Annotated in this window: 57 protein-coding genes and 2 pseudogenes (1 of these 59 running past the window's edge); 34 read left to right on the forward strand and 25 right to left on the reverse strand. The window is 65.5% G+C overall.

Annotated elements, in window-relative coordinates; genetic code table 11:
* Positions 1-38: 38 nt before the first annotated feature.
* The 4 genes from E3T40_RS13360 to E3T40_RS13375 form a co-directional block, all read right to left on the reverse strand.
* A complete protein-coding gene (locus E3T40_RS13360; protein ID WP_241981782.1) occupies positions 39-1325 on the reverse strand; it encodes a maleylacetate reductase in 1287 nt (428 codons plus the stop codon).
* A 7-nt stretch (positions 1326-1332) separates the two neighbouring features.
* Positions 1333-2037, reverse strand: a complete 705-nt coding sequence (locus tag E3T40_RS13365) for an alpha/beta hydrolase (protein ID WP_134420854.1) — start codon at positions 2035-2037, stop codon at positions 1333-1335.
* 8 nt (positions 2038-2045) lie between these two features.
* Positions 2046-3020 carry a ring-cleaving dioxygenase gene (locus E3T40_RS13370; RefSeq protein WP_104099468.1) on the reverse strand — a complete coding sequence of 325 codons (975 nt, stop codon included), beginning with the start codon at positions 3018-3020 and terminating at the stop codon, positions 2046-2048.
* 474 nt (positions 3021-3494) lie between these two features.
* Positions 3495-4541: a sigma-70 family RNA polymerase sigma factor gene (locus E3T40_RS13375; RefSeq protein ID WP_134544115.1), complete on the reverse strand. Its 1047-nt coding sequence runs from the start codon at positions 4539-4541 to the stop codon at positions 3495-3497.
* A 185-nt stretch (positions 4542-4726) separates the two neighbouring features.
* Between E3T40_RS13375 and E3T40_RS13380 the strand changes: the two genes are divergently transcribed.
* A complete protein-coding gene (locus tag E3T40_RS13380) occupies positions 4727-5569 on the forward strand; it encodes a hypothetical protein (RefSeq protein WP_134544117.1) in 843 nt (280 codons plus the stop codon).
* Between the two features lie 62 nt (positions 5570-5631).
* Here E3T40_RS13380 and E3T40_RS13385 read toward each other — a convergent pair whose 3' ends face one another.
* Entirely contained in the window at positions 5632-5916 is a 285-nt protein-coding gene (locus tag E3T40_RS13385; protein ID WP_104193797.1) for a glutaredoxin family protein, read from the reverse strand.
* A 362-nt stretch (positions 5917-6278) separates the two neighbouring features.
* On the opposite strand from E3T40_RS13385, the gene E3T40_RS13390 reads away from it, so the two are divergent.
* Together E3T40_RS13390 and E3T40_RS16745 are read left to right on the forward strand one after the other, a co-directional pair.
* On the forward strand, positions 6279-7811 hold the full coding sequence (locus E3T40_RS13390; protein ID WP_134544120.1) for a GGDEF domain-containing protein: 1533 nt from the start codon (positions 6279-6281) through the stop codon (positions 7809-7811).
* Positions 7812-8161: 350 nt separating this feature from the next.
* A complete protein-coding gene (locus tag E3T40_RS16745) occupies positions 8162-9778 on the forward strand; it encodes an ADP-ribosylglycohydrolase family protein (RefSeq protein WP_198412001.1) in 1617 nt (538 codons plus the stop codon).
* Positions 9779-9806: 28 nt separating this feature from the next.
* Here E3T40_RS16745 and E3T40_RS13405 read toward each other — a convergent pair whose 3' ends face one another.
* Positions 9807-11516 carry a BCCT family transporter gene (locus tag E3T40_RS13405; protein WP_134544123.1) on the reverse strand — a complete coding sequence of 570 codons (1710 nt, stop codon included), beginning with the start codon at positions 11514-11516 and terminating at the stop codon, positions 9807-9809.
* Between the two features lie 137 nt (positions 11517-11653).
* On the opposite strand from E3T40_RS13405, the gene E3T40_RS13410 reads away from it, so the two are divergent.
* Positions 11654-12304, forward strand: a complete 651-nt coding sequence (locus tag E3T40_RS13410) for a cob(I)yrinic acid a,c-diamide adenosyltransferase (RefSeq protein ID WP_104171487.1) — start codon at positions 11654-11656, stop codon at positions 12302-12304.
* 182 nt (positions 12305-12486) lie between these two features.
* Here the strand turns inward: E3T40_RS13410 and E3T40_RS13415 are convergent, their stop codons facing one another.
* Together E3T40_RS13415 and E3T40_RS13420 are read right to left on the reverse strand one after the other, a co-directional pair.
* The gene (locus tag E3T40_RS13415) at positions 12487-12987 is read right to left on the reverse strand and encodes a PTS glucose transporter subunit IIA (protein WP_104171486.1); all 501 of its coding nucleotides are present in this window, start codon (positions 12985-12987) and stop codon (positions 12487-12489) included.
* Positions 12984-13256, reverse strand: a complete 273-nt coding sequence (locus E3T40_RS13420; RefSeq protein WP_255408595.1) for a glucose PTS transporter subunit EIIB — start codon at positions 13254-13256, stop codon at positions 12984-12986. The genes E3T40_RS13415 and E3T40_RS13420 overlap by 4 nt, the downstream gene beginning before the upstream one ends.
* 171 nt (positions 13257-13427) lie before the next feature.
* Here E3T40_RS13420 and E3T40_RS17405 point away from each other — a divergent pair, with 171 nt between their 5' ends.
* The 5 genes from E3T40_RS17405 (at position 13428) to E3T40_RS13445 (ending at position 17923) form a co-directional block, all read left to right on the forward strand.
* The gene (locus E3T40_RS17405; RefSeq protein WP_134374105.1) at positions 13428-14177 is read left to right on the forward strand and encodes a GntR family transcriptional regulator; all 750 of its coding nucleotides are present in this window, start codon (positions 13428-13430) and stop codon (positions 14175-14177) included.
* A gap of 57 nt (positions 14178-14234) precedes the next feature.
* A complete protein-coding gene (locus tag E3T40_RS13430) occupies positions 14235-15479 on the forward strand; it encodes a PTS transporter subunit EIIC (RefSeq protein WP_104171484.1) in 1245 nt (414 codons plus the stop codon).
* Positions 15480-15510: 31 nt separating this feature from the next.
* On the forward strand, positions 15511-16296 hold the full coding sequence (locus tag E3T40_RS13435) for a glucosamine-6-phosphate deaminase (protein WP_104171483.1): 786 nt from the start codon (positions 15511-15513) through the stop codon (positions 16294-16296).
* A 66-nt stretch (positions 16297-16362) separates the two neighbouring features.
* Positions 16363-17517 (forward strand): N-acetylglucosamine-6-phosphate deacetylase, encoded by a 1155-nt coding sequence (gene nagA, locus E3T40_RS13440; RefSeq protein WP_241981783.1) that lies wholly within the window; start codon positions 16363-16365, stop codon positions 17515-17517.
* Between the two features lie 142 nt (positions 17518-17659).
* Positions 17660-17923 carry a hypothetical protein gene (locus E3T40_RS13445; RefSeq protein WP_104193800.1) on the forward strand — a complete coding sequence of 88 codons (264 nt, stop codon included), beginning with the start codon at positions 17660-17662 and terminating at the stop codon, positions 17921-17923.
* Positions 17924-18002: 79 nt separating this feature from the next.
* Here the strand turns inward: E3T40_RS13445 and E3T40_RS13450 are convergent, their stop codons facing one another.
* Positions 18003-19010: an NYN domain-containing protein gene (locus E3T40_RS13450; protein WP_134544126.1), complete on the reverse strand. Its 1008-nt coding sequence runs from the start codon at positions 19008-19010 to the stop codon at positions 18003-18005.
* A gap of 249 nt (positions 19011-19259) precedes the next feature.
* Between E3T40_RS13450 and E3T40_RS13455 the strand changes: the two genes are divergently transcribed.
* On the forward strand, positions 19260-20561 hold the full coding sequence (locus E3T40_RS13455; protein ID WP_166786642.1) for an HNH endonuclease signature motif containing protein: 1302 nt from the start codon (positions 19260-19262) through the stop codon (positions 20559-20561).
* A 187-nt stretch (positions 20562-20748) separates the two neighbouring features.
* Here E3T40_RS13455 and E3T40_RS17160 read toward each other — a convergent pair whose 3' ends face one another.
* Positions 20749-21201: an N-formylglutamate amidohydrolase gene (locus tag E3T40_RS17160; RefSeq protein ID WP_241981784.1), complete on the reverse strand. Its 453-nt coding sequence runs from the start codon at positions 21199-21201 to the stop codon at positions 20749-20751.
* On the reverse strand, positions 21174-21533 hold the full coding sequence (locus E3T40_RS17165; RefSeq protein WP_241981785.1) for an N-formylglutamate amidohydrolase: 360 nt from the start codon (positions 21531-21533) through the stop codon (positions 21174-21176). The genes E3T40_RS17160 and E3T40_RS17165 overlap by 28 nt, the downstream gene beginning before the upstream one ends.
* Before the next feature lie 224 nt (positions 21534-21757).
* On the opposite strand from E3T40_RS17165, the gene E3T40_RS13465 reads away from it, so the two are divergent.
* The 3 genes from E3T40_RS13465 to E3T40_RS13475 all read left to right on the forward strand — a co-directional run bounded on the left by E3T40_RS13465 (position 21758) and on the right by E3T40_RS13475 (position 23941).
* Positions 21758-22411 (forward strand): hypothetical protein, encoded by a 654-nt coding sequence (locus tag E3T40_RS13465; protein ID WP_134544135.1) that lies wholly within the window; start codon positions 21758-21760, stop codon positions 22409-22411.
* A 369-nt stretch (positions 22412-22780) separates the two neighbouring features.
* On the forward strand, positions 22781-23233 hold the full coding sequence (locus tag E3T40_RS13470) for a hypothetical protein (RefSeq protein ID WP_134415699.1): 453 nt from the start codon (positions 22781-22783) through the stop codon (positions 23231-23233).
* 315 nt (positions 23234-23548) lie between these two features.
* Positions 23549-23941 (forward strand): hypothetical protein, encoded by a 393-nt coding sequence (locus tag E3T40_RS13475; protein WP_134342788.1) that lies wholly within the window; start codon positions 23549-23551, stop codon positions 23939-23941.
* 49 nt (positions 23942-23990) lie between these two features.
* Here E3T40_RS13475 and cycA read toward each other — a convergent pair whose 3' ends face one another.
* Positions 23991-25457, reverse strand: a complete 1467-nt coding sequence (cycA, locus tag E3T40_RS13480) for a D-serine/D-alanine/glycine transporter (RefSeq protein ID WP_134544138.1) — start codon at positions 25455-25457, stop codon at positions 23991-23993.
* Between the two features lie 127 nt (positions 25458-25584).
* Positions 25585-26721 carry an alanine dehydrogenase gene (gene ald, locus E3T40_RS13485; RefSeq protein WP_134544141.1) on the reverse strand — a complete coding sequence of 379 codons (1137 nt, stop codon included), beginning with the start codon at positions 26719-26721 and terminating at the stop codon, positions 25585-25587.
* 295 nt (positions 26722-27016) lie between these two features.
* Between ald and E3T40_RS13490 the strand changes: the two genes are divergently transcribed.
* Positions 27017-28225, forward strand: a complete 1209-nt coding sequence (locus E3T40_RS13490; RefSeq protein WP_134544144.1) for a CdaR family transcriptional regulator — start codon at positions 27017-27019, stop codon at positions 28223-28225.
* A 20-nt stretch (positions 28226-28245) separates the two neighbouring features.
* Here E3T40_RS13490 and alr read toward each other — a convergent pair whose 3' ends face one another.
* Entirely contained in the window at positions 28246-29412 is a 1167-nt protein-coding gene (alr, locus tag E3T40_RS13495) for an alanine racemase (RefSeq protein ID WP_241981786.1), read from the reverse strand.
* A 40-nt stretch (positions 29413-29452) separates the two neighbouring features.
* Here alr and E3T40_RS17640 point away from each other — a divergent pair, with 40 nt between their 5' ends.
* Entirely contained in the window at positions 29453-29536 is an 84-nt protein-coding gene (locus E3T40_RS17640) for a topoisomerase DNA-binding C4 zinc finger domain-containing protein (protein ID WP_104171472.1), read from the forward strand.
* Between the two features lie 127 nt (positions 29537-29663).
* A complete protein-coding gene (locus tag E3T40_RS13505) occupies positions 29664-30167 on the forward strand; it encodes a cupin domain-containing protein (RefSeq protein WP_134420880.1) in 504 nt (167 codons plus the stop codon).
* A 49-nt stretch (positions 30168-30216) separates the two neighbouring features.
* Here E3T40_RS13505 and E3T40_RS13510 read toward each other — a convergent pair whose 3' ends face one another.
* On the reverse strand, positions 30217-30912 hold the full coding sequence (locus E3T40_RS13510; RefSeq protein ID WP_370287930.1) for an NYN domain-containing protein: 696 nt from the start codon (positions 30910-30912) through the stop codon (positions 30217-30219).
* A gap of 51 nt (positions 30913-30963) precedes the next feature.
* A complete protein-coding gene (locus E3T40_RS17645) occupies positions 30964-31257 on the reverse strand; it encodes a hypothetical protein (protein WP_370287927.1) in 294 nt (97 codons plus the stop codon).
* 120 nt (positions 31258-31377) lie between these two features.
* Here E3T40_RS17645 and E3T40_RS13515 point away from each other — a divergent pair, with 120 nt between their 5' ends.
* From E3T40_RS13515 to E3T40_RS13540, 6 genes are all read left to right on the forward strand, one after another.
* A complete protein-coding gene (locus E3T40_RS13515) occupies positions 31378-32196 on the forward strand; it encodes a nuclease-related domain-containing protein (protein WP_198412002.1) in 819 nt (272 codons plus the stop codon).
* Positions 32193-33488: an exonuclease domain-containing protein gene (locus tag E3T40_RS13520; protein WP_134544154.1), complete on the forward strand. Its 1296-nt coding sequence runs from the start codon at positions 32193-32195 to the stop codon at positions 33486-33488. The genes E3T40_RS13515 and E3T40_RS13520 overlap by 4 nt, the downstream gene beginning before the upstream one ends.
* Before the next feature lie 186 nt (positions 33489-33674).
* Positions 33675-34073, forward strand: coding sequence for a (deoxy)nucleoside triphosphate pyrophosphohydrolase (locus E3T40_RS13525; protein WP_134511585.1), 399 nt, complete (start codon positions 33675-33677; stop codon positions 34071-34073).
* The gene (locus tag E3T40_RS13530; protein WP_134544157.1) at positions 34070-36970 is read left to right on the forward strand and encodes a DUF3427 domain-containing protein; all 2901 of its coding nucleotides are present in this window, start codon (positions 34070-34072) and stop codon (positions 36968-36970) included. The genes E3T40_RS13525 and E3T40_RS13530 overlap by 4 nt, the downstream gene beginning before the upstream one ends.
* Before the next feature lie 207 nt (positions 36971-37177).
* The gene (locus E3T40_RS13535) at positions 37178-38014 is read left to right on the forward strand and encodes a G5 domain-containing protein (protein ID WP_241981787.1); all 837 of its coding nucleotides are present in this window, start codon (positions 37178-37180) and stop codon (positions 38012-38014) included.
* A gap of 151 nt (positions 38015-38165) precedes the next feature.
* Complete coding sequence (locus E3T40_RS13540; protein WP_134544160.1) at positions 38166-39200, forward strand: NADPH:quinone reductase; 1035 nt, start codon at positions 38166-38168, stop codon at positions 39198-39200.
* Positions 39201-39252: 52 nt separating this feature from the next.
* Here E3T40_RS13540 and deoC (E3T40_RS13545) read toward each other — a convergent pair whose 3' ends face one another.
* Genes deoC (E3T40_RS13545) through deoD form a run of 3 tightly spaced genes read right to left on the reverse strand, consistent with a single transcriptional unit; the run spans position 39253 to position 42137 of the window.
* The gene (gene deoC, locus E3T40_RS13545; protein ID WP_104171457.1) at positions 39253-39957 is read right to left on the reverse strand and encodes a deoxyribose-phosphate aldolase; all 705 of its coding nucleotides are present in this window, start codon (positions 39955-39957) and stop codon (positions 39253-39255) included.
* A 9-nt stretch (positions 39958-39966) separates the two neighbouring features.
* Positions 39967-41373: an MFS transporter gene (locus tag E3T40_RS13550; protein WP_104171456.1), complete on the reverse strand. Its 1407-nt coding sequence runs from the start codon at positions 41371-41373 to the stop codon at positions 39967-39969.
* Positions 41373-42137, reverse strand: coding sequence for a purine-nucleoside phosphorylase (gene deoD, locus E3T40_RS13555; RefSeq protein WP_255453823.1), 765 nt, complete (start codon positions 42135-42137; stop codon positions 41373-41375). Before deoD ends, E3T40_RS13550 begins: the two co-directional genes overlap by 1 nt.
* Positions 42138-42223: 86 nt before the next feature.
* On the opposite strand from deoD, the gene E3T40_RS13560 reads away from it, so the two are divergent.
* Positions 42224-43015 (forward strand): GntR family transcriptional regulator, encoded by a 792-nt coding sequence (locus E3T40_RS13560; protein WP_134544163.1) that lies wholly within the window; start codon positions 42224-42226, stop codon positions 43013-43015.
* Between the two features lie 164 nt (positions 43016-43179).
* On the opposite strand, the gene deoC (E3T40_RS13565) is transcribed toward E3T40_RS13560, so the two are convergent.
* From deoC (E3T40_RS13565) to E3T40_RS13570, 3 genes are all read right to left on the reverse strand, one after another.
* The gene (deoC, locus tag E3T40_RS13565; protein WP_134544165.1) at positions 43180-43719 is read right to left on the reverse strand and encodes a deoxyribose-phosphate aldolase; all 540 of its coding nucleotides are present in this window, start codon (positions 43717-43719) and stop codon (positions 43180-43182) included.
* Between the two features lie 409 nt (positions 43720-44128).
* On the reverse strand, positions 44129-44284 hold the full coding sequence (locus E3T40_RS16420; protein ID WP_166786643.1) for a hypothetical protein: 156 nt from the start codon (positions 44282-44284) through the stop codon (positions 44129-44131).
* A 60-nt stretch (positions 44285-44344) separates the two neighbouring features.
* On the reverse strand, positions 44345-44725 hold the full coding sequence (locus tag E3T40_RS13570) for a hypothetical protein (protein WP_134544168.1): 381 nt from the start codon (positions 44723-44725) through the stop codon (positions 44345-44347).
* 181 nt (positions 44726-44906) lie between these two features.
* Here E3T40_RS13570 and E3T40_RS13575 point away from each other — a divergent pair.
* Positions 44907-46301, forward strand: a pseudogene (locus E3T40_RS13575) (IS1380 family transposase).
* A 144-nt stretch (positions 46302-46445) separates the two neighbouring features.
* Here E3T40_RS13575 and E3T40_RS13580 read toward each other — a convergent pair.
* Positions 46446-46877, reverse strand: coding sequence for an Lrp/AsnC family transcriptional regulator (locus tag E3T40_RS13580; protein WP_104171452.1), 432 nt, complete (start codon positions 46875-46877; stop codon positions 46446-46448).
* 138 nt (positions 46878-47015) lie between these two features.
* Here E3T40_RS13580 and E3T40_RS13585 point away from each other — a divergent pair, with 138 nt between their 5' ends.
* From E3T40_RS13585 to arcC, 6 genes are all read left to right on the forward strand, one after another.
* Positions 47016-47162, forward strand: a complete 147-nt coding sequence (locus E3T40_RS13585) for a hypothetical protein (RefSeq protein WP_134544171.1) — start codon at positions 47016-47018, stop codon at positions 47160-47162.
* 45 nt (positions 47163-47207) lie between these two features.
* Positions 47208-47345: a hypothetical protein gene (locus E3T40_RS16425; RefSeq protein ID WP_158251977.1), complete on the forward strand. Its 138-nt coding sequence runs from the start codon at positions 47208-47210 to the stop codon at positions 47343-47345.
* 252 nt (positions 47346-47597) lie between these two features.
* Positions 47598-49016 (forward strand): amino acid permease, encoded by a 1419-nt coding sequence (locus E3T40_RS13590; RefSeq protein ID WP_134544174.1) that lies wholly within the window; start codon positions 47598-47600, stop codon positions 49014-49016.
* A 33-nt stretch (positions 49017-49049) separates the two neighbouring features.
* Complete coding sequence (locus E3T40_RS13595) at positions 49050-50279, forward strand: arginine deiminase (RefSeq protein WP_104171450.1); 1230 nt, start codon at positions 49050-49052, stop codon at positions 50277-50279.
* Complete coding sequence (gene argF, locus E3T40_RS13600) at positions 50276-51277, forward strand: ornithine carbamoyltransferase (RefSeq protein ID WP_104171449.1); 1002 nt, start codon at positions 50276-50278, stop codon at positions 51275-51277. The genes E3T40_RS13595 and argF overlap by 4 nt, the downstream gene beginning before the upstream one ends.
* Positions 51277-52209, forward strand: coding sequence for a carbamate kinase (gene arcC / locus E3T40_RS13605; RefSeq protein ID WP_104171448.1), 933 nt, complete (start codon positions 51277-51279; stop codon positions 52207-52209). The genes argF and arcC overlap by 1 nt, the downstream gene beginning before the upstream one ends.
* 208 nt (positions 52210-52417) lie before the next feature.
* On the opposite strand, the gene E3T40_RS13610 is transcribed toward arcC, so the two are convergent.
* Complete coding sequence (locus tag E3T40_RS13610) at positions 52418-52645, reverse strand: antibiotic biosynthesis monooxygenase (RefSeq protein ID WP_134544177.1); 228 nt, start codon at positions 52643-52645, stop codon at positions 52418-52420.
* 122 nt (positions 52646-52767) lie between these two features.
* On the opposite strand from E3T40_RS13610, the pseudogene E3T40_RS13615 reads away from it, so the two are divergent.
* The 4 genes and pseudogenes from E3T40_RS13615 to E3T40_RS13630 form a co-directional block, all read left to right on the forward strand.
* Positions 52768-53241: pseudogene (locus E3T40_RS13615) on the forward strand (transposase); the annotation flags it as partial.
* An 862-nt stretch (positions 53242-54103) separates the two neighbouring features.
* A complete protein-coding gene (locus E3T40_RS13620; protein WP_104171445.1) occupies positions 54104-54325 on the forward strand; it encodes a DUF6290 family protein in 222 nt (73 codons plus the stop codon).
* Positions 54322-54588, forward strand: coding sequence for a type II toxin-antitoxin system RelE/ParE family toxin (locus E3T40_RS13625; protein WP_255408675.1), 267 nt, complete (start codon positions 54322-54324; stop codon positions 54586-54588). Before E3T40_RS13620 ends, E3T40_RS13625 begins: the two co-directional genes overlap by 4 nt.
* A 229-nt stretch (positions 54589-54817) precedes the next feature.
* Complete coding sequence (locus E3T40_RS13630) at positions 54818-55162, forward strand: nucleotidyltransferase domain-containing protein (protein WP_255408676.1); 345 nt, start codon at positions 54818-54820, stop codon at positions 55160-55162.
* 48 nt (positions 55163-55210) lie between these two features.
* Here the strand turns inward: E3T40_RS13630 and E3T40_RS13635 are convergent, their stop codons facing one another.
* Positions 55211-55910, reverse strand: the 3' end of a protein-coding gene (locus tag E3T40_RS13635) for a nuclease-related domain-containing DEAD/DEAH box helicase (RefSeq protein WP_241981788.1). Its footprint extends 1358 nt past the window's final position; only the last 700 of its 2058 coding nucleotides appear in the window; its start codon lies beyond the right edge, outside the window; its stop codon occupies positions 55211-55213.

Raw genomic sequence — 55910 nt, forward strand, 5'->3', positions numbered from 1 at the left:
CGCCGCCCGCCCGCCCGCCCGCACCGCCCGCCCAGCGGCTAGCGCCCGCCCGGGGCGGCGCCGGACCAGGCATTCCGCAGCAGCAGAGTCAGGTCGTCGGGGGTGACCGCGCGCGGGTTCGACGCGGGAACGGCCGGCAGGATCAGTGCCACGGCCCGGGCGATGTCCGACTCCTGAAACCCGAAGTCCCGCAGCGCAGTCGGTGCGTGCAGGCTGTCCCGCAGGGCGAGTAACCCTTCGACGGCGGTGCGCGAGCCCAGGGCGGCGGCTATCCGCGCCTCGGCCTCGGTGGCGGCGGGCGCGTTGAGGGCGACCACATGCGGCAGCACGATCGCGTGCGTCTGCGCGTGCGGCAGCCCGAAAGCCCCGCCCAGCACGTGACAGATCGTGTGATGCAGGCCCGAACCGGTGCTGGAGAACGCGCTCGCCGACAGATACGCGCCATAGAGGGCATCCTTTCGGGCGGCCAGGGCTCCGTGGATGCCGCCGCCCCCCAGAACCGGATCGCTCCCCGATGTGTCCGAGCCGGCCGCCTCCGCGGTGTGCGGGCCGGCCCCGGGAGCCACGGCGATTCGCGGCAGGGCGTGGGCCAGCATCCGGATTCCCTCAGCGGCGAGCAGCGCGCTGACCGGGTTCGCGCCCGGGGCCCAGAGGGCGTCGACGCCGTGGGCGAGGGCGTTCAGCGCGCTGGACACGCTCAGCTCGCGGGGGAGGGACAGCGTGAGGTCGGCATCGTAGATCACGGTGCCGGGCAGGACCCTCGGATCGAACCCGGTGGTCTTCACCCCGTTTTCGACCAAGCCCCAGACCGCGGTGGCCTCCGAACCGGAATAGGTGGTGGGCACCGCCACGATCGGCAGTCCGCCGGTCCGCTCGCTGCGCAACGCGAGAATCTTGGCCAGCCCGATCGCCGACCCGCCGCCGAGGGCAACGACCACGTCGACGCGAGCCGCCTGGGCCGCCCGATGGGCGCGCTCGGCCGACTCCGCCGGAACGTGCTGCACGACCTCATCGAACACCAGCACCGAACGGATGCCGGCGAGCACCGCCGCGGACCGCTCCAGTTCCCGCCGGGTCGCGATCACCATCACGCGCGGGGCGCCGGGGGTGCCGCTGGCGCCTAAGGTGCCCGCCGTAGCGATCACGCTCGCCGTGCTGGTGCCGGTGCCACCGGCCTGCACCGTGCCGCCGGCCTGCACCGTGGCCGGCTGCTCGCCGAGCACCTCGCCGAGCAGCTCGCCGGCCCGCCCGGTGCCGAAGAGCACGCGCTGTCGCTGCGTTCGATACTCGAAATCGAGTCCCGGCCCGACGGGCTGCTCCCTCACGGCACGCCTACGCGCGGGTCTGCATGGGGCGGGCCAGCCAGGCTCGGGCGGCGGCGACATCCGTGGCGGCGATGCCGTGACCGCCGTCGCGCAGCTCGCGGTCGACCTGGGCGCCGCGCCCGATGAGGGTGGCGACGGCCCGGTCGGCGCTCGCGAGCGGGGCCATCAAGTCGGAGCGTCCGTTGAGCATCAGCACCGTCGTGTCGGCGAGGTCCGTGGCGAGCGCGCGATCGTCGAGCGGGAACATGCCGGAGAACGCGACGACCCGGTCGAGAACGTCGGGGTGCAGCAGGGCCGTGGCCAGGGCGATGTTGGCCCCGTTGGAGAAGCCCACGGCGATAATGCGGCGCCCGCCGAGGTCGTAGTGCTGCCGGGCCCGGGCGATGAAACCGGCCAGTTCGCCGGCCCGCAGCACCACGTCCTCGACATCGAACACGCCCTCGGAGAGGCGGCGGAACCAGCGCAGCATGCCGCCCTCGGTGACGCGACCGCGCGGGGCGAGCACGGTCGCGCCGGGGTCGAGCGCGTCGGCAAGGGTGAGGATCTCCTGCTCATCGCCGCCGGTGCCGTGCAGCATCAACAGCACGGGGGCGGAGACATCCGTGGGGTCTGAGCCGGGCGGGCCGGAGTCGCCGGATGCCGTCGGCGAACCCGCCCGGAAAACGTGCACCCAGTCGAGATCGGTCTGTGGGGAGTCGCGTTGCTCGGTCATCGAGGGTCCTACTTCTCCGCGACGAGGGCCGGGTTGTTCTCGCTCGGCAGGGTGATCGGAACGACGGCGCGCTCGATCTGGTCCCGGCTGGGCTCGAGCCACGGCGGCAGCTTGAGCGAGCGGCCCAGTTCCAGCAGTGGCTCGTCGATGTCGAAGCCGGGGGTGTCCGTCGCGATCTCGAACAAGACGCCGCCGGGCTCGCGAAAATAGATCGACGTGAAGTACTGCCGGTCGAGGATCGCCGTCACGCCGTAGCCGCGCGCGACGAGTTCCTGGCGCCACTGCTCCTGCGTGGTCTTGTCCGGCACCCGGAACGCGATGTGGTGCACGCTGCCGCCGGCGGTCAGGCCGACCTGTCCGTTCGGGTCGGCGAGGATGTCCACGATGTTGCCGGGGGCTCCGTCGCCGGCACCCACCCGGATGCGGTCGGTTGTCTCCTCGATCACGTGCATGCCGAGGTCGCGGGTGAGCACCTCGACGGTGCCGGTCGGGTCGGCGACGGTGAGCACCGAGGAATGCTGGCCGCGCACCGCGTACTCGGCGGGCACGGATGCCGAGTCCCACGGATTGCGCGGATCAACCGTCGACGAGGCCACGAGGTCCAGCTGCAGGCCGTCGGGGTCACGCAGGGAGAGGCGTTCCTCGTCGGCGGAGCGGCGCACGAATTCGGATTCGACGCCGAGTTGCCTGAAGTGGCCGGCCCACCAGCCGAGGCTGCCGGCCGGCACCGAGAACGCGGTGGACGTGGACTGGCCCGAGCCGGGGCGCCCGCTGGAGATGCCCGTCCAGGGGAAGAAGGTGAGCAGCGAACCCGGGCGGCCCGCGTCATCCCCGTAATAGAGGTGGTAGGTGCCGGGGTCGTCGAAGTTGACCGTTTTCTTCACGAGCCGCAGGCCGAGGCCGGTCACGTAGAAGTCGATGTTGCGCTGCGGTGCACCGGCAATCGCGGTGACGTGGTGCAGTCCGGAGGTGTGCGGAGTCACGGGGTCCCTTTCTGGCGGGAAGCTGGTCGGTATGCTGTTGGCGTCGGGTCTGGCATGCGCGTTCTGAGCTGCGCAGTCCGGCGTGATGCCGACTTCTATGCAAACACATGTTTCTGTGGATTCATTCCCAGGCTCGTGCAGCTCCCGCGCGAGGGCGAATGCGCCGCTCGGGCCGCCTCGGGCCGGGCCGACGGGACTACTCTCCCGGGCCGACATCCCAGGAACGCTCCGGCAAGTCCTCGAGCCAGTTCCCGACCGAATTGTCGTTCACCAGGGAGATGCTGCTCTCTGCGGGACACGCCAGCCCCAGCGGCACCGAGCACGACGCCTCGGAGATCAAATCCCGGCCTTCGGCGTCCTTCGGCGGTTGTGCACCCGCGTTCCCAAACATCGAACCCCCTCAGTCGGCTTTTCCAGTGCGGTCGCCGGGGTCCGGGGCAACAGTTTGAAGGTACGCTCGCGGAGGATTCGCCGTCAAGCACTTCGAGATACGGATGCTGCCGCGAACTTGCCGCCGCCCCGTTCCGCAGTCTCCGCGCTGGCGCTGACCCGCGCCCCGGGAACCCGCCCGGAGGCTAACGGAGGCCGCAGCCGGGCCAGGGCCCGAAGCTCGATCTGCCGCACCCGGTCGTAGGACACACCGAAGTGCGCTCCGATCTCCCGCCGGGGCTTCGGGATGTCGCCGCCGAGGCCGTACCGCATGCTCAGGACGCTGGCTTCGCGGTCGGGCAGGAGGGAGAGGTGGCAGGCGAGGCGCTCCAGCAGGAGGGTGCGGCCGGCGGCGTCGCACGGGTCGAGCGCCGCGACATCCGAAATGGTGTCGCCGAAGGGCACGTTCTCGAGGCCGCTGCCGAGGTCGGCCCAGACCGGGGCGTCGATCGACCGCGGCTGGCCGGTGCGGTTCCGCAGCGTCAGGATCTGTTGCGTGGTGAGCCCGCTGGCCTGGCCGAGTTCCGCGATGGTGCCGTCGCGGCCGAACCGCTGCCGCAGCCGGTGCTGCACCTGGTTGAGGGCGGTGAGCGCCTCGATCTGGTAGGCCGGGAGACGGATGGTTCGGGCCTGGTCGGCCAGCGCGCGTTGAATGCTCTGGCGGATCCACCAGGTGGCATAGGTCGAGAACTTGAAACCGCGGGTGTGGTCGAAACGTGGGGCCGCCCGGATCAGGCCGAGATTGCCTTCCTGGATCAGGTCGAGGAGGTCGAGCCCGCGGCCGGTAAAGTGCCGGGCCACGGACACTACCAGCCGGAGATTCGCGCAGATCAGGTGATTCATGGCCCGCCCGCCGTCGGCCGCGAGCCAGCGGAGCTCCTCCCCGAAGTCGGCGGCCCCCTCGCCGGAAGCACCCGGCCGCAGCCGTGAGAGTCTCTCCGCTGCGAGCAGCCCGACCTCGATGCGCTGGGCGAGCTCGATCTCATCCGTCTTGGTCAGGAGCGGCACACGGCCGATCTCGTGCAGGTAGGCGCCCACGGAATCGGCGGAGAAGCGGTGACGGGAACGGGAACGGCTCTCGGCGATGGTCATGCCGGTACCGTAGGCGCGGGCCGGGGTCGGGACCTCGGGGCCGACGCAGCGTGTGCAGAATCACCGCACGGGTCCGGCTGTGCAGGAACCCCGTGCGCCGACCGACCTCGAACGGGGAGTTTCGCTCGGGGCCCGGATCGACGATGATGAGCGGGCAGAGCCGTATCGAGTGGAGGGACGCGACTATGAGTGATGCAGAGTCAAACGATTCCGGCGAGAACTTTCTGCCCGGCCGCGACGGCGACAGTGGCGGCGACAGCGGTGGCGACAGCGGCGACAGCGGCGGCGTCAGCGAGAGCGAGGTCGACGGCTACGAGGTCTACAACCCGCCGGCGGACCGCTTCCTCACCGCCCAGATGTGGTGGATAGCGAGCGAACTGGTGCGGCGGCATCCGCATCTCCGCATCTCCGGGGTGGAGGTCGACGAGGCCGACCGCCTCCTGATCGTGCATGACGAGCAGGACGGCATGAGCGTGCAGTGGGACCTCGAGGGCGGCTGCAAATTCCTGGTCAACGGGGTCGTGCAAAAAATCAGCTGGATCCAGATGCTGGCCGCGCTCAACCCGCACACGATCGTCAAGCGTATCGAGGTGGCGACCGGACTCGGCATCCCGAAGACCACACCGGCCACGTCCGCCCGGGCGCTGACCTACCGGGTGATCGCCAGCGCGCTGGCCACCGCGACCAACGACCGGTACGAGTGGTACGCGGTTCCGGCGCCCATGCTGCACGACGAAGATCCGGAGAACCCCGGATGCGAGTTCTTCCGCGACTTCCCCTCCACCGTTCGGGCGCGGGCCGAGTATGTCGCGATGACCCTCGATGAGTTCGAGGCGGGCGGTCGCAGCGTGTACTTCTTCCAGCCGTTTTGGGCGCTGCTGCGCGACCTCGAGCCGATCGCGATCTTCGACTCTGCCGGGGTGGTACACACGACCTCGGGCGCCACGGCACTGATGCCCCTGTATGAGCGGCTCGACCGCAAGCTCGCGCTCGTGACCGCGCACGTGCTCGCCGACTACTTGCCCTGAACCGGGCGCAGGCACTCGGGCAGGCGAGCCGGCCCCCGCTGCGGAGAGGGCAAGCGAGCCGGTTAGCGGATGCTGCCGAGCTGGGTCAGCTTCGCATGCAGAGTCGAATCGCTGGGCTCCACCAGATGGGTGCCGTCCGGGAACAGGATCACCGGGATCTGGGTGCGGCCGCTGATCGCGTGGGCACGGTCGGCGCCGTCTCCCACGAGCAGGAGGTCGACGTAGTCGTAGTCGACGTTCCGCGCGTCGAGCAGTTTCTTCGACCGGCGGCAGTCGCCGCACCACTCCGCCCCGAACATGGTCAGGCGCTGGGCGTCGGAAGCAGGGGGAGCGGCGAGGTCGGTCATGATCTCATCCTAGGTCGGCACCCTGAGTGCCCCGCGGGTCGGCGTGCGTGCGCCTCGTTTTGGGGCAGAGGGCCATCGTCGATGCCCTCGAGAACCGGTTTTTTGAGGCAGGCCGACTGCTAGGTTCAGTCTGAGCACGAACAGTTGGGGGACTGAACATGCATTCAGACCAGGATGCCGCACACGACTCAGGGGGACAACCGGCCATCGACCTGCCACGACCAGCAGCGCCTCACGCAGCGCCGGCGCCAGAATCAGCGCCAGAACCAGCGCCAGAATCCTCGATCGACGACCTCCTCGCCGACTGCGAGCGATCGAGCGCGAGTGGGAGCCATCTCGACGGTGTCGGGCAGGCCGAGGCGGTGCTGGCCCGGGCCGGGGCGACGCTGCTGCAGCAGGCGCGGGCCCGTGAACTGCTGGCGCTGCATCGGCTGCGACTGGGCGACTATGAGGCATCCGTTCAGCAGGGACTGTTGGCGCTGGAGTTCCTGGACGGCACCGGCGATCTGCTGCGGCAGTCCAAGGTGCACTGCACCCTGGTGCTGGCCTACAGCGACACGGGGCTCTACGAACCGGCGCTGCGCCACGTGCTCGCGGCAGTGGAGACGGCCCGCGGCAGTGGCAGCGCCCTGGCCGAATTCTGGGCGCTCAGCCGTTCGTCGATGGTGCACGAGGGCATGGGCGAGTCCGAACGGGCGCTCGAACTGGGGCGGCAGGCGCTGGGCCTCACGCGCACGATCGACGACCCCGAGGCGCGGTTCGTGGGTCTCAACAACCTCGGTGACACCTGCCTGATCCAGGCTCAGCGGCAGAGCGCACAGGGCATGAACGTGGAGATGGGCCTGAAGCAAGCCCTCCTGCTCGTGCGGGAGGCCGTGGCCGTGGCCCACGCCCAACGGCACAACTTCTACGAGAGCATCGCCCGCACCAACCTGGTCAGCATCCTGATCGAACTCGGCGAGCACGAAGAGGCCCGCGAGCAGGCCGGCCGGGCCCGCCGTCTGGCGAAGGCGCACGGGTTCCGCAGTCTCGAGGAGAACAACGACGCGCAGCTGGCCGAGGTGGCCAGGGCCGAGGGTGACCTCGATGGGGCCACCGCGATGATGAACGCCCAGCTGCTGGTCGCCGCCCTCGACGACGATCCGGCTCTGCACATCAAGCTGCAGCAGGCCTTGTTCGAAATGCACAAGGAGTCCGGCCGGTTCGAGCAGGCGCTCGGGCACTTCGAGAAGCTGCACGCCCTGATCCTGAAACGCACGACCGAGACGGCCGGCATCCAGTCCCAGATGCTGATCAACACCCTGGGGATCGAGCAGGCCCGCCACGAGGCGGAGCGGTCGCAGCTCGATGCGGCGCGGCTGCGCATCCGTGCCGACGATCTGGACCACCAGGCGAACACCGACCCGCTGACCCGACTGCCCAATCGCCGGGCGCTCGACCGCCAGCTGCCGCCCCTGATGGGCCGCTCCCGTGACACCCGGCAACCGATCTGCGTGGCCATGATCGACATGGACCACTTCAAGCGGGTCAACGACGAGCACGGGCACGCCACCGGCGACCAGGTGCTGAACGCCATGGCCACCCTGTTGCGCGCCGTCACCCGGGACAGTGATATGGCCGTGCGCGTGGGCGGCGAGGAGTTCTTGCTCGTTTTCGCGGACACCACCCTGGAGTGTGCCGAGCAGGCGTGCGAGCGCCTGCTGGCCTCCGTTCGCGGCTACCACTGGGGTGCCCTGGCGCCCGATCTGGCCTGCACCGTGAGCGTCGGCCTGGCCGAACTCTCCCCGGACGAGACCGTGGCGGACTGGCTCGCGCGCGCCGACGCGGCCCTCTACCAGGCCAAGGATTCCGGCCGGGACCAGATGGTTACCGCCGTGGTGCTGTCGGCGGCGTAGAACCCGAGGAGCCCCCCATCCGAAGACCCGCATCCGGAGCCCCGTGCCCGGCCTTGAACCAATTCGACGGAGATTTTGCCGAAAAGAGCCGGTTTGAGGCCGAAAACAGGGTTTATGGGCAAAATCTCCGTCGAATTCGTTAGGGGCGGAGGTGCTGCAGGGCCGCGGGCGGGGAAACGAACGACCCCCGATTCACGGCCGGCACTGACCCTCGAATGCGGCGGCGACGGATGCGGCGTTTCGCCCGTAGGCTCGACGCGGGGGTTTGTGCCTCGGGGGGCCCGGAAAACGGGCCTGCCGGAGCCCGACTTCATTGGCTGCACGACCGCACGATTGCACGGGGGAAACGCTTGAAACTGACGTCCGCACAACTGGACCGCGCCGCCGGCGTTCTGCTGGGCATGGCCTGTGGCGACGCCCTCGGCGCCGGCTACGAGTTCGGCCCGCCGCTCGCGAGCGACGCCGTGGTCACGATGAGGGGCGGCGGCGGGTTCGACTGGGCTCCCGGAGAGTGGACCGATGACACCTCCATGGCCGTGCCGATCGTCAACGCGATCGCGGCCGGGCGGGACCTCCGCGACGAGGCCGTGCTCGACGAGATCGTGGCTGCCTGGGTCGAGTGGGCCCGCACGGCACCGGACGTGGGCAACCAGCTGCGCGCGGTGCTCTCCCGAACCGAGCCCACGGCATCCGCGGTGCGCGTCGTCGCCCGCGCCCATCACGACCGGCACGGCCGCAGCGGCGGCAATGGTTCGCTCATGCGCACGGCGCCCGTGGCGCTCGCCTACCTCGACGACCCGGTGGCGCTCGCCGGCGTTGCCCGCACGATCAGCACGCTTACCCATTATGAAACGGATGCCGGCGACGCCTGCGTGCTCTGGTGCCTGGCCATTCGGCACGCGGTGCTCGAGGGCACCCTCGACGTTCGGGTGGGCCTCGACGCCCTGCCCGCCGACCGCCGCGCGCTCTGGGAGGCGCGCTTCATCGTGGCCGAGGCCGGCGTTCCCTCCGACTTCAGCCGGAACGGCTGGGTCGTGGAGGCGCTGCAGGCGGCCTGGTCGGCGATCATCCAGCCGCGGAGCGCGCCGGGTGGCGCTTCCGGTGCGGAAACCGTCTCCGCCACCCCTGCCGGGCACCTGCAGGACGCCCTCGAGATCGCCGTGCGCGGCGGCCGCGACACCGACACGGTCGCCGCGATCGCCGGTGGGCTGCTCGGGGCGCGCTATGGCGCATCCGCGGTGCCGGCCGCCTGGCGCCGCATCGTGCACGGCTGGCCGGAGGGACTGCGCGCCGACGAACTGGTGCGCCGCGGTGTGCTGGCCGCCCGCGCCGACGGTGGGCGGTCCCGGTGGTCGGGCGTGTCGAGGTCCCCGGGGCTGGCCGAGCGCCGCGACCGGGCCAGCCCCGACCGGAACGAGCCTGGTGCAGCCAAGCGCCGCGACGTGGCCGTGCTCGACCGTCGGTCCCGCAAAGACCGTGCCGCCACCACTTGGCCTACCGCCGATCACCTGCCCTACTCCACCTCCGGCGACATTTCCACCTTCGTGCGGCACCCGCACGACGATGGCGTCTGGCTCGGTGCGATCGGCATCCTGGGTGACCTGCCGGCGGAAATCGACGCCGTCGTGTCGCTCTGCCGGGTCGGCCGCACCCAGGTGCCCGGCCGCATCCGTGCCGAGAACAAGGTTGCGGTCTGGCTGATCGACGAGCCCGCAGAGAAGGCCAACCCCAACCTCGACTTCGTGCTCACGGACACCGTCGATGTCATCGCGGCCCTGCGCGCCGAGGGACGCACCGTGCTCGTGCACTGCGTGCAAGCGGTCAGTCGCACGCCCGCGGTCGGTGCGCTCTACGCTGCGAGACACCGGGGGATCCCGATCGAGCAGGCGCTGCGCGAGGTGACGGATGTCCTGCCGCACGCGCATCCGAACACCGCATTCCTGCAGGCGCTCAAGTCTGAGGCGTGAGCGATCGGCCTGCAAAAACAAGCCGGTCTCAGGGTCGATGGCCATCCGGGTCGAGGGGAGACGCGGCATCCGGTTGCACGCCCAGGTCGATGCTCTCCGCGGTCGCATTCGTGAACGGGACCGCGCTGAGCGCCTCCGAGGAGGTGCGCACCGGCCCGACGGTGCGCTTGCGCAACGGGTCACGACGCAGATCCACATAGAGCGACACGCACAGCCCGATGATGATCAGAACGAACGGGGTCGCCGCCAGGATGGTGAACGTCTGCAGGGCACCCAGCCCGCCCACGAACAGCAGAACCGCAGCGACGGCGCCGGTGAGGATCGCCCAGAGGATCACCAGCGGCTTCCAGGGCTCCTTACGACCGCGACTCGACAGCGTCCCGAGCACGAGAGCGCCCGCATCCGCCCCGCTGACGAAGAACACGGCGGTGAGCACCATCACTACGAGAGCCGAGCCGATGAAGAACGGATACTGCTGCAACGCCGCGAAGAAGCCGGCCGCCGCACTGCCGGTGCCGGCGATGTCGACACCGTTCAGCTGCAGGTTCAACCCCATGCCGCCAAAGACGACGAACCACAGGATGCTGACCCCCGTCGGCACCAGAAGCACGCCGAGAATGAACTCACGTATGGTGCGGCCGCGGGAGATCCGGGCGATGAAGGTGCCTACGAACGGGGTCCAGGAGATCCACCACGCCCAGTAGAAGATCGTCCAGCTCGCCAGCCACTCCTCGCCGCCGAACACCGCCGAGTGGAAGCTCATCGGTACGAGATCGGCCAGATAGACGCCGATCGACGACGGCAACAGGTTCAGGATGAAGACGGTCGGGCCGACCACAAAGACGAACACGACGAGTAGGGCCGACAGCACCATATTGGTGTTGCTCAACCACTTGATGCCTTTCGCCACCCCGCTCGCCGCGGAGAACACGACCCCCACGGTCAGCACGCAGATAATGATGATCGGCACGACCGTTCCGGGTTCCTCCTCGAATTGCCCGGAACGAAGCAGTGAGACACCGGCCGCGATCTGCAGTGCGCCCAGCCCGAGCGACGTCGCCGAACCGAACTGGGTGCAGATGATCGCCAGGATGTCGATCGGCTTGCCCCAGCCCTTGCCCTCGATCCGTTCCTTGCCGAACAGGGCCTGAAACGGAGCGCTCATCAGGTTGCCGCGGCCCATCCGGTAGGTGGAGTAGGCCAGGGCCAAGCCGACCACCGAATAGATCGCCCACGGATGCAGACCCCAGTGGAAGAAGGTGTACGCCATGGCCGCGTTGGCAGCCTCCGGGCTGTTCGCCGCCGCGTCGACGAACGGCGGCGGCGTCGCCAGGTGGGTGACCGGCTCGTACACGCCGAAGAACATCAGCCCGATCCCCATGCCTGCACTGAACATCATGGACACCCAGGAGACCGTCGAGAACTCGGTGCTCTGCCCGTCGTGGGAGAGCGGAATGCTGCCGTACCTCCCGAAGGCCAGCACCAACGAGAAGATGACGAAGCCCGACGCCCCGAGAATGAACAACCAGCCGAGGTTGCCGGTTACCCAGCTGAGAACGGATGCCGAAACGTCACCCACGGCCTCGGTGAACAGCACCCCGACCAGACAGATCACCACGATGATGCCGGCGGAAATGCCGAAAACCGTTTTGTCGATGGTGCCCAGGCCCTCTCGGTGCGGTTCACTGACCGCGTCCCCGAGTTCCGACTCGATGCCATCTGCTGATTCCTTGGACATATCGCTCCTCGGTGATCGAACACCCGTCGATCGGACAGTTCCCGTCACGTCACTGCCGCCAAAGGTGCGAGAAGAAAACTGCTTGCGGCTCGCCTAAACGCTACGCGGATGGCGCGGCGATTACTATAGTGGCCGCTATGGCTGACCTCGGAGAATTCGAACCGGCCCAACCGGCCCTCTACACCGGCAAGGGCGATTCCGGCCGCACCACCTTCGGCCGGCACGGCGACGTGGCCAAGACCGACGTGCGTGTCGCCGCCTACGAAGCCTGCGACGAGGCCAACGCGGCCGTCAGCTTTGCCATGGCTGCCGGTGGCCTGCCCATCGAGGTGACCAGTACGCTCGCCAGCGTGCAGAACGACCTGTACGATTTAGTGGCCGACCTGTCCGTGCCCCTCGACGACCCCGAGCCGGCGCCGGCACGCATCCGCGAGTCGCACCTTGCCCGGCTCGAGCGTGCCGTCGATCACTTTGCGCAGCAGGCCGCCGACCTGAGCGGCTTCGTGCTCCCCGGCGGAACGGTCGCAGCCGCACTGCTCTACCAGGCGCGTGGCGTCGTGCGCCGTGCCGAGCGAGCGGTGTGGGTTGCCATCGACCTGCACCCGACCTCCGTCGACCCGCTCACCGCGCGGTACCTGAACCGGCTGTCGTCCCTGATGTTCGTGCTGGCCCGGGGAGCCAACGCCGAGCACGGCGACGTGATGTGGGTGCCCGAGGCTTCGGCTCGGGCGATGGCGCAGGAAGAGGTTGGCGACGACCGTCCGGAAACGGGTGCCGGCGGCGCCTGACGGTGCTGCTCTCCGAGATATGCGACGCGGCCGCCCGCGTAACCTCCGACCTGGCCGCAGGCGAGCCGCAAGCGGCAGCACGATGAGCACGAGTACCAGCACCAGCACCAGTACCAGCACCAGCGCCAGCGCCATGAATCCCCCGGCGGATGCGACCGCGGTCGACGGTCAGCGGTGGACGCTCAGCGCGTGACGGTCAGGAAGGTGTCGCCCGACTCGAGCTGGGCGCCGGCCGTGACGGCATCCGCCAGCGTGATGTTCTCCGCCTTCTGTTCGAGGATGATCACGGGCACGATCGGGTTGCGTCCGGTGGCCTCGATGGCCGACACGTCCCAGGTGACGATGATGTCGCCGGCAGAGACGTGGTCGCCCTGCTGTGCGCGCAGGGTGAAGCCCTCGCCGTGCAGTTCGACGGTGTCGATCCCCAAATGCACAAGCACACCCAGACCGTCGGGGGAGACGATCACGTAGGCATGCGGGAATACCTTGAGCAGCGTGCCGCTGATCGGGGCGATGGCGTCGACCACGCCGCGGGGCGGGTCGATCGCGGCGCCCGGGCCCACGATGGCCTGGGCGAAGGTGGGGTCGGGCACCTCGGCGAGCGCCACAGCGCGGCCGGGCACAGGGGAAAGGACGATCACGGGGGCGACCACGGAGGCGCTCACGGGTGCGGCCGGGCTCATAGCAGGTCCTCGATGTCCTCGGCCAGGTTGTCGGCTTCGGGGCCCACGACGACCTGCACAATGGTGCCGGAACGGAAGACACCGTGCGCTCCGGCGGCCTTGAGCGCCGCCTCGTTCACGGCCGCGGGGTCGGTCACCTCGGTGCGCAGGCGAGTGATGCACGCCTCGATTTCGACGATGTTGGTTTTTCCGCCGAGGGCGGCCAGGATCTGCGCGGCTTTGCTAGTCATCTTCTGTTCCTTCTGTGGTGGGCACTGCGACGGGCTCATCGACTGCGATTCGATCGAAGGCCCGGGCCGCACTCGGTGTTGACAAGTGGGGTGCCCTGCCTTCATGATCTAACTATTGGATCGTACCAGTACGGACCACTCAGCGGAAGTGGTACTACACCACTCGGGCTCGACGCCGACCGAACCGATCAACAAGTGAAAGGCAACGCCATGAGCCAGACCCAGGAGGAGAGCTCAATGCTCGCAGCCGGGCCGGTGTCCAAGCAAACGCAGCTGCGCTCGATCCTGCAGGATCTGGTCGAGGAGACCCTGGCTCCACACGCCGCGATTCCGCCCGAGCGCAAGCTGATGGCGAAATACGGCGTCAGCCGGTCGACCGTGCGGGAGGCCATCCGTCAGCTGGTCGAGGAGGGTCTGCTCTACCGCATCCAGGGCAAGGGCACCTTCGTGGCGGGCGAGCGCGTGCAGAGCGATCTGCATCTGGCCTCCTTCACCGAGGACATGCGCCGCCGCGGTCTTGTTCCGGCAACACTCCTACTGGCCACCGCGCTGATCGAGGCACCGCTCGATGTGCGGGCGGCACTCGGTCTGGGCGCGGGCGCCCGGGTGCAGGTCGTCGAACGGCTCCGGCTGGCCGGCGGCACCCCGATGGCCCTCGAACGCGGCTACTATCCGGCGGAGCTGCTGCCGAATCTTGGCGAGCAAGACCTCACCCGCTCCCTGTACGCGACGTTCGCGACCGAATACGGCCTGCGCATCGACAACGCCGAGCAGGCGGTCTGGGCGGATGCCGCCGGTCCCCAACTCGCGGAGACGCTGGGCGTCACCGCGGGGGCGCCGCTCATCGTCTTCCGTCGCACCTCGTCGGCGGGGTCAGCCGCCATCGAGTACGTCACGTCCTGGTACCGCGGTGATCGCTACCAGATTCACATGACCCTGAATCTCCGGCACCAGCTCTGATCTCCGGCCCGGCATGAGGCCGGGCCCCACACACCACACCCATCACAGGAGGAATTCATGTCCAGCATCACCGAAGACGCCGGGACGCGACGAAAAATACCGGGCCTGGGCCAGGCTCAGCGAGTCGGCCGCAGCCTTATGTTGCCCATCGCGGCGTTGCCTGCCGCCGGGCTGCTTCTCCGCATCGGTCAGCCTGACCTGCTCGGCGCCATTCCGGGCTTCGAAACGGGCGGAGCCGTCATCGCCTCGGCGGGCGGGGCGCTGTTCGGGGCCCTCCCGTTGCTCTTCGCGGTCGGCGTCGCGATCGGCTTCGCGAAGAAGTCCGACGGCTCGACCGCCCTCGCGGCCGTGGTCGGCTATCTCGTCTTCTCCAAGGTCGGTGAGGCGATGTCGCCTCTCGTACTGGGGCTGCCGGCCAAGGGTGACCCCCAGGTGCTCGTCGATTACAGCGTGCTCGGCGGCATCCTGATGGGTATCGTCTCTGCGGTGCTCTGGCAGAAATATCACCGCATCTCCTTGCCCAGCTACCTCGCCTTCTTCGGTGGCCGACGCTTCGTCCCGATCATCACCGCCGTGGTGGCGCTCGCACTCGGTGTTCTACTCAGCTTCGTCTACCCGGCCTTCGCCGGCGGATTGACTGCCTTCGGCGATGTCGTCACCTCCAACGACATCTGGGGCGGCTTCCTGTACGGCACCACCAACCGGCTGCTCATCCCCGTGGGGCTGCACCACATCCTCAACTCCGTGGTGTGGTTTGTGATCGGCGACTACAACGGCGCCAGCGGCGACATCGCGCGGTTCTTCGCCGGCGACCCCACCGCCGGAACCTTCATGACCGGGTTCTTCCCGATCATGATGTTCGCCCTGCCCGCTGGCGCCCTGGCCATCTGGCATGAGGCGAAGCCGTCCCAAAAGAAGATCGTCGGCGGCATCATGCTCTCCGGCGCCCTCACCGCCATGCTCACCGGCGTCACCGAGCCCCTCGAGTTCTCGTTCATGTTCGTGGCGTTCCCCCTCTTCGTCATCCACGCGTTCCTCACCGGAACGTCGATGGCCCTGGTGAACGCACTGGGCATCCGCGACGGTTTCAGCTTCAGCGCGGGTCTGTTCGATTACGTGCTCAACTTCGGCCTCGCCGAGAAACCGCTCCTGCTCATCCCGATCGGGCTGGCGTATGGCGCGATCTATTACTTCCTGTTCCGCTTCGTGATCCGCAAGTGGAATCTGAAGACCCCCGGCCGCGGCGACGACGAGGTGCCCGACGCCAGTGCGCCGGACTCCGCCTCCTCGACGTCGGTCTAGTCCACACAATCCAGAATCTGGAGTACGAAAAATGGCTGAAGTAGTTTTTGTTGACAGTAAGGCCGCGGCGGGAACGCTCGCGGCGGCATCCATTCGCGCACTGATCACCCAGAAGCCCGACGCGGTGCTGGGTCTGGCCACCGGCTCGACCCCGCTCTCGGTCTATGCGGCGCTCGCCGCCTCCCTGGCGGAGAACCCGATGGACGTCTCCCGGGTGCGCGGCTTCGCACTGGACGAATACGTCGGCCTGCCCGCCGACCACCCGGAAAGCTACCGCTCCGTGATCACCCGCGACGCCGTCGTGCCGATCGGCCTCACGCCCGGGAACATCCAGGTGCCGAACGGCGACCTGGCCACGATCGAGACCGCGGGCGTCGACTACGAGGCAGCCATTCGCGCCGCCGGCGGCATCGACGTGCAGATTCTCGGCATCGGCCGCACCGGGCACGTCGGGTTCAACGAGCCGGGGTCGTCGTTCGCGTCGATCACGCGCATCAAGACCCTCGCCGAGAAGACCCGCGTCGACAACGCGCGGTTCTTCGCATCCCCCGACGACGTGCCGATCCACTGCATGACGCAGGGTCTGGGCACCATTCTGCGGGCCCGGCACCTCATTCTGCTGGCCTTCGGCGAGGAGAAAGCGGATGCCATCGCCGCCGCCGTCGAGGGACCGATCACGTCGAGCAAGCCGGGATCCGTCATCCAGCTGCACCCGCATGTGACGGTCATCGTCGACGAGGCCGCCGCCTCCCGGCTCGAGAACCTCGCCTACTACAAGTACGCCTGGGCCAATAAGCACGCCTGGCAGGGGATCTGACGCAGCACTCCCTGACTCGACCCTGACCCCCGTTCCTGCAACTCGCTGACTCCTGGAGACACCCTCATGACCCCGCCCGCACCCATCCCGGTCGACTCGATGCTCCTCGCTGCCCGGGCCGTGATCGCACCCGATGCGGTGCACACGCCGGGGTGGGTGGACATCCGTGCGGGGCTGATCGTGGCCTGCGGCGCGGGGGAGCCGCCCCGCCCTCCTGACCACGTCTTCGAGCAGAGCACCCTGGCGCCCGGCTACGTCGACATCCACACGCACGGCGGCGGCGGCAGCAGCTTCAACGACGCCGACACCGACGCAGCCGTGGCGCGGATCACCGCGACCCACCGGGCCCACGGCACGACCACGATGATGGCCAGTCTCGTCACCGGTCCCCTCGACGAAGTCGAGCGCACCGTGGCAGCCCTGGCCGGGCTGATCGAACGGGGAATGCTGGCCGGAATCCATCTGGAGGGCCCGTGGCTGAGTCCGGCTCACCGCGGGGCCCACGACGAGAGCTTGTTGCGCGAGCCTGATACTGAGACCGTCGACCGGTTGATGCGGGCGGGGCGAGGCACCGTGCGCATGGTCACCATCGCGCCTGAACTGGAGGGCGGGCTAGCGGCCGTGACGCAGATCGCGGGCCACGGGGCCGTGGCCGCGATCGGGCACACCGACGCGAACTACGACCTGACGCGGCAGGCGATCGCGGCGGGGGCCACGGCCGGCACGCACGTATTCAACGCGATGCGGCAGATTCACCAGCGTGAGCCCGGCCCGGCTCTCGCCTTGCTTGAAGACTCGAACGTCTTCGCCGAGCTCATCGCCGACGGCGTTCACCTGCACCCGGCCGTCGTGCGGTTCATCATCGAAAGCCCGTCGCGGCCCGTCTTCGTCACGGATGCCATGGCTGCCGCCGGCGCGGACGACGGCGCCTACAAGCTCGGCGGCCTCGACGTGAGCGTCGCCGACGGCGTGGCGCGCCTGGCCGACGGCACGATCGCCGGCAGCGTGCTCACCCTGAGCGAAGCCGTGCGCTACGCCGTGCACACCGCCGGAGTGCCGTTGGCCGTCGCGGTGCGGGCGGCCACCCAGAACCCGGCCGACATGATCGGCCTCCCCGACCGCGGTCGGCTCGCCGCCGGCCTCCGCGCCGACCTGATCGTGCTCGACGCGGGCCTGTGCGTCACGGCGACGATGCAGGCCGGGGTGTGGTGCGCGGAGTAGCACCCGCTCCCCGCTAGTGCCCCGCCCGCTCCCGCCCGCTCCCTCCCGTCCGCTCCCGTCCGGTCCCGCCCGCCCCCGTCCGCTCCCGCTGCCGTTCCTTCGCCAAGCCCGGAACGAATTCGACGGAGATTCTCATGAAAAAGTGCCTGGGAGGCCCATTTTCGGGCGTTTCAGGCAAAATCTCCGTCGAATTGGTTCGCGCAAGCTGTCCGAGAACCGAGCGGGATTCGAGGGCATCGAGCTCATCGCCGCGTTCGACTGGGACTCCAGCACGGCGGAACGCGACGAGGTGCTCCGCCTGGCCGGACTTCGCTGCCCGGTCTCGGACAACCTGGGCAACGCAACGCCCGTCATCGTGCGGCTCGCTGCCCCGGCCGAGCTGGCGGCAACGTTCGCCCCCGTGTAGCGACGGATGCTGTGGGCTGGGCGGGTAGGCATCCGTTTCAGCCTGCTCGACCGGCGGGCCACCCTAGATCAGCCGGCCGCTACCGCACCTTCAGCAGGATCGGGGCGGTGGGGCTCGCCTGCTGGAACTCGACCGTCTGATGCCTGGACTTGAGGAAGTCCGAGAACTGATTGAAGCCCAGCGCGCGTTCCTGAAACGTCGGGTCCAACCGTCGCATCGTGCTCTTCAGCGTGGCGGCATGCTGCCACTCCAGGTGGTTCGCGGCGAGGTGTTCCATCGCCCGCAGCAGCAGCGCGGTCGCCGCTTTCTTGGCCCTGGGGCTGAGATCGAGATCGACTGGCGGCACAGCGTGGCCGGCGGATGGCGCGGTCTGCCGAGGCGTCGCATCCGTCAGCGTCTGAACCTTGCTCGTGGCGACGATCTTGGCGACCCGGGGCTTCTTCGGCGCCGTTTTCTGGGTTGCGGGTTGGGCGACGGATGCCGTCACCACCGACGGCACCGGAGTGACGGGCGTCACCCGCATGACCCCGGGCAGCGAATCGTAGTCCGCGAACGTGTCGCAGGCCGCGGCCAGCGCGCTGCTCGTTGAGCCGGACACCCCGATGCCGATCACGACCCGGCCCAGCTGCTTGCAGCGCTGCACGAGCGGGATGTAGTCGGAGTCGCCGGCGACGATCACGATGTGGGTGAGATCGTCCAGGCGGAACAGGTGTTCCATCACGTCGATGGTCAGAGCGATGTCGGCACCGTTCTTCAGCGTCGACACGGCCGGGAACAGTTGGGTGAGGTTGACGGCACGATCGACCAGTTGCCTCCGGTAGCGCGCATTGACCGGCGCCGACCAATCGGCGTAGGCGCGGCTGACCGCGATCGGCCCGATGGCCGCCGCGTAGTCCAGGATCGCCCCGACGTCGACCAGGGCCTGCTGGATGTGCGTGGCGACCTCGGTCGCGGGCTGAATCGACACGCGGTTGCGCACCTTGTCCCGGCCGAAGGCGCCGTCGCCGTGCAACTGGTTGTACCGCGAGATGACGATGTTGTCGAAGTCGAGATAGACGCCGACTCGCGGATACGACTGCTCAGACATGCGGATGCTCCTCCAGGGTTGATCTCCAAGACGAGCGTCGTGCAAGTCCCCCGGTTACAGCATCGCGGATGGGGGAGCGGGCCAGTGACTTCCGCTGCCGCACAGGACCCCCAGTACGGGAGGTCGGGCTGCCCCTCGGCCATCACCGCACACCCCCGACTACTCCTCCACAAAACTACTTTGACCAGCTTATTCACACTCCCGTGCCACGGCCGTTGAATGTCAGTGGCACCCCGTAACGTGACTGCTATGACCACCTCTGTCAGCACCTCGCGGGCCCAGCTCGGCTCGCGTTTCGACGCGATAGCCGCCGTCGACCGCAGCCTCGCGCGGGGCTTCGCACAGCGGGCCGACCTGATCGATGACGCCCGCAGGTTCAGCGAAGCCACGGCCGCGAGCGCTCCCCGCAACACGAGCTCCCGGTGGGACCCCGACGAGATCGCCCGGCGCGAATTCTCGAGCGAACTGGCCTGCACCATGCGCATTCCCGCACCCACCGCCGAGGGGCTGATCGCCGAGTCCCGGGCCCTGGCCGAAGACCTCCCCGGCACCCGGGCGGCGCTGCAAGCCGGCGAGATCAGCTACCGGCACGCCCAGGTGATCATCGGGCAGGCCCTCTCGGTGCCCACCGCGGCGCTGCCCGATTTCGAGGAGGCGCTGCTGCCGGCCGCGCGCGCTCTGACGGCGGCCAAGCTCAAGCACAAAGCTCGCGTGCTCCGCGAGCGCCTGCACCCGGAGTCCATCACCGCCCGGCGGGAGAAATCCTGCGCGGAACGCACCTCCTGGGTGCAGGCGGAACCCGATGGAATGGCGACGCTGAGCCTGACCACGAGCGCCGACGTCGTGCACGCCATCTTCGCCCGGGCGAACGACGCCGCGCGCAGCCTGCAGGGGCCGGGGGAGCCGCGTTCCCTCACCCAGGTGCGCACCGACGTGATGACCGATCTGCTGATCGACGGGGTGACTCCGTCGGGAATCGGCAAAGGCATCCGTGCCACGGTCCAGATCACGGTCCCGGTGATGACCCTCCTCGGCCACAGCGAAGAACCCGGCTACCTCGAGGGCTACGGGCCGATTGACCCCGACACCGCCCGCGACCTGGCCTCGGGAGCACCGAGCTTCACGCGCATCCTGGTTCATCCCGAAACCGGGGTCGTGCTCTCGGTCGGCCGCACACGCTACAAAGTGACGAAAGAGCTCCGGCGGTTCCTCCGCCTGCGCGACGAAACCTGCCGCTTCGCCGGTTGCAACCAGCCCGCGCGCGGCGCCGACCTCGACCATACCCATGAATGGCAAGACCTCGGCCACACCGCCCACGACAACCTTGCCCATCTCTGTCCGGGCTGCCATGCGTTGAAGACGGAGACCGGGTGGACGGTGAAACAAGAGCCAGGCGGCATCCTCACCTGGCACTCACCGACCGGACGCCCATTCGTGACGGAACCGGCCACCCCGATTGCCACTCCGGGTGCACCCGCGGGTGCGTCTCGGGCCGGCGCCGGGCCGCCGAGACCCGCCCGGCCACCGCTGCCCGATGAGGCCCCGTTCTGACCGGCACCGTTTCGATGCAAACGGATGCCCGACCGCCGCTACCAGGTGTCTGGACTACCGCTACCATCAAGCGCTACTCGCCACAGGGCTTGCCCGGGATTGACGAAGGCGCGTCGTGGCAACTCGATGGTTTGCGCGCGACCGTGGGAGAGTGCGTACGTTTCCGGCAGTGACCGTCTGCGTCGTTTTAGCCGTATCGAACCTGGTCGACCAGCCGCTTCAGCGAAACCTGCAACGGCGCGAACCCCTCCGGCTTGCGAGTCACCGAGGCCTCATCCATGTAGACGTCCCGGCGAATCTCGAGCATCACCGAAATCACCCGCGCATCACTGCGGTAGTGCTTGAGCGGCACGTAGGAGCCCGCGAACGGCGCATTGGCGTGCGCGTCGAGGTCAGGGAAGCATCCGCCAACCGTGGCCAGAAGGTCGACGGATGCGTGGAACGGCTCCGACCCGACACAGAGCGGTGCCCGGTAGCCGCCGCCGTGCAGCTCATCTGACAGCAGGGCCTCCGGGTAGGAATGAACGTCGAAGATCACGGCTCGCCCGTGCACGGCCAGTATCGCGTCCACGCGCTCGGTGAACCGGGCCGAGTAGGCCGCGAAATAGTCCATCAGGAGCTTCTCGTCGGCGGCGGACACCCGCCGGATCTCCTGTCGCCGTGGGTGTAGAGCACGCCCATGCCGACCGCGTTCATCTCCTCGGTGTCGTCGGGGAACCGCTCCACGTCCACCGCAAACCGGGAGAGCCCGCTGATGACCGCGCTCGCGCCGGTGATAGCCGCCACGAGTTCGTCGGTGAAGTGGTCGGTCATGATGTCTTTCTCCGCCTCCAACTCGGCCGGTGAGATGGCGTAGGAGTGCAGGTGCTCCGCCGGGATCGCACGCCCGCCGTGCGGTGCGTGCAGGATCACGGGTGACGTCGCCGAGTTGTCGATCAGGCGGAACAGCGCGGTTTCGGTGTGGGTGGTCATCGGGTGCCTCCAGGCCGTGGCGCTCTCGGTCGGAAGGAGTTCAGGGTCTCAGGGGCCACCGACATTCGGTCACTGATGCTCCGTGGCCCCTGCTCTGGGGTGAAAGGAATGCATCACAGGAGACGTTCCGAGCAGAGACAAACTCCTGTTCTGGGCCTACCTTGGCGCGCAAGCGGGGTCATCTCGGGCTGCGACTGGAGCAACAAACAGAACGAGGGGGCCGCATGACTCGTGCGAAATGGCAACTGGAATCAGCCGATGAGTTCCGGAACGGACCCCAGGCCAAGGTGGTCGACTTCTGGCGTTTCGGGATGGGAGATGCGCGAACGAACAATCTGCGCGGCTACCTGGCCGAGTACGTGGTTGGCCTCGCCGTAGACGCAATTCCCGCGAGTCGAGTCGAGTTGGACGCGTACGACGTGCTGGCGCTCAGCGGCACCCGCATCGAGGTCAAGACCTCAGGCCTTGTTCAGGCCCGGAATAAGTCTGATCCGCGTTCTCAAACAAAACCGCGTTGGAAAGTGCGAAAGGGAAACGCCCACACTGACATTGGTGGGAAGCCGAAGCGACTTCACGCCGATGTGTATGTCTTTGCCTTGGTTACGTCGACCTGTTTGGCCGATTACGACCCGCTCGACCTCGATAAGTGGGAGTTCCGGGTGGCGAGCCGCTGGCAGATCGACGAGTTTGATCGGTCCACATTCACGCCGAGCAATTTGACCGTCGATGGAATTCAACCGGTTCGTTGGGCCGGACTCAAGGATGCCATAGCCGCGGCTGGGCCCCAGTCCGTGACCGACGAGATGTCGCTATTCGTTGCCATCAAGTTGGCCACGGAGCGCCTCGGAGAGCGTAGCCAGGCTGGAATTGGGTCTTAGCACATGGAATCAAAGCATTTCTGGCAACCGCGCGCGCTTCTGAAGGAGTTGGAATCAGCAGGAGATTGGCCGCGTCTTGCGACAGTTTTCCTGACGCTCGAGTAGTCATCGATTCTGTAAGGGCGGCCCGCCCGTTCTGGGGCTGTAGTCAGCGTTCCCCGCCCGCTAGATTCGGCCCAGGGAATCGGGGGATCCATGAGTATTGAGGCGCCATCGATGAGGCAGCCTTCCACGCTCTCCCGATTAAACAGTGACGTAAAGGCGCCGTGGCATTCAGGACGACGGGTTGTTGAGACCGCTCTCGTTTTGTGCCTGATCCTCCCTCTTTCGGCGTGCTCAGGTTCGCGTCCGAATATACGAGAGGAGGCAATGTTTGAGGCCAGGATCAGCATAGAGAAGGTCTCCGCCCTAGCCATCGAAAGCGCCATTGGCCACAACCTCGACAGCTACTTGGATGCGGTGTCCACAGGAGACGTCTGGCCCAAGCCGGCGTTCGCCACAATCCGCGAAGACACAGATGAACAGACACCCGGTTGGGCTCGCGGAGCGGCGTTCGGAGCGGTAGTCGATCGATCAATGTCCTACCCGAAGGTGCTGGTTAGCTACGCCGCATCGGGGCAAAGCTCCACCGGAAGTGGATTCAATTCGAGGGTTGCCAACGTGTTGGTCTGCGTCAGCATCGAGGTCGAGTTCGTGGGCGACCGGGTTGATGTCTATATGCCCCCTTCTATCGCTGCCGTGGAATGTCCCGCCGACGTACAAAAATACTTCGGCGGGAACGAATTGGTCACGCTTGACGAGGTGTTCGCCGCATCTCCATGACGTAAGCGGCGGCCCAAAGTCACCGACTTTCGATAGCGCCAACCGCCACGGTGGCTGAAGACGGCTGTGAGGGGTCGCAAATCGACCTTCCTGAGTCGATTGAAGGTCGATTTGTGACCCCTCACGGCTTCGGCAGGGCGAATCAGGAGCCTCCGAACCGGTGTGGAGTCTGTTCCAGACCTGCCGCAGGCATCCATATTCACTGCCGCGACACCCCCACTGGGGACAAAAAAGCAGGCCAAAGCCCTCTTTCGCGGCGCGCCCCCACCTAGGCTTGAACTTTGCAGTAAAGCCAATCAGTCGGGGGACTGAAGCGTGAGTTCGGATAATGTGTTGCTCGCAACGGGGGCGCTGGTCGTGGCGCACTGCGGGATCCTGATGGGCACGGTGTGTCTGCCGTTCGCGGCGTCGTTCCTCCTGGACGGAATCGTGCAGCTTCTGCGAGGCGACGGCCCGAAGCTGTTCCTGGGCAGCCTGGGCCTGGTGGTTCTGCTTGCCGGTGCCGGATACGCCCTGTGGCAGTTCGGAGCCGGCTACCCCGGAGTGGAAATGGAGAGGCCGGCCCTCATGGTCACGGTTTCCCTCTACCTGGTCGCGGTCTCCACTGTGCTGGCGCTGATCGGGTTCGTGCTGCGAACGGTGAGGCTCCTCCGGGACGCCCGGCGGGAGGCGGACAGGCTGCAGTACATGCAGATGTCTCCCCTGTGACGCCGGCTGAGCACCGCGCTGCCTCGGACTGACCGGCTCGTCTCGACCCTCAGTCGCGGAAGGTGAGCGCCAAAGCCCGGTCGGCCTCGACACTCGCCCGGTGAAGTTCTTGATGAGCGGCCATTTCGGGGCGACGGCGGATGATGAGCCAGGCGATGCCGAGCCCGATGAACCACACCGGCGTCACGACCAACGCCTGCAGCGTATCCGTCTTCTGGGTGAGCGCCCAGATCAGGAATACGAAGAACGCGAGCAGGACATAACTCATGTACACGCCGCCGGGCATTTTGAACTTGGATGCTGCGTGCAGCGCCGGGCGGCGCTTGCGATACACGATGTAGCTCACCACGATGATGGTCCACACGAAGATGAACAGCACCGACGCCATTGTTGTCACCACGGTGAACACGGCCATGATCGATGAACTCGAATACAGCAGCACAGCCGATATGAGCAGGAACATGCACGAGAACAGCAGGGCGTTGGCCGGCACCTTGTGGCGGGTCAGACGTTGGAACCGCCCCGATGCCGTGCCCTCGATCGACAGCCCGAAAAGCATTCTGGATGTTGAATACAGACCGGAGTTCGCTGAGGATGTCGCGCTCGTGAGCACGACGAAGTTGATCACGGCCGCGGCCCCGCCGAGCCCTGCGAGGGCGAACATCGCCACGAACGGGCTCACATCGGCGCGGACCTCACGCCACGGCGTGACCGTCATGATCATGATCAAGGCGAGAACGTAGAACAGCATGATGCGAATGGGAATGGAGTTGATTGCCTTGGGAAGGTTCTTCTCCGGGTGCTGCGCTTCGGCGGCCGTGGTGCCCACGAGCTCGACCCCGAGGAACGCGAACACGGAGAGCTGGAAACCGGCGATGAACCCCATCGGGCCGGTCGGGAACATCCCGCCGTCGTTCCACAGGTTGGTGAAACTGGCCGGGGTGCCGTTGGGGGACTGGAACTGAGTGAACACCATCACGAGGCCCACGACGATAAGCGTGACAATTGCCACGATTTTGATCAGCGCGAACCAGAACTCGGTCTCGCCGAACGCCTTGACGCTCGTGAGGTTGAAGCCGAGCAGAATCGTTACCGCCACGAGCGCCGGAATCCATAGCGGCAGATCGGGCCACCAGAAGCTCGTATACAGCGCGATCGCGATCAGCTCGGCGATGGCGGTGACGATCCAGCACAGCCAGTACGTCCAGCTCGTGAAGAAGGCGGCCCACGGCCCGAGCAGGTCACCGGCGAAGTCGCTGAACGACTTGTATTCGAGGTTGGAGAGCAGCAACTCGCCCATGGCCCGCATGACGAAGAACAACATGAAGCCGATGATCATATAGACGAAGATCACGGACGGCCCCGCGAGGGAGATCGTCTTCCCCGAGCCCATGAACAGGCCCGTTCCGATCGCACCGCCGATGGCGATGAGCTGGATATGACGGTTCGAGAGCGATCGTGCCAGGTGTGGTTGCGCGTTCGGCGCTGGATGCGTGCTGGTTTTCACTTGCGACATCGGAGATGCTTCCTTGTAGTCCAGGCAATGGGCACAGTGTCGGGGTCACCGATCTCTGCAGAAATTGTGGGTCGCGGATGCCGGGGCCGACCGATCAGGCCGTACCCGGCATCCGCGACCAGTGCTGCTAGACCAGCGCGAGCTCGACCTCTGAGACGAGGTCGGTCCAATCCGTGAGCGGTAGGTCGAGGGCGACGCTGACCGAGCGGTTCGCGACCTTTCCGGCGGCGATGTTCAGGCCACCGGCAAGGGCGGCGTCCCGCTCGAATGCTGCACGCACGCCACGGTCGGCAATCGACAAAGCGTAGGGCAGAGTCACGTTCGTCAGCGCGAGGGTCGACGTCTGCGGAACGGCGCCGGGCATGTTGGCGACGCAGTAGAAGATCGAACCGTGCACGGGGAAGGTGGGGTTCTCGTGCGTTGTGGCGTGTGTGCCTTCGAAGCAGCCGCCCTGGTCGACCGCGATGTCCACGAGCACGGAGCCCCGCTTCATGCGCGACACGAGCTCGTTGGTGACGAGCTTGGGGGCCTTGGCGCCGGGGATCAGCACGGAGCCGATCACGAGGTCGGCCTCGGTGACGGAACGGTTGATCTCGTAGGCGTTCGAGGCGATGGTCTTCAGACGTCCGGCGTACTGGGCGTCGAGTTCGCGCAGGCGGTCGATGTTGATGTCCAGGATGGTGACGTCAGCGCCCATCCCGATGGCCATGGCGGCGGCGTTGGAGCCAGCGACGCCGGCACCGATCACAGTCACCTTGGCGGCCCGCACCCCGGGCACCCCGCCCATCAGCATGCCCGGGCCACCACCCGGTCGGGTCATCGACGCGGCGCCGACCTGAACGGCGAGGCGTCCGGCAACCTCGCTCATCGGGGCAAGCAGCGGCAGTGAACGGTCAGCCTTCTGCACGGTCTCGTAAGCGATCGCGGTCACGCCGGACTCGAGCAGGGCGCTGGCGAGGGCGGGCTCGGCGGCGAGATGCAGGTAGGTGAAGAGGATCAAGCCCTCACGAAAGTACGAGTACTCGGCCGCGATCGGCTCTTTCACCTTGAGGATCATGTCGGCGCCGGCCCACACCTCGAAGGCGGTCTTGACGATGGTTGCACCGGCGGCTTCGTAGTCGGTGTCAGCGAAGCCGGAGGCGATTCCCGCGCCGGCCTGTACCAGCACGGTGTGGCCGTGAATCTTGGCTTCGTGCACTCCGGCGGCGGTGATGGCCACGCGGAACTCGTTGTTCTTGACTTCGGTTGGAACGCCAATGATCATGGGGAACTCCTGCTTCTTGTAGACGCCTGCTGATCGACTTTGGTCAGCTTTAAAACGATAAACCCGGATTTAAAGGCCGCCTGGCTCCGCCATGGGGACAACGGAGGCCGAGGGCAACTCCGTCGCGCGGTGCACAAGGCAGAAAATTGCCGTTTACACAGGTATTTGTCTTTCCTGAGGCCGGTGGTCAGGCGCGGATTCATCGTGCAGACACCCCGCAGTCGGCTCGACATCTGTAGCGCCCAGGTGCGTCGATCGTCTCCTGACGTCCACGCTGCTCCGTTAGATTGAATCTATGAAAACGGCCGATATTGACCAAGCAGTGGTCAACATCGCCGCGCGAATTGACCGGGCTCTCTCGCTTGAAGACCTCGACGGCGGGCTGCTCGCGTATAGCGCGCATCAACCCACGGCCGACCGAGTACGCACGAACTTTCTGCTGAGCAAGGTTGTTCCGCCCGATGTCAGCGCCTGGCAGCTCAGCCACGGTATCGCCTCGGCAGTGAAGCCGGTTCCCGTGCCGGCCAACGCCAACCTCGGAATGTTGGGCCGCGTGTGCGTGCCGCTGCTGGCACGTGGATTCCGGGTGGGGTATCTGTGGGTCCTCCAGCTCGACGACGAGCAAACGCCCGAGGTGATTCTGCGTGAGCTGCGGCTCATCCGCCCGGAGATGGACGCCCTCGCAGAGATGCTGCTCAACCGTTCCAGCGCCGATTCTAAAGCGCGGCGCACCGACGAGGCCCAATTCCTCGCCGCGTGCTTGGGGGACCGCAATGCCGGCGTGGCGGTGGACGGTTGGCCTGGTGTGCACGGGCGCGGACCCTGGCGGCTCGCCGCGCTGCTCGAGCGCGGTGACAACGCGCAGCGCGACCCCGCCAAGAGCAGCCTGCTGCACCGTCTCGCCGCACTCTATGCCACGCTTGGCATCAATACCGTGCTGTTCTCGGCCGGCACCGAAACGCATGCCGTTCTGCTGCTCCGAGACGAGATTGACGGCTTCGACCTGTCCGAGGTTCGAATGCGCTTTGAGTTCGAGGTGTCCCGCCGCGGTGGGCAGGTGGCTGCACCCGCCCTGATCGGGCTGAGCGAGCCCTTCACCGACCTGCGACGGCTGCCCGGTGCCTACTCCGAGGCGCGGAGCGCCGTGCAAGCGGCCAGGGTTGATACCCAGCTCGGCACGCTCGTATCGTTTCGCGCTACCGGGGTCTACCAATTCCTGGCCGTCGCAAGTCGAGACGTGTTGCCGTCCGAGTCAGCGCTCTTCTCCGAACTCCAGGCACTCGACCGAAACGGGGAACTGCTGCCCGTGCTCGAGATGCTCTACGACAAGAGCGGGTCCGTGGCCGAGGTCGCAGAGCACCTGCATTTGCACCGAACCAGTATTTACAACCGGCTGGGACGCATCCGTTCCGCATTGGGCGTCGACCCGCTCGGCGGGCAGGCGCGCCTTGAGCTGCACCTGGCCCTCAAGGCCGACCGCTGGGCTGGCCGTCCGCGCCTCTGACGGGCCAGCCCGGATTGGTCTCAGACGTTTCGGTAGACGCGGGGAACGCGGGGACTGATGCGGGTGACCACTTCGTAATTGATGGTGCCGGCGGCCGCCGCCCACTCGTCAACGGATGCGTCGTCGTCGCCGGGGCCGAACAGCACCGCTTCGGCACCGATCACCGACGAGCCGGAGGCCACGAGTGCGGCCTCACCGAGGTCGATGACCATCTGGTCCATGGCGATGCGCCCGACCACGGGATAGGTAACGCCGTTGACTCGCACCGGGCCTCCCGTGGCGATGCGCGGAATGCCGTCGGCGTAGCCCAATGGAATCAGGGCGAGCGTCGTCGGGGCCGTGGTGCGGTAGTTGAGCCCGTAGGAGACGCCCTGTCCGGCGGGAACGTCTTTGCACACCGATACGAGCGTGCGCAAGGTCATCGCCGGGCGCAATCCGAGGTCGTTCGAGGTCTGGTTGGCGAACGGCGACAGGCCGTAGATGGCCAGCCCCGCCCGCACCAGATCGAAGTGCGTGTCGGGGCGGGACAGCGTGCCGGCGCTGTTGGCGAGGTGCCGCACCATCGGGCTCAGCCCCGCCTCCTGCGCCACAGCAACGGCCGTCGTGAATGCCGCAACCTGTTCGTCGGTCTCGACGCGGTCGGGTTCATCGGCCACCGCGAGGTGCGAGAAGATGCCCACGACGGTCACAGATCCGCTGGCTTCCGCCTGTCGGGCGCGGGCCACGAGCTCGGCCCACTCCGTGGGGGTGCTGCCGTTGCGGCCCAGACCGGTGTCAATCTTGAGATGAATGCGTGCGGTTTTTTGCTGCTGCTGCGCGGCTTGGGCGATGAGCGGCAACTCCCAGCCGGAGCATCCGAGATCAATGTCCGCGGCGATTGCCGCGGCGAAGTCGCTGTCTGTGGTGTTCAGCCAGGCCAGTACCGGCACCGGGATGGCCGCAGCGCGGAGTGCCAGTGCCTCCGATATGTGTGCCACGCCGAGCCACTCCGCTCCCGCCTCGAGCGCCGCGCGAGCGACGGGGAGAACCCCGTGACCGTAGGCGTCCGCTTTGACGACCGCCGTCAGCCGGGCTGGGGCGGCGAGCGCAACGAGGTGGCGAACGTTGTGTCTGATCGCGTCGAGGTCGATCACGGCTGCGCGCTCCGGCAGCCGTTCGGTGGCGGTGGGCACGGCTGCTGATTTCACACGTTGCAGCCTAACCCTCGGGTCGTGCGGCCCTGCGTTCATGGCTGAGCGCACCGGCGAGCGCGGGCCGTTCCTGGGATGCCGCAGGTATCCGCGGTGCAAGAGCACGCTTGCGCTGACCTGAGCGCGCCCGTGACGGGTCGTAAATGACCTCAACCGGGGCGCCATCCCGGTATCCAATCGGCTGGGGGCGGCCTAGCGTTCGCACTGTACGCGTCAACCCCGCTGTCCCCGCACTAGGAGGAGGAATCATGAACGTGAACCGAGCCGGGTCGGCCGGCATCCGTGTGAAGACTGCCCGCGACATCGAGTCGACCGGAGACGCCAGCGCTCTGGACCGGTACCTCATTGACAGTGCTGACTCGGGTGGAGCAATCGCGGTCGTGGAACACCTGCTGGCGCCGCGCACCCTCGCGGCACCGATCCACCGGCACAGCCGGGAAGACGAGTACAGTCTCGTGCTTGCCGGGCGGCTCGGAGTCTTCGAGGACGGCGACGAAGTCGTTGCCTCGCCGGGCGACCTGGTCTTCAAGCCGAGGGGTCGCTGGCACACCTTCTGGAATGCCGGCGAAGAGCCTCTGCGGGTGCTCGAGCTGATCGTGCCTGGCGGAATCGAACAGCTCTTCCGCCAGCTGGCCGAACCGGGGGGCGAGTACGATCCGGCAACGCTTCCGCCGCTGGCGGCCGAATACGGCGGCGAGGTCGACTTCGAGGCCACCATGCCCCTGATGCAGCGGCACGGGCTCGTCTTCTGAGGCACCGGCGACCCCTCTCGACGCTGGTGAGAGACCGCCCGGCTCCGGCTCAGGCTCGCAGGCGAAGCAGAACCGGGCTCGCCGGACTTTTCTGCTCGACCTCAACGACCGAAGACCGAGATTTCAGAAAATCGGAGAATTGGGTGAAGCCGAGCGCCCGCTCCTGAAATGACGGATCCATTCGTTTCATTTGGAGCTTCAGCGCCGATGCGTGTTGCCACTCCTGATCGTTTTTCGCCAGCAGCTCCATCGCTCGCAGGAGCAGCGGAGTCGCCGCCTTCCGGGCAGTGGGCGTGGGCGTGGCATCGGTTGTGGGTGCGGGCACCGCGGCCGAAACGAGAGGAAGCGGAGCCACGGATGCGACGGCATCCGTCTTCTTGGATGGAACCTCCTTGGCCGGCGGGATCGGGGGCGCTGGCGGGGTCGCTGGCGGGGTCGGGGCCGAGGGGGTCGGCATAGAAATCAGCGTCGCCGCACTCGTGACACCGGGCAGGGAGTCGTAGTCGGCGAACTCATCGCAGGCGGCCGCGAGCGTACTGCTCGTCGAGCCGGAAACGCCGATTCCGATGACGTAGCGGCCCAGCCTCCTGCAGCGCTGAGCGAGCGGGACGTAGTCGGAATCCCCGGCGACGATGACGACGTGGGTGAGATCGGTGAGCCGCAACACGTCCTCGACGACGTCGATGGCCAACCGGATATCCGCTCCGTTCTTCAGCGACGAGACGGTCGGGAACAGTTGAGTCAGGTCGACAGCGCGGTCGGTGAGCTGGCGCTGGTACCTCGCGTTGACCGCCGCTTACCAGTCGGCGTAGGCGCGACTGACCACGACTGACCCGAACGACGACGCATAGTCCAGCATGGCGCCCACGTCGATCATGGCCTGGTGGATGCGCGCGGTGACCTCAGCGTCGGCCCTGGGATTCGACGACATGTGGTTGCGCGCCTTGTCCTTGGCGAACTGGTTCTTGACGTGCAACTGGTTGTAGCGCGAGATGACAATGTTATCGAAGTCCAGGTAGACGCCGGACGCGTTCGCGGGACTGCTCAGCCATCCGTTGCTCCTCATTGGGTCGATGCCGGTGACGAGCATCGCGCCAGTCCCCCCCCGGTCAGTCTCTCAGAGATGGGTGGACGGCGTTGCGAGCCCGTTCTGGGGCTGCTGCCCACTCCACCGCAGCCGCTAGATTCGACCCGGGGGAAACGGGGAACCATGAATATTCACGCGCCAACAATGAGGCAGCAGTTCGCGGCCCAGGCGGTCATCGAGGAGCTTTTGCGGCAGCACGCCGATACGCCTCCGCGCAGCACGTTCGCGCGGTTCTGCGGCAACTCTCCGTTGCGCAGCGACAGCGTCAGCTGGTACCTGGGTGCCAAAGGCGAGATCGTGGTCGGTCAGATCCTCTCGACTCTGCCCCCGGATTGGACGCCCTTCCACGCCCTGCCGATCGGTAAAAAGGGCTCGGACATCGACCACATCGTCATCGGACCGGGCGGCATCTTCACAATCAACACGAAGTACCACGCGGGCAAGATCGTCTGGGTGGCCGGACGGGGCCTGATGGTGTCCGGCCAGAAGCAGCCCTACATCCGCAACGCCGAATACGAAGCCGGGTGGGTCACGAAGCTGCTGCGAGAACGGATGCCGCTGCTCCCGGCCGCGCAACCCGTGCTCGCGCTGGTCAACCCCAAGTCGCTGACTGTCAAGGTGCAGCCCGAACAGGTGAAAGTCACCACCGCCGCTGCCCTGCGTCGCTGGCTCGTGAAGCGCCCCGTGGTCTTGAACGCCGGTGACCTGGCGGAGCTCGCCGCGGTCATCGACGACCCGGCGACGTGGGCGGCCCCGCTGTTCCCTCCCACCGAGAACGTGCTGGCTCGCTTCAACGCGCTCGATGCCGAGGTTCTCGCGGCGCGAACGCGGGGCACGCAGTGGAGAGTGTTCGGCTTCGTGGCATCCGTGGCTGCGCTGCTTGTGGCAGGACCTCCAGTGTCAGCAGTCATCGTAAGCATCCTGATGGGAGCCGCCCTATGAACGGTCTGCACCGCCGACCGGCGCACAGGGATGAGAGCGAAGCGCTGGCCGGCAGCGGCAAGGGGTATGCGGTCATCGACTTCGAAACAACAGGGCTGTTCTCGAAGTCGAGTCACCGGGTCATCGAGGTTGCCGTCGTTCACGTCGATGAAAAGGGTCGCATCACCGGCCGATGGGACACGCTGATCAACCCCGGGCGCGACCTCGGCAGGCAGGACATCCACCGCATCCGCGCGGCCGATGTGATGCAGGCGCCGACCTTCGAGCAGGTCGCACCCCAGCTCATTGAGCTCATCTCAGGGCGAGTGCTGGTAGCGCACAATGCGCGGTTTGACACCGGATTCCTGCTCGCGGAGCTGGATCGGCTCGACTATGAAGCTGAGCTGGGGCTCGAGGTGCTCTGCACCATGCAGCTGGCGCGCGAGTTCCTTCCGGGCTCCGGCCGAAAGCTCTCCGACTGTTGTGCCGCGTACGACATCCCCCTCGTCGACGCTCACCGCGCCCTGGCCGATGCCGTAGCGACCGCCAAACTACTGGGCGCCTACATCGCCGAGGCTCCGGATGCCCCGGGCTGGGCTCGCAGCGTGGCCGACGCCGCCGCGTTGCCTTGGCCGCCCTTCCAAGGAGAGGCGTCGGAGTGGGTGTCCCGCGACGATGTTGCCCCCGCCGGACCGGTCAAGGCCGCATCATGGCTCGACCGGATCACGGTGAAGCTTCCCGAGTTCGCCGGGCCGGCGGAGCAGTTGGACTACCTCGCCCTCCTTGACCTCGCCCTGCTTGACCGCGAGCTGTCAACGCACGAGGCGCAGGCCCTCGTGCAACTCGCCGAAGACCTCGGCATCGGTCGCGCCACCTGCGCGGCCCTGCACGAACGTTACTTCGACGACCTCGTGCAACTCGCTTGGGCTGACATGGTTCTCACCGAGGCCGAAATCACTGACCTCGTCACCGTGGCGCAGCTGCTGGGGCTTCCGGCCGCGGCGGTTGCGACTGCGATGGTGGCGCCGCCGGTTGCCGGAACCGTGAAGGTGGCTGTCGCGTCGCCGGAGCGCTTCGCGCTGACCGTGGGCGACATCGTCGTTCTCACCGGGGAGATGCTGCGGCCGCGTGCCGATTGGCACGCCGAACTCACGCAGCACGGGTATATGCCCGGAGCCGGCGTAACGAAGAAGTCCCGTCTGGTCGTCGCGGCCGACCCTGACTCCTTGTCGGGCAAGGCGCGCAAGGCTCGCGACTATGGCATCCCCGTTGTGAGCGAAGCAGGGTTGAGCTCCCTGCTGCGTCGTTCCTGATCACCGAGCGCGATCCGCACCCGGCCGTGATCGCTGAGGAGCCAACAGTTGCTATGCGGGGCACTTGTAGGAGGCGAAATGGCGGTCTTGCTCGGAGCTACTGGCCTCACCAACCTGACACGAGCGGCTCACCGCCGCTGGCTAAGCTGGCAATACGCATCGACGGCCAAGTAACGGAGTAAGCACTTGAAGAAAAGAATCGAAGTCGTCGGCGCCGTCCTCACCAGAGGGCAGACAATCCTTGCGGCACAGCGGAGTTCGACAATGTCGTTGCCCGGTATGTGGGAGTTCCCCGGAGGCAAGATTGAGTCGAACGAGTCACCGAAGCAAGCGTTACTCCGCGAACTCGAAGAAGAGTTACTCTGCTCTGCAGAAATTGGCGAACATATCGAAACCACCGAGCACGAGTACGACTTCGGTATCGTCGTCCTAACGACGTACTACTGCTCGCTCATCGGTAAGGAACCTCGCCTGACAGAGCACTCGGAGCTTCGCTGGGTGCAAGCCGCCGAACTCGATGAGCTCGAGTGGGCCCCCGCCGACATTCCTGCGGTCGAGCGTGTCATGAAGGACTTCTTGGTTTGAGTGAGACTCGCAGTCAACTAACGCTCGACAACGCTTTTGGATTCTTAGATTCACACGTCAAGTCCGACCAGGTCTTCCATCCCGCTCTTGTGTCGAATTCCAATGGCCAGACGATGCTCAAGGCGATCCTTGATGAGCTGAAACGATCGTGCAATTTCGTGTTTTCCGTCGCGTTCATCGCGCCGAGCGCGATCGCCCTGCTCAAACAGGCACTCCTCGACTACCGAGGAACGGGCACAATCATCACCTCTACTTATCTCGGCTTCAACTCGCCTGCCGCGTTCCGTGAACTCCTCAACCTCGATGGCGTCGATGTCTACGTGTATCCAGACTCCGCCGCTGGGTTCCACGCGAAAGGTTACATATTCGAGCAGGAGTCGAGCACCACAGCGATCGTAGGCAGCTCCAACTTGACAGCCTCGGCGCTGCTGAGAAACCAGGAATGGAATCTGCGCTTCTCGGCTCTGCCCGATGGGGACATCGTGGAGCAGCTGAATTGCGCAGTCCAGGCGCATATGGATGCTTCGACCGCCTTGACGCGGAGATGGATCGATGAGTACGCACTGACGTGGACTCCGCAGCCTAACAACCCTCTTCGAGGAGCGCCAGGGACTGAATCGCTCGGTGATGCGCTGCCGGGGGGAGTGATCCTCCCAAACTCAATGCAGGTAGAAGCGCTCGCTGAGATTCAGGCTTTGCGGGACGCAGGGGAGAGCCGTGCAGTCGTCATTTCGGCGACCGGGACAGGAAAAACAATCCTTTCCGCGCTCGACGTTCGTGCCTACGCGCCCAAACGTATGTTGTTCGTCGTGCACCGTGAGCAGATTCTGGACCGGGCGATTGATGAGTTTCAGCGCGTGCTCAATGCCCCGGACAGCGACTTCGGCAAGTTCGTCGGATCGAAGAAAGAGCTCGATCGGCGCTATGTGTTCGCATCAATTCAATCGCTTTCTCGGCCAGAGAATCTTCTCGCAATTAAGCCTGACACCTTTGACTACGTGCTGATCGACGAAGTCCACCGCGCTGGCGCTGCTAGCTACCGCACACTTATCGATCACCTCGAGCCGGATTTTCTTCTCGGGATGACGGCAACTCCAGAACGTACGGACGAGTTCAACGTGTTTGAGCTGTTCGACTTCAACGTGCCGTACGAAATCCGCTTGCAGAAAGCGCTCGAGGCCGACATGTTGGCGCCATTCCACTACTACGGCGTCACGGACTACATAAAGTCGAACGGCGAAGTCATCGACCAGGTAGCGGACCTCAGCCGGTTGGTCGCGCCTGAGCGAGTTGACCATCTGATCACGTCCATCGAGAAGTATGGCCACGCTGGTGTGCCGGTCAAAGGGTTGATCTTCTGCAGTAAGAATGCCGAAGCGGCCGAACTCTCTGGAATTCTCAACCAGCGGGATGTCCACGGGCAACGACTTCGAACTCGCGCCTTGAGTGGGAAACACTCGGTTGAGGAGCGGGAGCTGGCTGTGCAGATGCTGGAACGCGGTGAACTCGACTACATCGCGACTGTCGACATCTTCAACGAGGGCATTGACATCCCCTCGGTCAACCAGGTGGTCATGCTCCGGCAAACGTTGTCGAGCATCGTTTTCACGCAGCAGTTGGGTCGAGGGCTGCGCAAGGCTGCCGGCAAGGACCACCTCGTGGTGATTGACTTCATTGGCAACTATAACAACAACTACTTGATTCCTATCGCGCTTTTCGGTGACAGCACCCTCAACAAGGATTCGATCCGCAAGAAGATCATCGATGCACAAGAAGCTGGCGCAATAGCTGGCCTCTCGAGCGTTAATTTTGATGCGATTTCGAGAGAGAAGATCTTTGCTTCCCTCGCGACGACAACTCTTGACAGCATGTCAAACCTCAAGAAATCCTTTGTCGATCTCAAGAACCGACTGGGTCGCTCACCGCTACTCACGGACTTTGCCCGCTTCGACACCGTCGACCCGACGGTCATTGCGACCAAGCAGAAAAACTACTGGAGATTTCTCAATAAGGTCGGGGCAACAGATGCCTCGGCCGACGCCTTCGAAGATGCGGTCCTGACTTTCCTCTCCGGAGAACTACTCAACGGAAAGCGGCCCCATGAGCTGCTGCTTCTCGACCAGCTGCTGTCACGTTCTGGCGGAGTGACGGTTGAGGACTATCAAACTGAGCTTGGGGGGAGCGAGCTGGCCAGCGATCAGGCGACTCTCGATTCCGTCCTGGCCGTACTAAGTTTAACTTTCTTTACCGAAGCCGAAGCCACGAAGTTCGGTGCCGCCCCGATCGTCTATCTTCATGATGGGGCCTACCACCTCAGCGAGAAATTTGTTGAGGCATGGGGTGCAGGCCCACTCTTCCAAATGCACGTTCGCGATGTCGTTGACGCGGGACTGTATCTTGCGCGCCACCGATACAAGTGGAGCGGACAGCTTGAAATCGGTCAACGCTACTCTCGTAAAGATGTCTGCCGTTTACTCAATTGGCAGTCCAATCAGCAGAGCACCATCTACGGATATAAGGTCGACTATTTCTCGAACAGTTGCCCCATTTTTGTGACGTACCACAAGGGGTCAGACGTGTCCGAGAGCACGAAGTACGAAGATGAGTTCCTCAACTCGTCAACCCTGACGTGGTACACCCGAAGCAGGAGAACGCTCGCGAGTGGCGAGGTGAAAGCGATTGTAGAGAATCGTCTCCCGCTTCACGTATTCGCCAAGAAAGACGATGCAGAGGGAACTGACTTCTACTATCTAGGCAGAGCAAGATCGCAGGATGCTCGCCAGACAAAAATGTCCGGAGAGAGCGGACATGATGTGGTTTCCATGACGCTTGGCCTGGCGAGCCCAATCGAGTCGAGCCTCTACGAGTACTTTGCGGCTTCGGCTCAAGTGGCTTAACTGCTTTCGCTAGCCTCGTTCCCGTTGGAACAGTGCTGGGCGAGGGCCTAAATTTCGCCCCTAAGTGGGGCGCGACTTGAGGTGGACCGGCGCGATAACGTGGGGCCTACTGTCGTGTCTATTGACCTTGGGGGCCAATGTGCTCGTCTCTGCCATCGATTCATCTGTTCTGAGCAACGTTGACGGTCCCGAACTCGAGGCGACGCGATGAGCCTCAAAGGCACATTCGGCCCACTCGTTGATCGTTTGCGGGAGCCGAACGGAAAAATCGCCCTCCGTTGGCGGTGGAGCGGAATCGCGATCCTGGCTCTTTTCTGTGTGGTGGCCATTATCGGAGGAGCGTTCTGGTCGATCATCGCGCTGATCGGCCTCGTCGCTGCCATTGTCGGGATCTACGCGGCTGTAACTGGCTCCGCAAAGTCCTTTCGGGTTCGCTCCAGATCAGCCGGGGCAGTCATGCTGGGAGCGGGACTCCTGGTGATGCTGGTAGGGACCGGGGTTAATGCTGTGACGCGCCCGCAAACGCCCGACAGTGCCAGCGTGGCCAAGTCGGCTTCGGGTTCGGTCCAAGTTGACGAAGTCGTGAAGCCAAGCCCAACTCCCACTCCGGTCAAGACCGAGTCGGAAGTTCAGCTGGTAGCAGCCATTCCATTTGAGGTCACTTCGGTTGAAGATCCCAACATCGATGTGGGTGCTTCGGCCATCACAACTGCGGGTGCTAACGGTGAGACAACCACAACCTATCTCGTCAAATCCGTCGACGGCGTGGAAGTATCCCGAGAGGTCAGACGTGAAGAGGTCACGCTGCAGCCGATATCTGAAGTGACCTCTGTCGGGTCACGCCAGCCGGCCCCGCCAGCTCCTGATCCGATTGACCCCTGCAATTCGAACTACGCGGACGTATGTGTACCGAATTCCAGCGACGTCGACTGTGAGGGCGGCAGCGGCGACGGCCCGGCGTACGTAGATGGACCGCTCCGTATCGTCGGTACTGATGTTTACGGCCTCGACCGTGACGGTGATGGGATCGCATGTGACAAGTGACCTTTGGCCGACATGCTCGGGGTACGTCAATATCTCCTGAGATCAGTCAGGACGGGCTGGGTTCGGCTCTTCGGAAGCGCCTTGTGCGACTGGCATCAGCTATCGGAAATAACAGAGGAAACATTCCACCCCCACCAGCGTTACCCCTGACATGAAGTCCATTGTGTACAGCCAGACCGGTGACCCGTCCGTGCTTCAGCTCGTCGATCGGCCGGTGACCGAACCCGGAGCCGACGAGGTACGGGTCCGGATCGTGGTCAGCGGCGTGAATCCCACCGACTGGAAGTCGCGCCGCGGCTCGGCACCGGGCCAGGCGCTGGCGTTCGACGACGTCGTGCCCGGTCAGGACGGTGCCGGCATCGTGGAGGCGGTCGGCGCCGGCGTGCAGCACGTCAGCGTGGGCGACCGGGTCTGGCTGGCCCTTGCGGCGTACCAGCGCGCGAGCAGTGGCACGGCCCAGGAGCACGCCGTGCTGCCCGCGGAGCGTGTTTTCCCGCTGCCGCCGAATGCGAGCTTCGATCAGGGCGCGAGCCTCGGAGTGCCGGCGATCACGGCGTATCGGGCGCTGACGGTGGCCGAAGACGGACCGCGGCGGCTGCACCCGGGCGCCCTGGCCAGAAAGGTGGTGCTCGTGGCCGGCGGAGCAGGTGCGGTCGGGCACGCGGCGATCCAACTGGCCCGGTGGGCGGGGGCATCCGTTGTCACGACCGTGAGCGGTCCGGCGAAGGCGGCGCTGGCCACGGCCGCCGGCGCGCAGTATGTGCTTACCTACACCGACCCGGACGTCATCGCCCAGATCCGGGCGATCGCACCGGAGGGGGTGGACCTGATCGTGGAGGTCGCACCGGCCCAAAATGCGCGGCTCGACCTGGCCGTCATCCGTAATCGTGGGTTGATTGCGGTCTATGCCAACAACGGCGGCAACCAGGTGACGCTCGACGTGCGCGAGCACTTCAGCCTCAATGTGCGTTACCAGTTCGTGCTGCTCTACACGGTGGGGGCCGACGTGATTCGGGCGGCGGCCGAGGACATCACCGCCGCCCTCGTCGACGGCGCGCTGACTGTGGGGGAGGAGTCGGGGCTGCCCCTGCACCGCACCGATCTTGCGCACACGGCGGATGCCCATGCTCTGGTCGAGAGCGGGGTTGTCGGGAAAGTGCTAATCGACGTCTCGGTGGGTCAGTAGGAACATTCGCGCTGGGCTCGCACACGGTGCAATGTGCGAGCCCAGCCGACGGTTAGTAGCTGCCGGCAGGTTCGGTCGAAGACGCGCCGGAGAGCAGCGCGGCGCTGCCGGAGACGCCGAGGCGGGTTGCGCCGGCTTCGATCATGGCCAGGGCATCGTCGAAGCTGCGCACACCGCCCGAGGCCTTCACCTGGGCACGGTCGCCGACGGTCTGCTTCATCAGGCGCACCGCGTGCACGGTCGCTCCGCCGGCGGGGTGGAAGCCGGTGGAGGTCTTGACGAAGTCTGCTCCCGCGGCGACGGATGCCTGGCAGGCGCCGACGATCTCGGCGTCCGTCAGCGCAGCGGATTCGATGATCACCTTGAGCACCGTCGGTGCCGGGACGCTGGCCCGCACGGCCGCAATGTCGGCCTGCACCTCGGCGAACCGACCGGCCTTGACGGCACCGATGTCGATGACCATGTCGACCTCGTCGGCTCCTTGCTCGATGGCGAGGGCGGCCTCGGCGGCCTTGATGGCGCTGTGGTGCTTGCCGCTGGGGAAGCCGCACACGACCGCGATCTTGAGGTCGGCACCGGCGGGGATGCGAAGCGGCAGCATCGACGGGGAGACGCAGATCGAGTAGGTGCCGAGCTCAATGGCCTCGGCGATGAGTGCGGTCACGTCTGCTGCGGTGGCCTCGGGCTTCAGGAGGGTGTGGTCGATGTGCTGGGCGACCATGGCGGCGCTGAGGGGGACGGTGGGGGTCGAAATCATGGTGTGTCCTTAGTTGGTGACGGGTGCGGGTTCGGGTTCGCCTTGGCGCTCCAGGACCACGACGAAGGCGCGGTAGAGCACCAGGCCGAGGGCGGCGACCGCCGCGAGAATCAGTAACACCGTTCCGTAAGAGGCCGCCTGGTCGGTGCCGGCGATGCCCCCGAGCAGGTTGGGCTTCAGGTCCATCAGGGTTGCGGTGTAGGCGATGCCGATCGGCACTGCCATGTTGATGGTGAGGTTGTAGAAGCCGATGGCGATACCGGATTTCTCGACCGGCACCCGCCCAATGGCGGTCGATACGAGTGGGCCGTACATCAACGCGAAGCCCATGCCGAACAAGACCATCGAGATCACGAAGATCCCGATCCACTTGTCCACCACCAGAGCCGGGATCAGCATCGAGGCGGTGATCACGATCAACGCCGCGGTGATGGCCTGCTTGGATGTGAGGAACCGGGCGATTTTGCCGGTGGCCGAGCCGACGATCACAGCGGCGATGTAGCCGGGGATCAGCAGCAGGGAGACCTCACCCAGGTTGTAGCCGTAGATGTCGGATACCAGGAATGGGAAGAGGAACGTGTAGCCGAGCTGGACCGAGTAGATGACGAATACCACGATGATCATCAGCGAGTATTGAGCGTTGGCGAAGAACGCGATGGTGATCACGGCGTTGTCGTTGGTTCGGATGTGCCAGATGAACAGGATCAGCCCCGCGACGACTGGCACCAGGTACCAGGGGTTGAAGTTCTGCATGAACAGGATGATGCCGGTGGCGAACACCGCGATCAGGAAAAGCCCGAGCACGTCCACGTGGCTGTCGTTCGTTTCCTCCGCAGCAACCGTGCGGAGCACGAGCGGGATGGTCAGCAGGGAAAGCAACGTGACCAGGAAGAAGGTCGCCCAGCCGATGTAGGTGGCGATGAAGCCGCTGCCGACGGTGCCGATCAGTAGCGACAGTTGGAAGGCTGCGGTGCTGAAGCCCAGATACTTCTTCTGCTCGTCGCCCCTGAAGTGCTTGGTGACGTAGATCACGTAGAGGGTCTCGGCGGCCGCCAGACCGGCGGTCTGGATCAGCCGGCCGACCAGGACCAGCCAGAAGTTGGCCTGGAAGATGAAGCCGACGATCGACCCGATCGTCATCACGAGGATCGCGAAAATGATGAGTTTCCGGATGCTGATCGAGTCGGCCAGCGCGGCGTACACCACGGCGCCGATACCGATCAGGATGCCGGTCAGCGTGGCTTGCAGGCTGACAGTGTTGACGGGCAGGTTGAGATCCAGCGCCAGCGCCGGTGACATGAACTTGAAGCCATTGTCCAGCACCAGCGAAAACACGAAGAGGAACAGCAGGATGGGGACGGCCCGGGTCGGGTTGAAGACCGGAGTTGGACGCGTGGCGCGAGTCGCGGTGCTCATCAGATCAGTTCCAGCGCGATCTCGATCATTCCGGTGAAGGCGGTCTGCCGTTCCTCGGGGGTGGTCTTGGCGTTGGTGACGAGTTGGTCGCTAACAGTGAAGATGCCAAGCGCATCGACGCCCCCGGCCGCGGCGTTGGCGAACAGACCTGCCGACTCCATCTCGGCGGCCAAGATGCCCATCTTCATCCACTTCCCCATGGCGTCCGGATCGGCGCCGTAGAACAGGTCGGACGAGAGCACATTGCCCACGTGGGTGCGTTGACCGCGCTCGTCGGCGATCCGTTTGGCGTGCTCGAGCAGCCTGTACGACGACAGCGGCGCCCATGAACCGGGCAGGTTGAACTGGTGCAGGTAGTTGGAGTCGGTCGACGCGCCCTGGGCGATAACTACGTCGTAGAGCTCCATGTTCTTCTGCATGGCGCCGCAGGTGCCCACCCGGATCAGGTTCTTGACCCCGAAAAAGTGGATCAGCTCATAGCTATAGAGCGAGATGGAAGGGATGCCCATACCCGTGCCCATTACGGACACGGGACGCCCCCGGTAAGTGCCCGTAAAACCCAACATGTTACGAACCTCGTTGAAGCATCGGATGTCGTCGAAGTAGGTCTCGGCGATGAATTTCGCTCGCAGCGGGTCCCCCGGAAGGAGGATCGTCTCGGCGATGTCCACCCCCTTCGGATCGATGTGCGGCGTGCTGCTCGTGGGGGGATACAGACCCTTCATCGTTGACGGTGATCCGACCCTCGTGGTGGTTGAACTCATGTTGACCCCTTCGTCTAAATAGTATGAAGTTATACCTCTCAGGTAGCATATCAAATGTGATACGTTCGGGGTGACAAGGAGGTCTCGTGACGACCCGTTTGGAACCGCACCCGTTCTTTCACCAGCAGCTCCAACTCGCCGTCGGCCAGCCGATTCGAGTCGCCGTCTACACGCGGCTCGCAGATGGAATCCGCTCTGGCGTGTTCCGGCTCGGCGAAATGCTGCCGAGGGAAACAGAGCTCTCGGCAATGCTCGGCGTCAGCCGCACACCCGTACGCGAGGCGCTGATGCTCCTCGAAGAAGACGGGTTACTGGTCACCCGTCGCGGAGTTGGACGATTCGTAACGGACTTCATCCCGCACGGCGGACTGGAGCAGCTGCGGCCATTTGAGATCGCCCTAGCCGACCCGAACATGACGTTGACTGTCCAGCCGGTGCGCTTCGAGTTGGAAGGGGTTACAGACTTCGTGTCCCACCGACTCTCGCTCGACCCGGCTGCCAACGCCTGGATCCGCGAGAGCGTCTTGCTGCAGGATGGCGTTCCCGTCGCCACTGTTCAAGAGCATCTCCCCGCTGGGCGCTACCTCAGTGATGTGAGCGCGCGAATCGCATCCGAACTCTCGGAGATCGCCGCCGAACCACGGACACTCCTCGCATCCATGCAGGCCAACGGCCACGTCTTCACAAACAGCGTGTGCCAGATCGTCGCAACCGACGCTGGCCCCACGCGAGCGAAACTGCTGAACATAGGGCCGTCAGCGGCGGTCCTCATCCTCACCCAGACAGCGGAGCACGGCGGAGTTCCGATCTACGCCGCAAAATGTGTCGTCGCGCCCGGCCACGGGTCACTGTCGGTAAGGCAACATAACCCGAACTAGGGGTGCTTTTCGGCGGGGGTCAGGCTGAATGTGGGCGACCCGGTCGGCGGCCCCGTCGGCCCGTTGTCGAGCGCATGCAGTGCGGACGCGCGCGGAACGATGCGACGGTTCTAGGCGAGCAGACCTGTCCGCCCAATCGAGTTCGGCGAGGCCGGCACGGACGCCTAGTAGGTGCTGGTCGGGACGGCGCGCGTGCTGCCGCTGAGCAGTGCGGCGCTGCCGGAGACGCCGAGGCGACTCGCGCCCGCGGCGATCATGGCGCGGGCAACGTCGAAGCTGCGCACGCCGCCCGATGCCTTCACCTGGGCTCGGTCGCCCACGGTCTGCTTCATCAGGCGCACGGCGTGCTCGGTCGCCCCGCCGGCGGGGTGGAAGCCGGTGGAGGTCTTCACGAAGTCGGCGCCCGCGGCTACGGCGGCCTGGCACACGGCGACGATCTCGGCATCCGTCAACGCTGCAGATTCGATGATGACCTTGAGCACCTTCGGCGCCGGGATGCTGGAGCGCACGGCGGCGATGTCGGCCTGCACGTCGTCGAAGCGGCCGGCCTCGGCCGAACCGATGTCGATGACCATGTCGATCTCGTCGGCGCCCTGCTCGATGGCGAGCGCGGCCTCGGCGGCTTTGGCGGTGGCCTCGGGCGTGAGCAGGGTGTGGTCGATCTGGCGGGCGACGCTTCTGGCGTCGGGGGCGAGAATGGTCATGAGGTGCATCTTTCGTTGGTGAGGGGTTTGGAGGTGCCCGGCGGCGTGCCGGGGTGGCCGGCGAGGGTGGCGTGCGCAGCGTTGATGACCGCGTGAGGTGGATGCCGCGGCGACGCAGCACCTCGGGGCCGCTACCCGACTCGCCGAATTCCTCGATCGACACCACGTGTCCGTCCAGTCCGACCCAGCGGTACCTGGCGTCGCCGCGGCCCGCCTCGACGGCCACGCGATCGCTGGAAGCCGAGTGTTAGCTGCGATCGCCCGGTGGCAGGATAGGACCACCAAACTTATCGATTGCCGATTCTGGATGCTGAACCGCGCTGTGCCGCGTCGGGTTCCGTTCTACCTCGACGACGTCGAGAGTCGCGACGAGCCTCGCCAACGCGGAAAGGGTCGGTGCCGGTCCTTGTTACTTCTGGTCCTTCAGAACGGCCACGCCGAGGTCATGAACGCTCTGGTCCGTCGCGGCGGCCCAGGACTGGAGCGTTCCAGCGATCGCGAGGATGCTGCCCTCCAAGATCGTCAATCCGTCGTACCGGCCGTGCAGTGCGGCAACCGCTTCCAATGCTCGCCCTTTTCGCGCCAGCGCGATTATGTCTGTCCCCGTGGCACGGGAACGGCTCGATCAATCAGGGATCCGCGTACGAGCATGCAGCTTGGTGAGGCTGGCATCACGATGCCACGAATCGAGCAGGCCGAGGCTCACCCCGATGACAGGAGCGACCGATGGTTCGCCAGTCTCCTTCGGCTCCGGGGCGATGCCACGAATCACGGCCTCAGTACTCTGCACGTCGCCCGAGCTGATTGCTTCCGACGCCGACAGGAGCACGGTCAACGTATTCGACCTGGTCACGCCGATCGGCGTGAATCGTTCCAGGTTTGTTCGCTCAACCGCGCGTGCGAGTGCCGCGTTCAAGGCAGCCATGTCGAAACTCGACGGATCATTGACATCTATGCCATCTTCCGCCAAGAGCGGTGCCATCTCCTGAAGAAGGTCATTGGCCATACCTGGCCGGTGGACCATGCCGGCTGCGCCGAATGCGCTTCGGAAGTTGGGGTCGTCTAAGCCTGAATCCACCGATCGGACTTGGGATCTAGCGGCGCGTTAAACAGAGAATGCCCTTCTTATCAGGGAAAATTGTACTTACCACAGAACAATTCAACTGATCCAGAAGGACATCTCGTAGATGCAAGTTTTGCACACCACCCGCGCCGTGTCGCACGTCTTCGATGACTCCAACCTCGTGTCTTCTGCGGGTTTGGTCCCGGCGATGAAACTGGCCGAGAGAGCGGGCCTGCGACGGCTGGCCGACAAATGGTTGAGCGTCCCCACGGACAAGGGCGCGAACGCCGGCCTGAAGATCGCGTCCCTGGTTGCCGGGATGGTGGCCGGTGCGGATGCCATTGACGACATGGCCGTGTTGCGTCACGGCGGAATGCGCAAGCTCTTCGCCCACCTCTACGCACCGTCGACGCTCGGGTCGTTCCTGCGCGCGTTCACGTTCGGCCATGTGCGCCAGCTTGATGCCGTCGCGTCCCGGTTCCTGATCAACCTCGCTGCCCTGAGCCCGCTGATCAGCCCGGAACCTGACGACTATGTGTTCCTGGACGTGGACGACACCATCATCGAGGTCCACGGGCACCAGAAACAAGGCGCCAGCTTCGGCTACTCCGGGGTCCACGGGCTCAACGCGATCCTCGCCACACTGAAATCGGTCACCGGCGCGCCGATCCTTCTCGCCCAGCGTCTGCGCCGGGGTGCCTGCTCGTCCCCGCACGGCGCGACCCGGCTGATCCGGGACGCCCTCGCCACTCTCCGCCGCCTGCCTGGGATGACCGCCGCCCGGATCCTGTTCCGCGCCGATTCCGCGTTCTACACTTTCGTGGCCATCCACGCCGCTATGGCTGGCGGCGCGGACGTCTCTGTCACTGCCTGCCTCGATTCCGCCGTCAGGAAGCGCATCGCGGCCATCCCGGCGACCGGGTGGACGCCGATCAAGTAAACCCATGCGATCTTCGACGAGGACGACCGAACCTGGATCTCCGACGCTGAAGTCGCCGAGATTCCCTACACTGCATTCACCTCACGGAAGAAGTCGGACCACATCAGCGGCCGCCTCGTCGTGCGCCGCATCCCGGAACTGAACAAGCACAAACTCGCCGGCCAGGCCACGCTCTTCGACCTGCACCGCTTCCACGCGTTCTTCACCACCAGCACACTGGACACGGTCACCGCGGATAAAACCCACCGCGCCCATGCGGCCATCGAGCTCGTGAATTCCGACCTGAAGAGCTGCGCCCTGGCCCACATGCCCTCCGGTGTATTCGCCGCCAACGCAGCCTGGCTGGTCCTGGCCGTCATCGCCTTCAACCTCACTCGCGCCACCGCGGTGACCGCCGGCACCGGTCTGGCCCGGGCCACGACCGCGACCCTCCGCCGGAAACTGATCAACATCCCCGCGAGGATCGCCGCGTCAGCCCGGCGCATCACACTGCACCTGCCCGAGAACTGGCCCTGGGAAACCGGCTGGGCCCACCTCTTCGACCACGCCTTCGCACCACCGAGCCCAACCCCGACCTGACCCGCCCGCCCCGACCCGGCACGACCTGGAAGCCGAGTGGAACAACGCGAGCAGCGAGGCTCAGCGCACAACCACGCCCCAGCACGCCGCCGCAACTCAAATCAGAAAACGACTCCCAACCTCAGCCGGTCGGTGGAATGAGGCTTAGGACAGCGTCGAACTGAGCAGCAGACTCGTTTCGCTGTTAACGACGCCCTCGACGGAGCGAATTTGGCCGAGTAGCCGGTCGAAGTTGCTCAGCGTGTCGGTTCGGATCTCGGCCACCAGGTCCCAGCCGCCGTTCGTGGTGTGTAGTGCCCGGACTTCGGGAAAGCCGCGAAGTTGGCTGATCGCCCGATCTGTTGAGCGCCCCTCGACCTCGATGAGCGCGATCGCCCGGATCGAGTCGGGATCCCGCTCTTCGCGAACCCGGACGGAGAATCCGAGGACGGTGCCCGTGTCCAGCAGCCGCTGCAGCCGGATGTTCACCGTTGCCCTCGTGACTCCGAGGTCATGGGCGAGCGTGGTGACGGGGGTTCGCCCGTCCGCCCGCAGCGCGCCGATTAGGCGGCGATCGAGGTCATCGAGCGTATGCATAATTCACACTGTACAGCCAGGGTAACCATCTTGAAAGATTAATGGAACATATTGGCTCGTTCTGCTCGTTACGCGTGCACATTGCCCGGTCATAGGCTGATTACAGAAAACAAAAAGAAGGTTGTCGTGGTGCGTTTTATGAACGTAAAGAACATCACCGCCCGGCCGTTCGGCTTCGACATCGTCGTGGTAGCGAGCGTGCGGGACGCGGTGGCGGGCGCCGACATCATCACGACCTTCACTACTGATAAGACCCAGGCGGCGGGGCGCACGCACTACGACTAGATCGCCATCTTCGACTCGGTCGATTTTGCCATCGAAGACTTTTCGGTGCTGCGCTACCTGCGCGATTCGGCCGCCGGCGCCTCATTCTTCGTCGAACTCGATCTGATCGCCGGTCCCTTCGATCCCAAGAACCTCTTCGGTCTGGTCGCTGACGTTATTGTCTCGATTTCTGCTCGGCCGTAAGCGCTGGCTCTTTGGGGCGGTGATCGGGGTGCCGTCAATGTTAAGTTCAACCACTGCGTTTCTTAAAACCTGATCAGGCATTGCCCTGCGTCGGTTTCTGACACGCTCCACCGAAATGCACGGCAGATTTCAAGAACATCCGTTTCAAGAACATCCGTGAACTCGCCACTTAGTTCCCTCGGCCGCTAAGCCCGGAAACCTTTCGACCTGACGATCGGATGTCAAATATCCGTATCAACGCCGGAGGTCATCATGGTCCAACCAAGGTCCGAGGTCGGGTCTGTCCCGACCGAGCCCGAGGGGCGCACAACCGAGCGCGCCCTGTCCCTGCCTCAGTCGACTGCACTGATTATGGGCAGTATCATCGGTGTCGGCATCTTCTCGCTGCCCTACGCATTAGCGTCGTATGGCCCGATCAGCCTGGTCGCCATGGGCCTCGCCACCGTCGGGGCGGTCGCGCTTGCGCTGATGTTCGCGGTGATGTCGCGACGCCTGCCGGCTGCCGGCGGACCGTATGCCTATGCACGCTCAGGGTTCGGCAACGCGGCCGGGTTCGTTAACGCCTGGTCCTACTGGATCACGGCATGGGCGGGCAATGCGGCGATCGTCGTCGGCTGGGTGTACTACGTCGAGCACTTCCTAAACAAGGACGGCGCGGTCGGCTGGTCCATCCTGATCGCCCTCGTCGGGTTGTGGATCCCGGCCGTGATCAACCTGACTGGCGTGCGCGTGATGGGTTCGGTCCAAGTCTGGACGACGGTGCTGAAGTTCATCCCGCTGGCCATCATGGCGACCGTCGGGTTGTTCTTCATCAAGGCGGGGAACTTTACGCCGTGGAACCTCAGCGGTGACAGCAGCCTGTCGGCGATCGGTGGAGCGATGGCGATCGCACTGTTTAGCTATTTGGGCGTCGAGACCGCGGCCGTTGCCGCGGCGAAGGTCCGCGATCCCGAACGGAATGTCCCGAAGGCGACCATCTACGGCACGCTCGCTAGCGCCATCGTCTACCTGCTGTCGATGGTTGCCGTGTTCGGCATCGTGCCCGCCTCGCAGTTGGCTATGGACGTGAACAAGGCGTCCTACTCCGTCGCGGCCAACTCGATCGTCGGCGGCGGTTCCTGGGCCGGGGACTTGGTGGCGTTGGCCGTCATCGTCTCCGGTATCGGCGCGCTGAACGGCTGGACAATGATCTGCGCGGAGATGCCGTTGGCTGCCGCGAAGGACGGGCTGTTCCCGGCGCGGTTCGGGAGCCTGTCGCGGCGCCGGGTTCCGGCCTTCGGGATCATCGCGTCCACCGCGCTGGCGTCGGTCGCCGTGGTGATCAGCTATCTGGGAACCAGCGGCTCAACGGTGTTTACCACCCTGGTCCTGATGACCGGGATCACGGCTGCCGTGCCCTACGCATTCTCCGCCTTGGTCCAGATCAAGTGGCGTTGGCGGGACAGCCACCCAGTCCACACGTCGAGGTTCGCTTTCGATGTGTCGGTGGCGGTCGTGGCGCTGATCTTCTCGGTCGCCTTCATCTACTACTCCAGGAACACCAGCGACTTGTGGTACGTCGTCTGGGGCCCGTTCCTGATGGCCGGCGGCGCGTTCGTCGTCGGGATCCCGGTCTACCTTGCGCAGCGGCACCGGATGACTAAGCCGGCCCCCGTGCCCGAGTACCGCTGAGCATTTACACCATCAATATAGTAAGGAATAGCCATGCCATTTCGTGTTGAATCCGAGGTAGGAGTGCTGCGCCAGGTGATCGTCCACCGGCCGGGTCTCGAGCTCAGCCGGCTGACCCCGGACAACGTCGACGACCTGCTCTTCGACGACGTCATGTGGGCCGATCGGGCTAGGGAAGAGCACGACGCGTTCGTCGGCCAGCTCAGAGAGCGCAACGTGACGGTGCACTACTTCCGCGAACTGCTCGCCGCGGCGCTGGACGCGCCGGGTGCCCGGGAGTTCCTGCAGAAGTGTCTGACCACGGCCATCCGGTTTGGGCCCGCGCTGGACAAGCCGCTGGAGCGGATCGTCGACCAAACGTCGTCGGAGGTGCTTTCCGAGCTCCTGATCGGGGGCGTGCTCAAGAGTGACGTCATGCCGATGCTGCACACGCCCAGCCTTCTGATGGAGTCCCTCGGCATCGACGACTTCCTGCTGCGGCCCCTGCCGAACCACCTGTTCCAGCGCGATAACTCGTCCTGGATCTACGGCGCCCTGAGCATCAACCCGATGGCCAAGCAGGCCCGCAAACGCGAGACCATCAACTCCCGCCTGATCTACAAGTTCCACCCGATGTTCCGCGACGCCGGGCTGGAGATCGTCTACGGCGACGATTTCCTGCCCCACGAGCCCGCTACCGTCGAGGGCGGCGACGTGCTCGTGATCGGTAATGGGGTGCTGATGATCGGGATGGGCGAGCGGACCTCGCCCCAGGGGGTCGAGACACTGGCCCGACTGCTCTTCCAAGGCGGCCATGTCCGCCAGGTGATCGTCGTCGAGCTGCCGAAGGAGCGGGCGTTCATGCACCTGGACACCGCCATGACAATGGTCGACAGCGACGCGTTCTCCGTTTATCCGTACCTGCCCGAGACGCTGCGCGCGTTCATGCTCACCCCGGTGGGGTCCGGCGGCGACTACGACATTACGGAGCACACGGACCTGTTTCCTCTCGTGGCCGAGGCCCTCGGCGTCGACAAGGTCCGGGTCCTGCGCACCCCAATCGATCGCGCGGGTGCGCAGCGAGAGCAGTGGAACGATGGGAACAACTTCCTCGCCGTTTCCCCCGGCGTCGTGCTGGGTTATGAGCGGAACACGACCGCCAATCGATACCTCGCCGACGAGGGCATCGAAGTCGTACCCGTCGTGGGATCCGAGCTCGGCCGCGGGCGCGGCGGTCCGCGATGTCTGTCCTGTCCAATCGAAAGAGATGCGGTGATCCTGTGAGCTTTAACCTGCACAACCGGAGTTTCCTTAAGGAAGTCGACTTCACCCCGAAGGAGTGGAAGTTCCTCCTCGGGCTGGCCGCGGACCTCAAGGCAGCCAAATACGCCGGCACTGAGCTGCCGCGGCTAACCGGGAAGAACATCGCCCTCATCTTCGAGAAGACCTCCACCCGGACCCGCTGCGCCATGGAGGTCGCCGCGCACGACCAGGGCGCCCACGTGACCTACCTCGATCCGAGCGGGTCACAGATGGGGCACAAGGAGTCCGTTAAGGACACCGCGCGGGTGCTGGGCGGGATGTTCGACGCCATCGAGTATCGCGGCTCGGCGCAGACCAACGTCGAGACGCTGGCCGCGTCGTCGGGTGTGCCGGTGTGGAACGGGTTGACGGACGAGTGGCATCCCACCCAGGCGCTGTGCGACATGCTCACGATGCGCGAGCACTCCACCAAGAACGACCACGAGATCGCCTTCGCGTACCTCGGAGACGCGCACAACAACGTCGCGAACTCGCTGCTGGTGGCAGGGGCGCTGATGGGCATGGACGTGCGCATCGTGGCCCCCCGCCAGCTGTGGAACACCGACGATGTGATCGCGGCCGCCCAGACGATCGCCGAGAGCACGGGCGCGCGGCTGACCCACACTGAGGACGTCGCCGAGGGCGTGGCCGGGGTCGACTTCATCTACACCGACATCTGGGTCTCCATGGGCGAGCCCAAGGAAACTTGGGACGAACGCATCGCCGCCCTGCTTCCCTACCAGGTCACCGCGGACGTCTTGGCTAAGACCAGCAACCCCGACGTCAAGTTCATGCACTGCCTGCCGGCGTTCCACGACCGGAACACGGCCGTCGGGGAACAGTTGTTCAAGCAGACCGGCCTCGGCGAGCTTGAGGTCACGGACGAGGTGTTCGAGTCGTCCAGCTCCATCGTGTTCGCTCAGGCCGAGAACCGGATGCACTCGATCAAGGCGATCATGGTCGCCACCCTGGGTTCCTGATGCGCCTCGTGGTCGCTCTCGGCGGCAACGCGCTCCAGGAGCGCGGCGCCCCGATGACGGTGCAAAACCAACGTGCCAACGTCGCCAAGGCGTGCGCCGCGCTGGCGCCAATCGCCCAGGAGCATCAGCTGGTGATCTCCCACGGCAACGGGCCGCAGGTCGGGCTGCTCGCGCTCCAGGCGGCCGCCTACGACCACACGTCCGAGTACCCTTTCGACGTCCTGGGCGCCCAGACCGAGGGAATGATCGGGTACATGATCGAACAAGAACTCGGCAACCGACTCCCGTTCGAAAAGTCGATCGCGACGATCCTGACAATGACCGAGGTGGACCCGGCAGACCCGGCGTTCACGGACCCGACGAAGTTTGTCGGGCCGGTGTACGACGCCGACGAGGCGCGTCGCCTGGCGGTGCTGCGGGGGTGGGTTATCAAACCCGACGGCGACCACTGGCGTCGGGTGGTGCCCTCGCCCATGCCGCAGCGGATCTTCGAGCTGAGCACGATCAAAACGCTGGTGGCGGCCGACACGGTGGTGATCTGCGCCGGCGGCGGTGGCATACCCACCATGTACCAGCCCGGCTCCCGCAAACTCATCGGCGTCGACGCCGTGATCGACAAGGACCGGGCCAGCGCGGTGCTGGCCCGGGACCTCAAGGCCGACTCCCTAGTGATCGCCACCGACGCGGACGCCGTCTACACCGGCTGGGGGACGCCAGAACAGCGCGCCATCATGCTCGTCCACCCGGACACGCTCGCGGGCTTCGACTTCCCGGCGGGCTCGATGGGACCCAAGGTTGAGGCGGCGATCGACTTCGCCCGCAACACCGGTCGCGACGCCTTCATCGGATCCCTGACAGAGTTGCCGGCGCTCCTGGACGGAACCGCGGGTACCCGGGTTTCCGTGACAGCTAACGGCGTGGCCTACCGCTGACCCCGCCACGGTCCCACGACGCCGGTCCACGGCGGCTGACGGGGACGACAGAAACCTGCCCGGGCCGACTCAACGGTCCGGGCAGGTGCGCGTATACGGCAGGTTGGGCAGCGCGGCCTTCTCTCGCAACCAGGTCATGACAGGAGGAACGACCTCGACAATAAAGTTGGCGATCGGAGTCAAAACGCGAATCAGTTCGCCGATTTTCTCAACCAGCAACGTGCGTGGCCCGACGTTGAAGTCCTCGCGTGTGAGCTTTCACGGAATCCCAATCCGCAAGAAGAACATATAAGTTCGGCGATCCCATTGATCTTGACAAGGATAAGGAACGAAACCCGGGCTGGCCGCCAATCAGAGGACGCGCTTGCTTGAACGCGACCTCGAACTCGACCTTGGAACCGGCCAGCACCGGAACAAATGCATGCTCAAGGATCATGCCCTCGGCCTCTCAGACCTGCTCCGGAGCCAAATCGGCGGGAGGTCAGTGGGTCCCGCTCAGCCTCGATACCGTTCAGTTAAGCATTCTCGTGTTACGTAGTGGAAAAGACGAACCTCCGGCCACGGCATCTGGAGACCCTCGCTGACGGCTCTTGGCTGGCGACGATCATCCCGACCTCTGGCCCTGGGCGGCAATCGACACCACCGTTGACCGTGCGGGTCGTGGACTTCACGATCGACGATGGACGCGACAACCCTGACGCCTACCGGCTGCTGACCACGATCCTTAATCCGGCCGAAGCCTCAGCGGAAGAACTCGCGGCCGTGTACTCCGAACGGTGGGAGATCGAGTCCGTGTACGACGAGTTGAAAACTCACCAACGCGGGCCGCGCATGGTGATGCGGTCTAAATCTCCTGACCTGGTCAAGCAGGAAATCTGGGGCCACCTCTGTTGCCACTACGCGATCCGCACCCTCATGGTTGGGGCCGCCCAACACGCTCGCCGCGACCCCGACCGGGTCTCTTTCGTTGCCGCACTCCGCATCGCCCGCCGCTCTGTCGCTCAGGGCGCTTTTTCCCCCTCCGCAGCCTGACCACGCCAAAGCGGTCTGGCGCCACGCCATCCTCGCCCTCGTCCGGCGCCTGAACCCCGCGCGACGGCGGCGATCAAACCCTTTCGTCATCAAACGCAAGTCTCGAAGTGGCCCGCCAAACGCTTCCACCACACGCACTGGCCACAACCCCTCCACGAGCCAGAAATCACCACTCAAACACTTAACTGAACGGTATTGAGGCTAAGGGGGTAGACATGCTCCAAGCCTAAGCGCGGTTCTCTGCGTCGGGAAGCAAGGCGGGCATCCGCCCGGATCACGCTGCAAACTTGCAATGACAACTCGCTTTTCTCGACTACGTCGACTACCACTGAACCAAGATGACCACAATGCACAACCCTCCGCACCCGAGCTTGCTTGTGGGAACGTGCGCGGAGCTCTGGCTGGGATTGCAGACTGCGTTCGATTTGTGGAATGAAAAGCAAAAGCCGCGGCCGGAAGTTCTTTCGCTTACGGGTTAGGCGCGTGGCGAGCCGGCACGCGACCGTCCAGGGGCCTGAAGCCAGCCCTTTGGCCGATCCGTTGGCATCGATGTCGGTGAAAAGTTGACAAATGCGCAATCGGCTAGGCCATGCTTTCGCTATTGGAAACTGAAAACCGCAGGCACACCACCGAGCTGTTCGTCGCCGAGCCACTAACTCCGCTCAGGCCTCCCGTGAGAACTGCGGGCGACGGTCAGAGTGCGCCAGGGCAACGCCGGGGGCGATGACGATGGACGGCGCCTGACGTACGTAACGCGGCAACGCCACTGTAACCACGCACCATCGCGGACAATCACACGTGCTGAACCGTCGAGACGGGCGTATCCTTTGCGTAAACATGTCTTACTTTGGAAGGTGGCAGTGTGACGATCTCAATCCGTCTCACCCCCGAGGAAGAGGAGCGGCTGGAGGAGCTGTCCAGACGCACGGGGCGTTCGAAGAGCTTCTACGTTCGAGCTGCCCTCCGCGAGCATCTGACCGATCTGGAGGACGCTTTTGCGGCCGACGAATCGCTGAACGCTTTTGAAGCCGCAGGCCGCCGCTCCCGGCCGCTCTCGGCGCTGAAAGCCGAGTCTGAGCTGTGATCGCCCGGTGGCGCGTTGAGACCACCGAGCAGTTCGATTGCCAATTCAGGAAGCTGGACCGCGCTGTGCAGCGACGAGTCCTGTTATACCTCGAGGACGTCGAACGTCTCGACGATCCTCGCCAACGCGGGAAGGGTCTGACCGCAAACCACTCCGGCGTGTGGCGATACCGAGTAGGGGACTACCGCGTCCTCGTTCAGATCATGGACGACACTCTGGTCATCCTGGCCGTGAACGTCGACCACCGCAAAAACGCATACTGAACCAACCGTGGGCGGGGTTCGGGATTGCATCAAATTTGTCTGCGGTGATTCAAAAAAGCGCAGGGCGTGTCTGCGATCAACTCGTTCGCACGGCCTCCAGCTATAGTCTCGGCATGAGTGCGTCCACCCGGATTCTTGAGGCTCGTGCACGGGCCAATCTCTCGCAGAGCCAGCTGGCCCTTCGTGCCGGAGTTCCGCAGCCCAACCGCTCCGCCTACGAGGTGTTCGGGTGCAGCTGCGGCCGGAAACCCTCGCTCGCATCCTGGCTGCCGCCGTTGAGCGGCCGTCTCTCGTGCTGGCGCGCGAGCGGCGCCGCGTGCTCGAACTGGCCGGCCACCGCGGTGCCGGCGCCGTGCGAGTCTTCGGCAGCATCGCCCAGGGCACGGATGCCGCCGGCAGCGACATCGACCTTCTCGTCACCTTCGCCCCCGACGCTTCCCTTCTCGATGCGGCCGGGCTCGTGCTCGGCTATCGGGTGCGGGTGGGTGACTACCGGATCATCTACACCATTCGCAACGACATCCTCGTGGTGGTCGTGGTCACCGTCGGCCATCGTCGGGACGTGTATGAGTAACGCGTGATCACTTTCCGCGGCTGCCGGTGCAGCTGGGGATTGGGTAGGTCACGCAGACGATCCCTGCGCCGCGATGCAGCCGACCCACACTTCGTCGCGAGCTCGGGTGATGCCCACGAACAGTTCGCGGCGGTCGCGCTCGTCGCGTTCGATCTGCGAATCGGTCCACCCCGCTCCAGTGACGCCCGGGAACATCAGGCGTTCGGTGATCCAGGGCAGCAGCACCTGCTTGAACTCCAGCCCCTTGGCACGCTTGATCGTGCCGACCTTCACGGCATCCGTTCGGCCACCGTCGTAATCGGTGAGTTCGACCACGGGGATCCCCGCGGTGCGCAGCAGCATCACCGCGTCACGCACCTGCCAGGTGGTGAAGCAGAGCACACCCACGTCACCCCAGCCCACACTCACGCTCTGCGTGGCCCGGCGGATGTGCTGCACCAGTCTCCCGTCGTGCTCGGTTCGGGTGCGCGCCCGGGCGAAGAGGGGACGTTCGCCGTGCCTCGGCGAGGTGATCGCGGCGGTGCTGGCTGCGGTGCCTTCGATGTCGACGTAGCTGCCTCCGTCGACGACTCGGGCCGCCAGGGCAAGGATCTCGGCAGTGTTGCGGTAGTTCACGTCCATGATCACACCCCGGCCGGCGACGGAGAGACCTGCCTCGGCGAGCGTGTAACCGCCGGGGTAGATGGTCTGTTGGCCGTCTCCGATCAGGGTGAAGGCATCCGCGCCGTCACCGTCCACCACGGAGGCA

This window comes from Cryobacterium sp. TMT1-19 (assembly GCF_004403055.1).
GTDB lineage: Bacteria > Actinomycetota > Actinomycetes > Actinomycetales > Microbacteriaceae > Cryobacterium > Cryobacterium sandaracinum.

What these genes read in the sequence shown, in the direction of transcription:
- E3T40_RS13465 (WP_134544135.1), top strand. Translation starts at nt 21,758, where the DNA reads ATGACTCGTGCGAAATGGCAACTGGAATCAGCCGATGAGTTCCGGAAC.
- cycA (WP_134544138.1), bottom strand. Translation starts at nt 25,457, where the DNA reads ATGTCGCAAGTGAAAACCAGCACGCATCCAGCGCCGAACGCGCAACCA.
- E3T40_RS13380 (WP_134544117.1), top strand. Translation starts at nt 4,727, where the DNA reads ATGAGTGATGCAGAGTCAAACGATTCCGGCGAGAACTTTCTGCCCGGC.
- E3T40_RS13415 (WP_104171486.1), bottom strand. Translation starts at nt 12,987, where the DNA reads ATGAGCCCGGCCGCACCCGTGAGCGCCTCCGTGGTCGCCCCCGTGATC.
- E3T40_RS13490 (WP_134544144.1), top strand. Translation starts at nt 27,017, where the DNA reads ATGAAAACGGCCGATATTGACCAAGCAGTGGTCAACATCGCCGCGCGA.
- E3T40_RS13585 (WP_134544171.1), top strand. Translation starts at nt 47,016, where the DNA reads ATGAACGTAAAGAACATCACCGCCCGGCCGTTCGGCTTCGACATCGTC.
- E3T40_RS13535 (WP_241981787.1), top strand. Translation starts at nt 37,178, where the DNA reads ATGAGCCTCAAAGGCACATTCGGCCCACTCGTTGATCGTTTGCGGGAG.
- E3T40_RS13550 (WP_104171456.1), bottom strand. Translation starts at nt 41,373, where the DNA reads ATGAGCACCGCGACTCGCGCCACGCGTCCAACTCCGGTCTTCAACCCG.
- E3T40_RS17640 (WP_104171472.1), top strand. Translation starts at nt 29,453, where the DNA reads ATGGCTGAGCGCACCGGCGAGCGCGGGCCGTTCCTGGGATGCCGCAGG.
- E3T40_RS13505 (WP_134420880.1), top strand. Translation starts at nt 29,664, where the DNA reads ATGAACGTGAACCGAGCCGGGTCGGCCGGCATCCGTGTGAAGACTGCC.
- E3T40_RS13455 (WP_166786642.1), top strand. Translation starts at nt 19,260, where the DNA reads ATGACCACCTCTGTCAGCACCTCGCGGGCCCAGCTCGGCTCGCGTTTC.
- E3T40_RS13430 (WP_104171484.1), top strand. Translation starts at nt 14,235, where the DNA reads ATGTCCAGCATCACCGAAGACGCCGGGACGCGACGAAAAATACCGGGC.
- E3T40_RS13365 (WP_134420854.1), bottom strand. Translation starts at nt 2,037, where the DNA reads ATGACCGAGCAACGCGACTCCCCACAGACCGATCTCGACTGGGTGCAC.
- E3T40_RS13610 (WP_134544177.1), bottom strand. Translation starts at nt 52,645, where the DNA reads ATGATCCTTGAGCATGCATTTGTTCCGGTGCTGGCCGGTTCCAAGGTC.
- E3T40_RS13385 (WP_104193797.1), bottom strand. Translation starts at nt 5,916, where the DNA reads ATGACCGACCTCGCCGCTCCCCCTGCTTCCGACGCCCAGCGCCTGACC.
- E3T40_RS13410 (WP_104171487.1), top strand. Translation starts at nt 11,654, where the DNA reads ATGGCTGACCTCGGAGAATTCGAACCGGCCCAACCGGCCCTCTACACC.
- E3T40_RS13595 (WP_104171450.1), top strand. Translation starts at nt 49,050, where the DNA reads ATGCCATTTCGTGTTGAATCCGAGGTAGGAGTGCTGCGCCAGGTGATC.
- E3T40_RS13580 (WP_104171452.1), bottom strand. Translation starts at nt 46,877, where the DNA reads ATGCATACGCTCGATGACCTCGATCGCCGCCTAATCGGCGCGCTGCGG.
- nagA (WP_241981783.1), top strand. Translation starts at nt 16,363, where the DNA reads ATGACCCCGCCCGCACCCATCCCGGTCGACTCGATGCTCCTCGCTGCC.
- E3T40_RS13570 (WP_134544168.1), bottom strand. Translation starts at nt 44,725, where the DNA reads ATGGCCAATGACCTTCTTCAGGAGATGGCACCGCTCTTGGCGGAAGAT.
- E3T40_RS13450 (WP_134544126.1), bottom strand. Translation starts at nt 19,010, where the DNA reads ATGTCTGAGCAGTCGTATCCGCGAGTCGGCGTCTATCTCGACTTCGAC.
- deoD (WP_255453823.1), bottom strand. Translation starts at nt 42,137, where the DNA reads ATGAGTTCAACCACCACGAGGGTCGGATCACCGTCAACGATGAAGGGT.
- E3T40_RS17645 (WP_370287927.1), bottom strand. Translation starts at nt 31,257, where the DNA reads ATGCTCGTCACCGGCATCGACCCAATGAGGAGCAACGGATGGCTGAGC.
- deoC (WP_134544165.1), bottom strand. Translation starts at nt 43,719, where the DNA reads ATGACCATTCTCGCCCCCGACGCCAGAAGCGTCGCCCGCCAGATCGAC.
- ald (WP_134544141.1), bottom strand. Translation starts at nt 26,721, where the DNA reads ATGATCATTGGCGTTCCAACCGAAGTCAAGAACAACGAGTTCCGCGTG.
- E3T40_RS13515 (WP_198412002.1), top strand. Translation starts at nt 31,378, where the DNA reads ATGAATATTCACGCGCCAACAATGAGGCAGCAGTTCGCGGCCCAGGCG.
- E3T40_RS13520 (WP_134544154.1), top strand. Translation starts at nt 32,193, where the DNA reads ATGAACGGTCTGCACCGCCGACCGGCGCACAGGGATGAGAGCGAAGCG.
- E3T40_RS13420 (WP_255408595.1), bottom strand. Translation starts at nt 13,256, where the DNA reads ATGAGCCCGTCGCAGTGCCCACCACAGAAGGAACAGAAGATGACTAGC.
- E3T40_RS13540 (WP_134544160.1), top strand. Translation starts at nt 38,166, where the DNA reads ATGAAGTCCATTGTGTACAGCCAGACCGGTGACCCGTCCGTGCTTCAG.
- E3T40_RS13375 (WP_134544115.1), bottom strand. Translation starts at nt 4,541, where the DNA reads ATGACCATCGCCGAGAGCCGTTCCCGTTCCCGTCACCGCTTCTCCGCC.
- E3T40_RS13470 (WP_134415699.1), top strand. Translation starts at nt 22,781, where the DNA reads ATGTTTGAGGCCAGGATCAGCATAGAGAAGGTCTCCGCCCTAGCCATC.
- E3T40_RS13590 (WP_134544174.1), top strand. Translation starts at nt 47,598, where the DNA reads ATGGTCCAACCAAGGTCCGAGGTCGGGTCTGTCCCGACCGAGCCCGAG.
- E3T40_RS13435 (WP_104171483.1), top strand. Translation starts at nt 15,511, where the DNA reads ATGGCTGAAGTAGTTTTTGTTGACAGTAAGGCCGCGGCGGGAACGCTC.
- E3T40_RS17165 (WP_241981785.1), bottom strand. Translation starts at nt 21,533, where the DNA reads ATGACCACCCACACCGAAACCGCGCTGTTCCGCCTGATCGACAACTCG.
- deoC (WP_104171457.1), bottom strand. Translation starts at nt 39,957, where the DNA reads ATGATTTCGACCCCCACCGTCCCCCTCAGCGCCGCCATGGTCGCCCAG.
- arcC (WP_104171448.1), top strand. Translation starts at nt 51,277, where the DNA reads ATGCGCCTCGTGGTCGCTCTCGGCGGCAACGCGCTCCAGGAGCGCGGC.
- E3T40_RS13405 (WP_134544123.1), bottom strand. Translation starts at nt 11,516, where the DNA reads ATGTCCAAGGAATCAGCAGATGGCATCGAGTCGGAACTCGGGGACGCG.
- E3T40_RS17405 (WP_134374105.1), top strand. Translation starts at nt 13,428, where the DNA reads ATGAGCCAGACCCAGGAGGAGAGCTCAATGCTCGCAGCCGGGCCGGTG.